Below are 55,063 nucleotides of genomic sequence, written 5' to 3'. Positions count from 1 at the left end.
GATGTCACCACCATGCGCACCTCCGGCCAACGTTTCTCCACCGTGCGCGCCAGCGCGAGTCCATCCATCCCGCCCTGCAGGCCGACATCCGCGAACAGCAGCGCCACGTTGACGTCGGGACGCTCGAGCACCGAGAGCGCGGCCTCCGCACTAGTGCAGGCGATGACGTCGAGGTCGGTCTCTTCGAGGACTGCCGAAGCGAGGTTTCGGACCGCATCGTCGTTCTCGACCACGAGGGCGACGGGACAATCGGCTGAGTCGTGCCGGGCCATGGGATCTCCTTTTGAGCGCGCGGATCTGCCGATGCTGCAGGCAAGGTGTCGAAGCATCACGCTCGAGCGAAAGCGTAGCAGAAGCTCTCGGATACTGCTGGGCTCGGCGCTGCCGTTCGGCGAATCGATTGGGCACCTATCGTCGAATGCCGTGTGGCCTCCGGTCAACAGGCTAGTTCGTTTTCGCACCCAGCCATGCTTGCAGCGCGGTTCCTGGCAAGAGGCCGCCACCGGCGCGGGTCGATCATGATTAACGGTCCGTTCACCGTATCGATCGGACTATGAAGCTTCCGCAGCGACGGGTCGGCCAGCGGCCCGCGTCTTGCAGTCGAGTCAGTGAAGAGTTCCGGCGAGCGAATCCAGGCTCGCGCAGGAAGGGGGTTCGCGTCAGCCATGTGCCGCTTCCTCGCCTATCTCGGTGAGCCGGTCTTCCTCAACGAGCTCGTCTGCGCGCCGACGCACTCGCTCGTGCACCAGTCGCTCCACGCGACGGAGGCCAAGACCGAGACCAACGGCGACGGGTTCGGCATCGGCTGGTACGGAGAGCGCCGCGAGCCCGGCATCTACCGTGACATCTCCCCCGCCTGGTCGGACGAGAACCTCGTCAATCTCTGCTCGCAGGTGAAGGCTCGCGCCTTCTTCGCGCATGTGCGCGCCTCGACCGGCACGGCGACGACGCGCGCGAACTGCCATCCCTTCGCGCATGGCCGGCACCTGTTCATGCACAACGGCCAGATCGGTGGCTATCACCGCATCAAGCGCCGGCTCGAGGCACTGATCCCGGACGAGCTCTACGACAGCCGCCGCGGCACCACCGATTCCGAGGCGATCTTCCTGCTGGCACTCGCCAACGGGCTGGCCGAGGACCCGGTCGGCGCCATGGAGGCGACCTTCGCCACCGTGCACGACCTGATGCACGCGGCCAAGGTCACCGAGCCGCTGCGCTTCACCGCGCTCCTCACCGACGGCCGCACCCTCACCGCCTTCCGCTGGGCCTGCGATGGCCGCCCGCCGAGCCTGTATTATCGCGAATCCGAGGCCGGCATCGTCGTGGTCTCGGAGCCGATCGACGGCTGCCGCGAGGGCTGGACGATCGTGCCGAAGGGCGGCACGCTCCAGGTGACGCGCGGCAGGCCGGCGATCGTCACCAAAGGCGCGGACACCCGCCGGATCGCCGCCTGAGCTGCGTTGGAGGTCACGCCGAACCTCCCTATCTGGGGGCATCGTCTTAACGATGCACGAGGCCTCTCCGGATGGACCACTCCGTTCAGCTCCACATTGCCGGCTCCTGGCGCGATGGCCGTGAGCGCGCGACGCTCGCCAACCTCAACCCGGCCACCGGCGAGACCCTCGGCCGGGTCGCGGTGGCGACGCAGGCGGATCTCGACGAAGCCCTCGCGGCGGCGGATCGCGGCTTCACGGCATGGCGCAGAGTTTCGGCCTTCGAGCGCGGCAAGGTGCTGCGCACGGCCGCCAGCCTGCTGCGCGAGCGCGCCGAGGATGTCGCTCGGCTGATGAGTGCGGAGCAGGGCAAGCCGCTGGCGGAAGCCCGCATCGAGACCGCCGTCGCCTCCGACATCATGGAGTGGTTCGCCGAGGAAGGCCGCCGGGCCTATGGCCGCGTCATCCCGGCCCGCACCGAGGGCGTGCTGCAATTCGTGGTGCGCGAGCCGATCGGGCCGGTGGCTGCCTTCACGCCCTGGAACTTCCCGATCAACCAAGCCGTCCGAAAGATCTCGGCGGCGCTCTGCACCGGCTGCTCGGTGATCCTCAAAGGCCCGGAGGATACGCCCGCGAGCTGCCGGGAACTGGTGCGTGCCTTCCTCGATGCCGGCGTTCCGGGCAACGCGCTCTCCTTGGTCTTCGGCGATCCGGCCGCGATCTCCGGCTACCTGATCCCGCATCCGATCGTACGAAAGATCTCGTTCACCGGCTCCGTTCCCGTCGGCAAGCAGCTCGCCGCGCTGGCGGGACAGCACATGAAGCGGGCGACGATGGAGCTCGGCGGCCACGCCCCGGCGATCGTGTTCGACGATGCCGACGTCGAGACGGCCGTGAAGGTCCTCGGCACCAACAAGTTTCGCAATGCCGGTCAGGTCTGCGTGGCCCCGACCCGCTTCCTCGTGCAGGACCGAGTCTACGACCGGTTCGTCGAGGGTTTCGTCGAAGCCGCGAGGGCGATCAAGGTCGGCAACGGGCTCGACGAAGGCACCACCATGGGGCCGCTGATCCATGGTCGCCGGCTCGAGGCGATCGAAGCCCTCGTCGCCGATGCCGAAGCGAAGGGCGCGCGGCTGCGTACCGGCGGCAAGCGCATCGGCAACCGCGGCAATTTCTTCGAGCCCACGATCCTCACCGAAGTCCCGCGCGATGCCCGCGCCATGAACGAGGAGCCGTTCGGCCCGATCGCCCTGATCAACCGCTTCGGCGACGACGAGGAGGCCATCGTCGAGGCCAACCGGCTGCCGTTCGGGCTTGCCTCCTACGCCTATACCCGCTCCGCGAGCCGGGCCGCGCGCGTGGCCAAGGGCATCGAGGCCGGCATGGTCTCGATCAACCATCACGGCATCGCGCTCCCCGAGACGCCCTTCGGGGGGGTACGGGATTCGGGCTACGGCAGCGAGGGCGGCTCGGAGGCCATCGAGGCCTACCTGACGACGAAGTTCGTCACCCAGGCGGATGCGTGACGCCGTTGCCGATTGAGCCATTCGGCATGGCTCGCGCTTCTCCTCCAACTGTCGGGGCGGTGGCGGAGAAGCGGACGGAGGCGGCGGTGCCGTTTTGGTGTGGCATCTCGGGCGCGTGCAGCCGATTCCACCGCGCTGCACGCGGTCCGCTTCGCCCCGCGTGCGAGAAGAGGCGCGGCGACGGCTTTGATCCACTGGCAATGGTGGCGCAGGTGAAGCACGCCGACGCAGCGGATGGCCGGAACTCAGCCGTTTTCGCGCCGAGATTGACGACGCAATCCGTCACTATGATGCCGAAACGGCAAAACCGAATTGAAGCAGACCTGAAATTTTGTGCAGGCAACCATCCTGCAACCCTCGCGTTGCCCACCGCAACCATTTGACGCGAAGGACAGCTTGTTTCGCGAGCTGCTCCCAGGAGTGCTCGCAATGCTGTACCTCATGCATGAGGCGCGAAATCTCATGCTCGCTCCGATCCGCATGGCGGCGGAAGCGACGAAGTTGGCGTGCGAGAATCCGCTTCATCCCTTCGCTTACATGCCGAACCGCTCGGCGATTTCCGCCGGATGCGAGATGTTCGAGCGGACGACCCGGACTTACCCCAAGCCGGCCTTCGACCTGCCCGCGCCCGAGCGCGTCGTTTGGGAAAAGCCGTTCTGCCGGGTGCTGGCCTTCGGTGCAGACACCACGAAGCCGAAGATGCTGCTCGTGGCGCCGATGTCCGGCCATTACGCGACGCTGCTGCGCGGCACGGTTGCCGCCTTCGTCGATACGCATCAGGTCTTCATCACCGACTGGACGAACGCCCGCGAGGTTCCGCTCTCGCAAGGTGCCTTCGGACTGTCGGACTACATCGATTACTGCATCGAGATCTTCGAAGCCCTGGGGCCGGATCTGCACGTAACCGCCGTCTGCCAGCCCTCGGTGCCGGTGATCGCCGCGATCGCCCGCATGGAGGAGGACGCCAACCCGCGCGTGCCACTCTCCGCAACGTTGATCGGCGGCCCGATCGATACGCGTCATGCGCCCACGGCCGTGAACACGGTCGCCCAGGACAAGGGCATTCGCTGGTTCGAGACCCACTGTATCCAGCGCGTACCGCAGGGTCATCCGGGAGCGGGCCGCGCTGTCTATCCGGGTTTCCTGCAACTCGTCGGCTTTATGAGCATGAACCCCGAGCGCCATGCCGGCTCGCACTGGGACATGTTCGACCATCTCGTGCAGGGCGACGGCGATTCCGCAGAAAAACACCGCCGCTTCTACGACGAGTATCTCGCTGTGATGGACCTGACTGCCGAGTTCTACATCGAGACAGTCGACAAGGTCTTCATTCGGCACAGCCTGCCGAAAGGCGAGCTGACGCACCATGGTCGTGCGATCGATCTCGGAGCCATCGGCCGCTGCAGCCTGATGGCGATCGAGGGCGAGAAGGACGACATCACCGGTATCGGCCAGACCCGAGCCGTCCTCGACCTCGCGGCGAATCTGCCGGACGCGAAGAAGACCTATCACCTGCAGCCGGATGCCGGGCATTACGGCATCTTCAACGGCTCACGCTTCCGCGCCGAGATCGTGCCCAGGATCACGGCGTTCATGGAGGCCAGCGCCGCCGAGATGCCGAACGCGAGCGCTCACGAGGCGGCTGCGATCGTGCCCTGGGAGTCGCGCTCCGACCGCTTCCGTATCGGACATCCCCATCCGCTGCGCGCCGAGCATCCGCCGAGCGAGCACCACTGGCACGCGGGCATTGCAGCCCACCGCGGCGGACGACCGGCGACGAGTTCGGGCGCCGAGAAGCGGTCGATCACGGAGCGTCCGGCGCGGGTCGGCTGATCGTCATCTACTGACCGAACAGATTCCGCTGCCCTTCCAGGCGCAACAGAAAGTCTTTGGCTGTCACACCGCCGGCAAAACCGGTGAGTCTGCCCGATGCGCCGATGACGCGATGGCAGGGCACAATGATGGAGATCGGATTCCTGCCATTGGCTGAGCCCACGGCGCGAACCGCATTGGGATGACCGATCTGAGCGGCGATCTGTCCGTAGGACCGCGTCTCACCGAACGGGATGGCTAACAGTGCGTGCCAGACCCGGCACTGGAATGCCGTGCCGTGAAAATCGAGTGCGATCGAGAACGACCGGCGCTGCCCGGCAAAGTACTCGGAGAGTTGCTGCCGCGTCTCCATCAACATCGGGTGGTCATCGTCCGGTTGGCCCCGACCGATCCGCACCCGCATCGGGTCGTCGTTCTCCCACAGCACGGCCGACAAGCCTTGCTCGCCCGCAACGAGCGTGAGCGCGCCGACGGGCGATGACATGACCGTATGGACATAAGGCATTCGCGACGACGCCCATGCTGCCGCTGTGAATCTCGCCTGGTACTCGTCGGAGGTTCGATTTGGCGGCTGGCAGGATGAACTCCGCGCAACTCCGGCAATCGACCGTGCCGCATCACGTTGCCGGTACGATCTTCGTCAGCGACGCGATCGATCTCGGCGTAAATCCACGCGGCGCTCAAACCGGCGTATTTGTTCGCCGTCTCACTCCGAAGGCTGGAATAAGCCGCGTCTGAATATTATCGTAGACTTATAAAGACGGCTGGCTGGGGGACGAGGATTCGAACCTCGACTAGAGGAGTCAGAGTCCACTGTTCTACCGTTAAACTATCCCCCATCGCCGAGAGCACGCGTCGTAAGCCGACGTGGCTCCCACGATCCGGTCTCGACGACGAACGTCGTTGGCCGGTCGGCGTAGTCCGGCGCGTTTACGGGCTTCGTCGCCCGTTGTCCAGCCCATGTTTTCGCGGCTGGCGGCATGGCATCAAGGGCGGGCGACTGTCCGGTTCTCGTTCCCTCGCCGGCGTATCGCATCGCGCCGGTGCGACCGAACGAATCGTCGGTGGCACGGCGGCGGACGCCGTCCTCTCGGACGACGTCATGATCCCGGCCGAAGAGCGCGATCAATCCGCCATCTCGGCCGGTCGGACGCCGTTCGACGCGGGTGGGCGCAGGGCGGAGAGCCGGCGCGCCTGGTCGAGCACCTGCCGCGCTGCGGCGCGGGCATTGGCCGATCGGAGATCCGCCTTGGGCGAGCCATCCCGATACGCCGCACGCGCGAGAGCCCGGAGACATCGGACGTCTGCAACGGCGCGGGCGCGAATCACGGCGATAGGGTCGCAAGTCGACACAATGGCCGGATCACCGAAAGCGGGGATGGTCATGGGCAGCGGATCCTCAAGACCGGCCGATGCCGTGTCTCGATACGAGACGCGCTTCTGACATACCTTTCAGTGTTCGGCAACAATTCGGACCCTGCGCGATCTACTGATTTTGCGCGAAGATTCCGCATGACGTCACGACGTCAGTATTCCCACCGCACGCCGAGCCAGCGAAACCCCGGTGAACCATCATCGCTTGCGGCCGTCGACACCGGGGATGCGCTGGGCGTGCTGGAATGGCAGAAGAGAGGCCATGACCCTCGTTCTCGGCATCGCACTCGCCGGCACCCTTCTGCTGATGGTGTTCTGGCGCCGGCACCTGGGCTCCCTGATGCAGATCGCCAGCCTGCTGGGGAGCGTGCTGCTGCTGATCTGGCTGCAGGACAACGGTTACCTCGGCGGCAAGAACGGCCGCCCCCCTCCGCAAGACAGCGCCATGCCGAGGGATCGCCCGCGGTAGTTTCGACCGCCGCCCGAGGCCATCCATTCGAGGGTTCCTCGCCGGATGGGGCGGCGTCCTCGCCGTCGCGACCCCATGTGCTATAGACCGGTCGACTGCCGTGAAAACAGGCAGACCCCATTCTCGGAGATTCGTATGCGCAACCTACTCGTCCTGCTGATCGTACTCGTCGGCGGCTTCGTGCTCGTCGGGATGTTCGTGGCACCGAACCAGCCCGAATTGCGGACGTGGTACCTCGCCAATGCCTGTCAGCATCTCGACAAAGTCAGCCCGCAGATCTGCGATCCGATCCGCAAGGCCGAGGGAACACCGGCCGACAAGACCTGATCCGGCTCGGCGTGAGCCGCTTCGTCGACTGGTTCTTTCGGGATCGCGCCACCGGCGCGATCGTCATCGGACAATGGCCGAACCTGCCCCTGTGGGTATTCGGCCTGTCCGCCGGGCTCGCCTGGATCGTCGAGGCGTCGGCGGTGGCCGTGCCGGCGTGGGCGATGCCGACCCTGCAGATCATATCGGCCGTCGGCCTCGCCTGGTGGGCGCTCGACGAGGTCATCCGCGGCGTCAATCCGTGGCGACGATGCCTCGGCGGCGGCGTGGTGCTGCTCATGCTTTGGCAGTTGATCCGCCGGCTCTGATCTGATCGCGACCGTCAGTTCAGGTCCCGGCCTCGGCGACGGTACTCGCCGTGCTCACCGAGCTCGCTGCCGATTTCGAACAGAAGCAGATCGATCAACCGCCGCATAGCCGGCGTGCCGTGCTCGGCGATGATGGCATGTGCTGCGAGGCAGTTGTCGACGAGCGCATCCAGTCGGGTCTCGTTCAACTCGTCGTCGGGCTGCGCGGTGGGCGCTTCAGGGGGTCGATCCGATGCGCTCTTGCGTCGTCCTATTGGTGGCATCGCAGGTCCGGGTATGGCGAGAACCGAAAGATGTTGGCCGAAGACTGAAGCCGTCGGGTGGCGCTTGGGTGAGATAGGCAATGGATTTCGCCGACCGCCGGCCCCACGCGCCGCCGGTAATCAGTGTAGCTGAGCGCTGCCGTTTACACCAATATCAAAATTTCGTTACTTCCGTGGTCTTGTACTAACATTTGATAGGATAATCTTTTGCCGACATGAAAAAGGGCCGCTGATGCGGCCCTTCTGGTTTCGATTTGTCGGGATCCCGACGAATCGTCAGTAGCACCGCTGGACGAGGACGCGACGGTAGCCATAGGGGGTCCAGCGCAAGCGCGGAACGGTGTAGCAGCCGCCACCGTAGCCGTAATCGTCGTAGCCGACGGTCGAGTATCCGTATGGGTACCCGTACCCACCGTAACCGCCGTAGAGGCCACCTGCGGCGAGGCCGAGCCCAAGACCGAGGCCGAGGCCGCCATACCCGAAGCCTCTGCGGCGCCAGCCATAGCCGCCGCCAAAGCCGCGCCCGCCATAGAAGCCGGCGCCACGGTATCCGCCGAAGCCCCCGCGATATCCCCCGAAGCCGCCACCGCCGAAGCCACCGCGGGAGAAGCTGCCGCCGAGGGCGTTGCCACGAAAGCCGCCACCGAAGCCCGCGCCCCGGAAGCCGCCACCGAAACCACCGCCGCGAAATCCACCGCCACCGAAACCGCCACCGCCGAAGCCACGCGCATCGGCCGTCGCAGGGACATATGCCAGGGCGCCCGCGAGCAGCGCCGAGGCCAGAACCACCCGTTTCATCGTGTCATCTCCGAAAACGCCGTTCCCCCATCAGCCCTGTAAACGTCCACGTGCGGAAAACGGTTCATGCGACGGCGGTCCCGGTTTCGTGATCGGCGGACCGCTACGGTTGCGGCTTGAAAAACGCCGCGTTTTGCCGCGAGGAGAGGCGCGGTCGGACGGGACGATCCTGCCGAAGCGCACAGGACCCCAGGATGCGTTCACGCCTTGCCGGATTTATCGCCTTTGCAGCGATCGTCGCCGCCGTTCCGGCGGCCGCGCGCGAACCGGCCCCCGCCGCACAAACCGGATCGGGCACGAAAGGGCCATGCCGTGCGGCCCTCTCGGAGGGCGAGAGCTACACCATCTGCGTCGTCGATCTGAAGCGCGAGCGTGTCCGCCTGTTCTGGCTCGGCCGGGACGGCGCCCCCTACGCCTCGCTGTCGAGCCTCGCACGGGCGCAGGGCTCCGCGCTCAGCTTCGCCATGAATGCCGGCATGTACGACGCGGATCAGGCACCGGTCGGGCTCTATGTCGAAGACGGGCGCGAGATGAAGCGCGTCTCGACCGCGAACGGACCGGGCAACTTCCATCTCAAGCCGAACGGCATCTTCTATGTGAAGGGCGACAAGGCCGGCGTGCTCGATACGGCCCACTACCTAAAGGCGCGGCTGAAGCCGGATTTCGCGACGCAATCCGGTCCGATGCTAGTGATCGACGGCAAGATCCATCCGAAGATCTCGGAGGACGGCCCGAGCCAGAAGGTCCGCAACGGCGTCGGCGTGCGCGACGACGGCCGCACCGCCATCTTCGCGATCTCCGAGCGTCCCGTGAGTTTCGGTGCCTTCGCGCGGCTGTTCAAGGACGATCTCGGCTGCCGCAACGCGCTGTTTCTCGACGGCTCGGTGTCCAGCCTCTACGCCCCGGGCCTCGGCCGCTCCGACCTCAGCCGCCCGCTCGGGCCGCTGGTGGGGGCGGTATCACGGTGAGCGGTGTTTTCCGTCACTGCCCACGCAGTGACGGTACCGGTGTCAGCGCTGGCCGAACTGCGTATCCTTGAACAGGTCCTTCAACGCGCGCGGCTGACAGCGCCAGTACTGCTTCGGTGCACGCACCTGCGCGCCGAGTTCGGCGGCGGCGTGCCAGGGCCAGCGGGGATCGTAGAGCATGGCACGGGCGAGCGAGATCGCGTCGGCCCGGCCAGCCGTGAGAATTTCCTCGGCCTGACGCGGCTCGGTGATGAGGCCGACGGCGATGGTGGCAAGGCCGGTCTCCGCCTTGATCCGCTCGGCGAAGGGCACCTGGTAGCCCGGCCCGAGAGCGATCTTCTGTTGGTTCGAGAGACCGCCGCTGGAGACGTGGATCGCGGCCGCCCCGTGCGCCTTGAGCGCCTGGGCGAACGCCACCGTCTCGTCGAGGCTCCAGCCGTCCTCGACCCAGTCCGTCGCCGAAACGCGCATCCAGACCGGCTTGCCCGCCGGCACGACCTCGCGGACGGCGTCGAACACCTCCAGCGGGAACCGCATGCGGTTCTCCAGGCTGCCGCCATAGGCATCCGTGCGCCGGTTCGAGAGCGGCGAGAGGAACTGGTGCAGCAGGTAGCCGTGCGCACCGTGCAGTTCCACCGCCTCGATGCCGAGGCGCATCGCGCGCTTCGCGGTCGCGACGAAGTCGTTGCGGATGCGCTTGAGGTCGGCGGTGTCGAGGGCATGGGGGGGCACCTCGTCCTCGCCGTGCGGGATCGCCGAGGGCGCCTCGGTGCGCCAGCCGTGGGGCGAGTCGGGCGCGATCTGCGCACCGCCGGCCCACGGGGCATCGCTCGCTGCCTTGCGGCCGGCATGGGCGATCTGGATGCAGACCGGCGCCGGCGCATATTCCCGGATCGCGCCGAGCACACGACTGAGCGCCCGTTCACAGCCGTCCGAATAGAGCCCGAGATCCCAGTCGGTGATGCGGGCCTCGGGCGAGACCGCGGTGGCCTCCAGCGTGAGCAGGCCAGCGCCCGACATCGCGAGTTGACCGAGATGCATCATGTGCCAGTCGGTCGCTTCGCCGGCGCGGGCCGAGTACTGGCACATCGGCGCGATCAGGATGCGGTTGTCGAGGTCGAGGTCGTCGAGACGCAGCGGCTCGAACAAGCGGGGGGCCATGGTTTCTCCTGGGCGTGACTCGGACGCTATGTGGCACAGCCCCAGGCGGATTCCAGGCGAGCGGCGGCGTCAGAGAGCCGTCAGCACGGCCACGAGGGCGGTATCCGTATACTGCGTGAGCGACCGGCAGCGGCCGTCCTTCATCGACAGGAACTCGGAGGTCTCCGTCTCGGCCGTCCGGCCCGTCGCAGTGTGCCGTGCCTCGAGACGGTGACGCACGGCGATCTCGTCACCGTTCACGACGATCTCGATCGGTGTCCATGCGACGAACTCGAACTGCTCGATCAAGCCGTTGAGCGCAGTCCGGATGGCATCCTTGCCGCGCGCGCCGGGTCCGAGGCCGACGACGGTGAAGACCGCGTCGTCGTCGAACAGCTCCAGCAGCGCATCGCAGTCCCCCGCGATGCGCGCCCGGCGCATCCGGTCGAGGAAGGCTTCGACCGCGGCACGATCGAGCATGGAATATCCTCCGGATGACCTCGCATCTTGCGGCACGACACTATCACGCCGTCGCCGGATACAGATATCGCAACGGGATCAGGCGCCGATCCCGCGGGTCTTCAAGCTCTCGCCGATTTCCTCCAGCACGGCCGGGTCCTCGATCGTCGGCGGCGTGGTGTAGCTTTGCCCATCGGCGATGGCCTTCATCGTCGCGCGCAGGATCTTGCCCGAGCGCGTCTTCGGCAGCCGTTCGACCGTGAGCGCCAGCTTGAAGGCGGCGACGGGGCCGATCTCGTCGCGGACGCGGGCGACCAGCTCCCGCTCGATCGCGGCCGGCTCTTTGGAAACACCGGATTTCAGAACGACGAAGCCGCAGGGCGCCTCGCCTTTCAGCGTATCGCGGATGCCGATCACGGCACATTCGGCGACGTCGGGATGGGCGGCGAGGACGGCCTCCATGCCGCCGGTCGAGAGGCGGTGGCCGGCGACGTTGATGATGTCGTCGGTCCGCCCGAGCACGGTGACGTAGCCGTCGGCGTCCCGGATGCCGGCATCGGAGGTGTCGTAATAGCCGGCGAAGGTCGCGAGGTAGCTCGACCGGAAGCGATCGTCGGATCCCCACAGGGTCGGCAGGCAGCCCGGCGGCAGCGGCAGCTTCAGGGCGATGGTGCCCATGCTGTCCGCCGGCACCGGCTTGCCGGCCTCGTCGAGGACGTGGAGGTCGTAGCCCGGCATCGGCAGCGCCGTGGATCCGTACTTCACGGGAAGTTTTTCGATGCCGATCGGGTTGCCGGCGATGGCCCAGCCCGTCTCCGTCTGCCACCAATGGTCGATGACGGGCTTGCCCAACGCCGTCTCGGCCCAGGCCACGGAATCGGGGTCGGCCCGCTCGCCGGCGAGGAACAGGGCGCGGAAGCCCGACAGATCGTAATCGGCGATCTTGGCCGCGCGCGGGTCGTCCTTCTTGATCGCACGCAGTGCCGTCGGTGCGGTGAACAGCGTGACCACGCCGTGCTCGGCCACGACCCGCCAGAACGCGCCGGCATCGGGCGTGCCCACCGGCTTGCCCTCGTAGAGCACCGTCGTGCAGCCGTGCAGCAGCGGCGCATAGACGATGTAGGAATGCCCAACGACCCAGCCGATATCGGAGGCGCAGAAATAGACTTCGCCGGGCGCCACCCCGTAGAGGTTCGTCATCGACCAAGCGAGCGCCACGCAGTAGCCGCCGGTATCGCGCACCACGCCCTTCGGCTTTCCCGTCGTGCCGGAGGTGTAGAGGATGTAGAGCGGGTCGGTCGCGGCCATCGCCACCGGCGCGGCCGTGCGACCCTCGGCCTTCGCCGTGGCGACCGTCTCCGCCCAGTCGTGGTCGCGGCCAAGCGTGAGGTCGGCCACGGCCTGCGGGCGCTGCAGGATCAGGCAGGCGTCGGGCTTATGGCTCGAGCGCGCGACGGCCGCGTCGAGCAGCGGCTTGTAGGCGACGGTCCGCGTCGGCTCGATGCCGCAGGACGCAGCCAGAATCGCTTTCGGTGATGCATCTTCGATGCGCGCGGCGAGTTCGTTGGCGGCGAAACCGCCGAACACGACCGAATGGATCGCACCGAGCCGGGCGCAGGCCAGCATGCCGAACAGCGCCTCCGGCACCATCGGCATATAGATCACCACGCGGTCGCCCCGGCCGACACCGAATCCGGCGAGGACGGCTGCCAGCGCCGCCACCTCGTCGCGCAGCTCGCGATAGGTGATCGTCAGCTTGGTGCCGGTGACGGGCGAGTCGTAGATGATCGCAGCCTGATCGGCGCGGCCGTTCTCGACGTGACGGTCGACGGCGTTGAAGCAGGCGTTGAGCCGGGCATCCGGAAACCAGCGGCCGTAGACGCCCGCCTGCGGATCGAAGGCCCTCTGCGGGGCGGTGTCCCAATCGATCGCCCGCGCGGCGTCCAGCCAGAAACCTTCCGGATCGGCGATCGAGGCCGCGTGCACGGCGGCATATCCGGCTGCAGCACTCGTCATGGCGTTCCTCGGTGTCGGGCCGCCGGTCCTCGCCGGCATCGCCGCATCATCTCACGAAGCGGCGGCGGACACTCCAAAAAACAACCGCCGCACCGGAGGTTCGGGGCGGCGGCGAATGCGTCAGGGTATCGAGACACGCGACCGGAACGATCCGGCCGTCGTGGATGTCAGTGGAGGGTGTCCCCGTCGTCCCGGAGACGGTTGATCTCGTCCTTGAGGTGGAGCTTCTTGCGCTTGAGCTCGGCGATGTGGAGGTCATCGATCGAAGGTGACTGCATCGCGTCGTGCAGTTCCCGCTCCAAGGCATCGTGCTTGCGAGCGAGCTGGCTCAAATGCGTGTCCAAGGACATGAGTCGTCTCTCCTGTCATCGTTACCGACTCGGGCATCGTGGCACACGATGAGCCGGCTGTCGAAGCCCTTCCCGTGTCAAGCTCTCGATTTCGTCATCGAAATGCCGCCGCTTTTCCACAATCGTGGCGGAGATTTTCGAGGGTGGAACGATCGGCCGTCCGGGCGGAAGATCGGGGTGGACCGTCGCCCGCGCCAAGCTCTGCCGCCTTGCCCGGAACGAGACCATGACGCATGGTTTTCGACAGGGGGCACCAGCGGGATGTGCGCGTGGCGATAGGAGACAACGACACGGGCGACGCGGCGACGGATCTCGCATCCGAGCTGAGCCGCCTCAAGGACGAGCACCGCGACCTCGACGGTGCGATCGAGGCGCTGAAGCTCGGCATTGCCGGCGATCAGTTGCAGATCCAGCGGCTCAAGAAGCGCAAGCTCTTCCTGCGGGACCGGATCGCCCATCTCGAGGACCAGATCCACCCCGACATCATCGCCTGATATCAAAGAAAAAGGGCGCGTCGTGGCGGCGCGCGCCCTCATCGGCCGGCGGTGCCGTTTTTTACTTCGCCAGATAGGCACTCACGCTGGAGACGCGGGTGCCGACGATGCGGACAGCCTTGCGCAGGCGCTCGTCGGATACGCCGAGAAGTTCGGCCCAGCGGGCCCGGCTGGCGTGGTCGTAGACGTCGATATGGGTGTTGCTGGCGGTCGAGGAGGTGGCGGCCACGGTGGACATGTCGGTTCCGTCAGAGTTCGAGGGGATCGACCGGAAGAGCTCCGTTTCGCTGACAACGCGCCCTCTCCTTTCGGGCTCCCGCACCGGAGCCGTGTTTCTCGACCTTTCCCGAAATTCTTTGCCGACGGTGCGCGGCGCGGTCCGAGCCTTGCCGGTTGGCCATGCCGCCTGTATTCGGCGCAAGGACCCTGGCGCCCTTCGCCGGTCCGTTTCGAGAAAGCGGAAGTGACGAGGATGACGGGATCGGCCCCGGTCGCGATCATCATGGGAAGCCAGTCGGACTGGGCGACCATGCGGCATGCCGCCGAGACCCTGGACGCGCTCGGGCTCGCCTATGACGCGCGCATCGTCTCGGCGCATCGCACGCCGGACCGGCTCGTCGCCTTCGCCAAGGGCGCGCGCGAAGCCGGCTTCAAGGTGGTGATCGCCGGCGCCGGGGGCGCTGCGCACCTGCCCGGCATGACGGCGGCGATGACGCCGCTGCCGGTCTTCGGCGTGCCGGTGGAATCGAAGGCGCTCTCGGGCCAGGACAGCCTGCTCTCCATCGTCCAGATGCCCGCCGGCATTCCCGTCGGAACCCTGGCGATCGGCCGCGCGGGCGCCATCAACGCGGCGCTCCTCGCCGCCGCCGTGCTGGCGCTGACCGACGAAGCGCTGGCCGGCCGGCTCGATGCCTGGCGCGCCCGCCAGACCGAAGCCGTCACCGAGCGGCCCGACACGACCGCCAAATAAAAGCTGACGTCATGACGAACTCGAAAAAGGCAGGGCCGGTTCGGCCCGGCGGTACCATCGGCATTCTCGGAGGCGGCCAGCTCGGCCGCATGATCGCGCTCGCCGCAGCGAATTACGGGCTCAAGGTCCACGTCTACGCGCCCGACGCCGACAGCCCGGCCTTCGACGTCGCCGCTGCGAAGACGGTAGCGCCCTACGAGGATCCGCAAGCGCTCGCCGCCTTCGCCGACAGCGTCGACGTGGTCACCTACGAATTCGAGAACATCCCGCATGCCACCGCCGAGATCCTGGCACAGCACGCCACGCTCCATCCGAACCCGCGTGCCCTGCTGACGACGCAGGACCGCCTCGCCGAGAAGCGCTTCGTCAACGGCCTCGGCATCCCGACCGCGCCGTTCCAGGCCGTCGATACGGCAGAGGATCTCGCCGACGCCCTCGACGCCCTCGGCCGCCCCGCCGTCCTCAAAACCCGACGCTTCGGCTACGACGGCAAGGGCCAGCGCATGATCCGCGACGGGGACGACGCGGCGGCGCTCTTGGCGGAATTCGGCGGCGCGCCCTGCATTCTCGAAGGCTTCGTGCCGTTCGAGCGCGAGATCTCGGTCGTCGCCGCACGCGGCACGGACGGCGCCTTCGCCGCCTACGACCCCTGCGCCAACGAGCACGCGGATCACATCCTCGCCCTCACCCGCGTCCCCGCGCCGGGGCTCGCCCGCGCGACGTCCGATGCGGCGATCGCCATCGCGAAAAAAATCGCCGAGGCGCTCGATTATGTCGGTGTCCTCGCCGTCGAGCTGTTCGAGGTTGCCGGCCCGGCCGGTGCGGCCCGGCTCGTCGTCAACGAGATCGCACCCCGCGTCCACAATTCCGGGCACTGGACCATCGAGGGCGCGACGACCTCGCAGTTCGCCCAGAGCGTCCGGGCCGTCTGCGGCTGGCCGCTCGGCGACGCGTCGCGCGTCGGCGGCCTCGACGTCGAGATGCGAAACCTCATCGGCGACACGGTGGACGACTGGCCGAAGATCCTCGCCGAGCCCGGCGCCCATCTCCACCTCTACGGCAAGGGGGACGCCCGCCCCGGCCGCAAGATGGGCCACGTCACCCGGCTGATCCGCCGCCGGGATTCGTAGCCCCGGCGCAACAGGGCGGCCCGATCGGCACCTCCACGAGCCCTGTTCCGCCCCTCCGGCGGGTGGGGCCACACCTTCGCCACATGAGAAGGCTTCAGCGGCAAAGTCGCGCCGTCTTAAGCGTGCGTTCACCGCATTCGGCGAACGTGCCGGACACTCGGACAAGACGTCGAGCGCGCGACGGGATCGTAGACAGGGTCGGCCTCGCGCACCGAGCGCGAACGGGCCGAGGGGGAGCGGGTCGATGACGTCCATGAAGCTGCGGACGCACCATGTTGGTATCTTGAGCGCGCTGGCGCTGACCGCAGCCGCCCTCGGCGGTTGCGAGACCTACAGCGCCGGCTCGCCGCGCCAATACGCGGTGCTCGAAGCCGCCGACACCACCGGCGCCACGAACGTCAACATCAATTCGCTGAGCGACGTGATCTCCCGCAACCCGGGCGACGCCGGCGCCTACGTGACCCGCGGCGCGGCCTATGCCCGCTCGGGCCAGTATAGCGACGCCATCAACGACTTCTCGAAAGCCATCCAGCTCGATCCGAACTCCGGCTCGGCCTACAACAACCGGGCACTGGCGTACCGCCAGACCGGCCGCAACGACGCCGCCCTACAGGACTTCTCGAAGGCGATCGGCAACGATCCGAACTTCGCCGCCGCCTATATCGGCCGCGCCAACCTCGAACGCGCCCAGGGCGATCTCGGCGGTGCCATCAACGACCTGAACAGCGCAATCCGCCTCGCGCCCGAATCCGCCGAGGCGTATCACGCCCGCGGCCTCGTCCGGCAGAAGCAGGGGCACGACGCCGAGGCCATCGGCGACTTCGCCGCCGCCATCGACCGGAACCCCTTCGTCGCCGCGCCCTACGCCGCCCGCGGCCAGAGCCTGATCGCCACGAACCAATACGACAAGGCGATTGAGGACTACAACGCGGCCCTCAACGTCAACTCGAAGGACGCCAATTCCTGGGCCTATCGCGGCCTCGCCTACGAGAAGACGAACCGCAAGAAGGAGGCCCGGGAGAGCTACACCCAGGCCGCCCAGCTCGACCCGAACAACCCGATCGCCAAGCAGGGTACGAGCCGCCTGTCGGGCGGGATCTTCTGAGACGCCGATCGAATCGGTGGAGATACGAAAAGGGCAGCGGATCATCCGCTGCCCTTTTCGTTTGGCCTCGATCCACGCCGTCATTGCGAGCGCAGCGAAGCAATCCAGAGCAGCAAACACACCCGTTCGGGATGTAGCCCTGGGTTGCTTCGCTGCGCTCGCAATGACGGCAGATGGGACGCGAACCCTCAGCCGTTCATCAACTCCGGCCGCCTGTGCTCGCAGGCGATGCGGCGGACCGTGCCGGTGTTCGAGCGGTAGACCACCGTCTCGGTCTCGATCATGCCCGGCTTGAAGCGCACGCCGGCGAGCAGCGCACCGTCGGTCACGCCGGTGGCCGCGACGATCACGTCGCCGCGGGCCATGTCGTGCATGTCGTATTTCCGGTTCGGATCGGTGATGCCCATCTTGGCGGCGCGGGCCCGCTTGTCGGCGCTGTCGAGGATCAGCCGCCCCTGCATCTGGCCGCCGATGCAGCAGAGCGCGCTCGCGGCGATCACGCCTTCCGGCGCGGCGCCGGAGCCGAGATAGATGTCGACGCCGGTCTCCTCCGGCTTCGTCACGTGGATGATGGCGGCGATGTCACCGTCCGAAATCAGGCGGATGCCGGCGCCCGTGGCGCGCACCGCCGCGATCAGGTCGATGTGGCGCGGGCGGTCGAGGATGATCGCGGTGAGCGCCGAGGGCTCGACGCCCTTGGCCTTGGCGAGCGCTGCGATGTTCTCGGCGGGGCTGCGGTCGAGGTCGATCGTGCCCAGAGGGTAGCCGGGGCCGATTGCGATCTTCTGCATATAGACGTCGGGGGCCGCCAGCAGCGTGCCTTTCTCGGCGAGGGCCATCACGGCGATAGCGCCTGGCATGTCCTTGGCGCAGAGCGTCGTACCTTCGAGGGGATCGACGGCGATGTCGACCTCGGGTCCCTGGCCGGTGCCGAGTTCCTCGCCGATGTAGAGCATCGGCGCCTCGTCGCGCTCGCCCTCGCCGATCACCACGGTGCCGACGATGGGCAACGCCATCAACTCCTCGCGCATGGCGTCGACGGCGGCCTGATCGGCCTCGCGCTCCTTGCCCTGGCCGCGCAGCTGCGCCGCCGCGATGGCGGCGCGCTCGGTCACGCGCACGAGTTCCAGCGTCAGGCCCCGCGCGGAGCGGTCGCTGAAGATCCCGGTATCGGCCAAGGGCATCGTCGTCTCGTCCCCGTCGTTTCTGTGGGGCCGCCGCGTCCGCGGTCCGGCCCCTATTCGCGCTCGATCCGGATCAGCTGCGGCGCCTCTGCCAGCAGCCCGTCCGCGGCGATGGCGTCAAGGGCCGCGCGGATGTTGCCCTCGGTCGCCGCGTAGGTGATCAGCACCAGCGGCACCGGCTGGCGCGAGAGGCCGTGCGGATCAATGGAGGCCGCCTTGGCCGAGCGGCGCTGCACGATGCTCTCGATCGAGATCTCGCGCTCGGCCATCCGGGTGGCCACGCCGGCCGCGACGCCGGTGCGGTCGTGGACGGTCAGGCGGACGTAGTAGCCGCCCTCGTGGCGCTGCATCTCGACCCGGCGGGGCGCGGCGAGGCGCGCGACGGGCTTGCCGAAGGTCGGGCGCACCAGCCCGGCCGCCACGTCGGCGATGTCGGCGACGACGGCCGACGCCGTGGCATCGCCGCCGGCACCGGGACCGATCAGGGTCAGTTCGCCGACCGCATCGGCATCGATCGTCACGGCGTTGGTCACGCCCATGACTTGCGCGATGGCGGTCGCCTTCGGGACCATGGTCGGATGGACGCGCTGTTCGATACCGGCCTCGGTGGCCTGTGCGACGCCCAGCAGCTTGATGCGGTAGCCGAGCTCGTCGGCCATGGTCAGGTCGAGGGGCTGGATCGCCGAGATACCCTCCACCGAGACGCCCTCCACGTCGATCTCGACGCCGAAGACCAGGCTCGTGAGGATCGCGAGCTTGTGCGCGGTGTCGAAACCCTCGACGTCGAAGGTCGGATCGGCCTCGGCGTAGCCGAGCGCCTGCGCGTCCTTGAGGCAGGCCTCGAAGGTCAGCCCTTCCGCCTCCATCCGGCTGAGGATGTAATTGCAGGTGCCGTTCATGATCCCGTAGACGCGGCTGACAGCATTGCCGGCGAGCCCCTCGCGGATCGCCTTGATCACCGGAATGCCGCCGGCCACCGAGGCCTCGTAGGCCAGCGAGACCCCGCGTGCCTCGGCCATCTTGGCGAGCGCATTGCCATGATGGGCGAGCAGGGCCTTGTTGGCGGTGACGACATGCTTGCCGACGGCCAGCGCCGCCTCGACGATCTCCTTGGCCGCACCCTCGGACCCGCCGACGAGCTCGACCACGCAATCGACCTCCTCCGAGCGTGCGAGGGCGACCGGATCGTCGAACCAGGTGAATCCGGACAGGTCGATCCCCCGATCCCGCTTTGCGTCGCGGGCCGACACGGCTGTGACGCGGACCGTGCAGCCGGTGGCAGCGGCCAGCGCCGCGGACCGCCGCTCGATCATCCGCACGACCGCGGCGCCGACGGTGCCGAGCCCGGCGATGCCGACGCGGAGCGTCCGCGCACCGTCACGCGAGGACGAGCGCGGCGAAAGGATGCGGTCGATCAGGCTCATCATCAGATTCCGAGTCGGGCGGCAATCGCACGGTCGAGGGATCACGCGCTGTAACGCGACCGGGGCTGGTATGGAAAGCGGGCGCGGCGGGAAGGCAGGGCTCGGAGCGCCGGACGGGACACCAAGATTCGCGCGCTGATCAGCGGCATTTGTTATGATTGCGGCGGTGGATTTGCGGAGGCCGCGATGCACCCTACTCTCGAAGACGCCTCCAAACCCGAGGGAGGGTCGGGGATCGGATCGCTGCTGACGTCGATCGCTCGTGAAGCCGGTGGGTTGACCGACGCCGAAGCCGAGCAATTCGATCGGCTCCGGGACAAGACGCCGGCCGAACCGATGCGTTTCAAACGCAGCCCTGACGCTGCGGCCGCACCCGAAGCGCCAATCCACAGGCGTTTAACGCCTTGAAATCGCAGCGGCCCGCCTGGGGTGAGGCTTAAACGGCCGTTAACTGGGCCGGGCTAGCCTTAGCGAAACGTTTCTCTCTCCGTCCGGTCCCGCATGCGCTCGCTCCGCCGTTCTGCATCGCCGTACGACACCTTCGTCGACAGCTTCCGTCCGTTCATGGCGAAGCGTCTGACGGAGTGTGGCGGCTTCATCCTCTTTGCCGGCGCGGTGGCCACGATCGTGGCGCTGGCGACGTGGTCGATCGACGACCCGAGCCTGAACCATGCCACCGAACGCGCGGCGCACAACGTGCTCGGCCGTCCCGGTGCGGTCGTCTCCGATCTGGCGATGCAGCTGCTGGGGCTCGGCGCCCTCGCCTTCGCCTTGCCACCGGTGTTGTGGGGCGTGCGTCTGATGCGCGAGCACGACCTGCCGCGCGGCGGGCTCCGGCTCGCCTTGTGGGTGATCGGCTTCCTCGCCGCCAGCGCCGTGGCGAGCGCCCTGCCTCCGACCGCGAGCTGGCCGCTGCCGACCGGGCTCGGCGGCGTGGCCGGCGATGCGCTGCTGTCGGTGGCGCGGCTGGTCGTCGGCGCGGTGGCCGGGCCCGCCGCCGCCCTCGTCGGCTTTCTCTACGCGGCCGTTGCGATCCTCAGCCTGACGGGAGCCTGCCGCGCCGGAGCCGGCGACGACGAGGCCGAATACGACGAGCCGGTCTACGCGAACGACCGCCAGCATCGTCACGACGCCGACGAGCCGAGCCTCGGCATCCTGTCGCTCGGCGCCCTGGCGCAGGGCGTCATGAACGGCCGCCGGGCTTTGCGCGCCCGCATCGCCGGCTGGACGGCCCGGCAGCAGCCCGACGATCTCGCCTATGCCGGAACCTCGCCCGGAGCGCTGGCGGCCCAGCGCGCCTTCGCCGACGACCCGCCCTGGGCGCCCCAGGCGCAGGAGCGGCTCGCTCGGGGATCGGAGACGCGGCGCGAGCCGGTCTTCGACGATGGCGGCCAGGATGCCGGAGACGATGCCGATCGCCGCATCGTGGCGGCGCGGCCGGAGACGGTTTCCCGGCGCATGCCGATGAGCGCTCCGCTACCGGACGACGAGGACGAGGATCTCGCGGAACCCGCGCCCGTTCAGCGCGCCCGCGTTTCCGCCCCGTTGCCGCCCGCGGCACCGGCGAGCCAGCGGCCGATGCCGCGCGGCGAGCCCAGCGAGTATCATCATCCCGCCCTCGAACTCCTGACGCAGCCGCGTCCTCCGGCGCCCGGCTCGGAGGTGTCCAGCGACGCCTTGGAACAGAATGCCACCCTGCTGGAGGCGACGCTCTCGGATTTCGGCGTGCGCGGCGACATTCTGGCCGTTCGCCCCGGCCCCGTGGTGACGCTCTACGAGCTGGAGCCGGCGCCCGGCACCAAGTCGAGCCGCGTGATCTCGCTCGCCGACGACATCGCCCGCTCGATGTCGGCGATCTCGGCCCGCGTCGCGGTGGTGCCCGGCCGCAACGCCATCGGCATCGAGCTTCCGAATGCCAAGCGCGAGACGGTCTTTCTGCGCGAGCTGCTGGCCTCGAGCGATTTCGTCGAGACCAAGCACCGGCTGGCGCTCTGCCTCGGCAAGAACATCGGCGGCGAGCCGATCATCGCCGACCTCGCCCGGATGCCCCACCTGCTCGTCGCCGGCACCACCGGCTCGGGCAAGTCGGTGGCGATCAACACGATGATCCTGTCGCTGCTCTACCGGCTGAAGCCGGAGGAATGCCGCCTGATCATGGTCGACCCGAAGATGCTGGAACTCTCTGTCTACGACGGCATCCCGCACCTGCTCTCCCCCGTCGTGACGGACCCCAAGAAGGCGGTCATCGCCTTGAAGTGGGCCGTGCGCGAGATGGAGGAGCGCTACAAGAAGATGTCGAAGGTCGGTGTGCGCAACATCGACGGGTTCAACGCCCGCCTCACCGAGGCGCGCGACCGCGGCGAGACCATGACCCGCACCGTGCAGACGGGCTTCGACCGGCAGACCGGCGAGGCCGTCTACGAGGACGAGGTCATGGACCTCAACCCGCTGCCATACATCGTCATCGTCGTCGACGAGATGGCGGACCTGATGATGGTTGCCGGCAAGGACATCGAAGGTGCCATCCAGCGGCTCGCCCAGATGGCCCGCGCCGCCGGCATCCACCTGATCATGGCGACGCAGCGCCCGTCGGTCGACGTCATCACCGGCACGATCAAGGCGAACTTCCCGACCCGGATGTCCTTCCAGGTCACCTCGAAGATCGACAGCCGCACGATCCTCGGCGAGATGGGCGCCGAGCAGCTCTTGGGCCAGGGCGACATGCTGTTCATGGCCGGCGGCGGACGAACCACCCGCGTCCACGGCCCGTTCTGCTCGGATTCGGAGGTCGAGAGCGTGGTCGCCCATCTCAAGCGCCAGGGCCGGCCGTCCTATCTCGACGCCGTGACGGCGGACGAGGCCGAGATCCCGGCCGGCGCGCCGGGCGCGGTCGACGACGGTCCGGTCTTCGATGCCGGCCAGTTCGGTGCCGAGGGCGGCGATCTCTACGATCAGGCCGTCGCCGTCGTGTTGCGCGACAAGAAGGCCTCGACCTCCTACATCCAGCGCCGCCTGCAGATCGGCTACAACCGTGCCGCGTCGCTGATGGAGCGCATGGAGACCGAGGGCCTCGTCGGCCAGGCGAACCACGCCGGCAAGCGCGAAATCCTGGTCGAGGCCGAGGGCCACGACTGATATCGACGGCGGGGGATTTCGGCTCTCTCGTCCCGTTCTTGGCCGATCGCTCCGGAGCCTTCTTCTCTGCGAGCGCCGCGAATTAGCCCAGGGTCGCACTCGAAACGTGAGTTGGTCGGCCCTGGTTTGCTGCACTCAAAATAAGGGCTGAGCTCGCGCCACGGCCTCCGAACGCGCGTCAGGCGGAGCCGGCATCCCGTGCGGGCTGTAACAGCCAACGGTCCGGCTGAGCCGGCCCTCGGTCGTTGCCTCGCCCCGCCGACGCACGCGTCGACATCGATCCGGCGCCCCCTCGACGAGCGACCGGACGGCCTATTTCTCCAGGAATTCCACGGTCGCGTTTTTCTCCACGTGGCTCCCGAGGTCACGGGCGTCCCAATTCGTCAGGCGGATGCAACCGTGCGAATTGGTCTTTCCGATATTCTCCGGCTCCGGCGTGCCGTGGATGCCGTATGAGGGGATCGCCAGATCGATCCAGACCACCCCGACAGGGTTGTTCGGCCCGGGTCGAATCGAAAAGGGATGGCGGGCGCTCACCCCCTTGAAACGGTATTTCGGGTTGTAGCGGTACCAGGGGTCGAAAGTGGCGCGCGTGGCTTTGGTCGATCCCGACGGAGCGGGCTTCTCCTCGCTGCCGATCGAGGCCGGGTAGTCGCCGACGAGCGCGCCGCCATCGCCGTAGGCACGCACGCGCCGGTTTCCCTTGTCGACCTCGATCCGCGTCACCCTCGGTGCGACGGGCGCACCTTTGACTGCGCCGGTTTCGAACGGCGCCACCGCCGCGACCATGATGACCGTCCCCGGCCGGTCGAGCGGCTTACCTGGGTTCATCGCCGCGAGCAGGTCGCGCTGCATGTGAAAGCGCTCGGCGAACATCTCGCGGGGGTTGGTGTAGGTCATCGCCTTCAGCGCGGCCTGCGCTTCGAGCTTCGGCGGGACGCGTATGAACGGGCCTTTCACGTCGGCCTCGGTAATCGTGTACGCAGTCACCACTGGATCCGATGAGGACGCCTGGAGCTTCTCGACGAGCGCCCGATCGAGGCTGTCCGTCGCCGGCAGCCCCTGCGCCTTCGCATAGGCTGCGATCGCCCGGCGGGTGTTGTCGCCGTGCCGCCCGTCGATGGCACCGGGCGAGAACCGAGCCCGGTCGAGCAGCACCTGTACCTTGATCATCAGCGGATCGGGCCGTTCCGACGACGGCTTGCCGCCCTGACCCGACTTCTTCGAGGCCTCCTGCGGAGGCATCGTAAACGTCGCGCCGTTGATCGCCTCTTCGGTGAGGGCCGGCGCCGCGTCGGGCTTTTCGCTGCTCCGCGCGCGGGCTGCGGCGGGCCGCGGAAGTGCAGCCACCCCCAGGGTCCCGGCGCATAGCGCCAAGGCCAACCATCGTACGCGCATCGGTTCCAGATCCTCGGCGGCAGCCGCCACGTGCGGTTCGCTCCAGCCAAGTGGCGGAATGGGCCCAGCGTTCCGGCTCAGCCGAGAGACGCGATGCCGCGCCGACGCATCAGGAGGCGAGCCCAGTCAGCACGTCCTGCCCGGAGGCGCTCACCGTGTAGCGGGTGCGTTGGGTACGCCGATCGCGGCCCGTCACGGTCAACAGGCCGAAATCCGTCAGCGCATCGACCGCGCGCAGGACCAGGGCGTGTTCGACGCCGAAGACGCGGGCGAAGCTCCGGCTGTCGGCGGCGAGGTCCAGAGAGAGGGCGGCAAGCAGGCCGGCCTCCAACGTCGACAGGTCGGACCGCAGGGCCGCGATGGTGTCCGTGGCGGCCAGGAAGGTCTCGGCGTCGGCGGGCGGCTCGCTCATGCGGCCTGGGCGGCGGCGGATCGGGCGCGGATCTTCACCAGCACCGATTTCGAGGTGGGCGTGTCCGAGAGCTCGCCGAAGCTCGACAGCGGCACCAGAACGTTCAGCTCGGGATAGTATCCGGCGAGGCTTCCGCGCGGCATGTCGAACGGCACGAGGCGAAAATCCTCGGCGACGCTCTCTTCAGCACCGTCACCGGCCCGGACGATGTCCACGCGATCGCCCGCACGCGCCCGCAATGTCGCGCAGTCGTCGGGATGCGCGAACACCACGCGGCGCTCGCCATAGACGCCGCGATAACGGTCGTCGAGGCCATAGATCGTGGTGTTGTACTGGTCGTGACTCCGAAAAGTCTGGAGCACGAAGGTGTCCGCGGTGCCGGCCGCCCGCTGGTGCTCCGTGGCCAGCGGCAGCGGCCCCGAGGCGAAGTCGGCCTTGCCGCTGGCGGTCTCGAAGACGCGCTCGGCGGCGAGGTTGCGCAGCATGAAGCCGCGCGGGCGGCGGACCCGCAGGTTGAAGCCGGTGAAGCCGGGAATGGTCTTCTCGATGAGGTCGCGGATGCCGTCGTAGTCGTCGGCGAGCGCGGCCCAGTCGACGTGAGCGGAGCCGACGGTGGCCGCGGCCATGCCGGCGATGATGCCGATCTCGGAGCGCAGTTCGGGGGAGGCCGGCTTGTTGATGCCGCCCGAGCCGTGGACCATGCTCATCGAATCCTCGACGGTCACGATCTGGACCTTGCCCTTCGTGTTCCGGTCGATCTCGGTGCGGCCGATGCAGGGCAGCAGGTAGGAGACGCGGCCCGGCAGCAGGTGCGAGTGGTTGAGCTTCGTCGCGATGTGGACGGTGAGCTCGCAGGAGGCCAGCGCCTTGGCGACCAGCGCCGTGTCCGGCGTGGCGCGGGCGAAGTTGCCGCCGAGCCCGATGAAGGCCTTCGACGAGCCGTCGAGCATCGCGCCGATGGCGGCGAGCACGTTGTGGCCGTGCCGGCGGGGCGACGTGAAGCCGAATTCGCGGTCGAGCGCATCGAGGAAGGCGGCCGGCGGCTTCTCGTTGATGCCGACGGTGCGGTCGCCCTGCACGTTCGAATGGCCGCGCACCGGGCAGAGGCCCGTTCCGGGTCTCCCGATGTTGCCGCGCAAGAACATGACGTTGGCGATCTCGCGTACCGTCGCGACGGAGTGGCGATGCTGGGTCACGCCCATTGCCCAGGTCGCGATGACCTTGTCGGCGCCGAGATAGACGTCGGCCGCGGTCTCGATCTGCTCGCGGGTCAGGCCGGACTGGTCGAGGATCGCCTCCCAGGCTGTCGCGTCGACGGCAGCGCGGTAGGCCTCGAAATCCGAGGTCTGGCGGCGCAGGAAGGCGCGGTCGAGGAGCGAAGGCCGGCCGGCGGCGAGCTCGATGTCGTCCCGCGAAAAGACGACCTTGGCGATGCCGCGGAAGGCGGCCATGTCGCCGCCCAGGCGCGGCTGGAAATAGTGGCTCGCGATCGGCCGGCTGGCGCCGCGCAGCATCTCGACGCTGTTCTGCGGATCGGCGAAGCGCTCGAGCCCGCGCTCGCGCACCGGATTGAACGCCACCACCTGAGCGCCGCGCTCGGCGGCGCGGCGCAGATCCGCCAGCATGCGCGGATGGTTGGTGCCGGGGTTCTGGCCGACCACGAAGATCGCGTCCGCCTTCTCGAAATCCTCGAGCAGCACCGTGCCCTTGCCGATGCCGATGGCGTCGACGAGCCCGATGCCGCTGGCCTCGTGGCACATGTTCGAGCAGTCGGGGAAGTTGTTGGTGCCGTAGTGGCGCGCGAAGAGCTGGTAGAGGTAGGCCGCCTCGTTCGAGGCGCGACCCGAGGTGTAGAACTCGGCCCGGTCGGGGTGGTCGAGGCCGTTGAGCGTCACGCCGATCTCGGCAAAGGCCTCGTCCCAGGTAACGGCGACGTAGCGGTCGCTGGCCGCGTCGTAGCGCATCGGATGCGTCAGCCGGCCTTCGCCTTCGAGCGCATAATCCGTCCATTTCCGAAGTTCGGTGACGGTGTGTTTCGCAAAAAACTTCGGCGGCGTGCGCTTGTCGGTGGCTTCCCAGGAGACGGCCTTCACGCCGTTCTCGCAGAACTCGAAGGACGAACCGTGGGCCGGGTCTCCCCAGGCGCAGCCCGGACAATCGAACCCGTCCGGCTGGTTGGCGCCGAGTAGCGCCCGGGCCCCTGAGAGCGGGGCGCGGCTCTTCAGCAGATGCTTGCCGCAGCTCTTCAACGCGCCCCATCCACCGGCGGCGGAAGAGCGCTTGGGGCTCGTTTCGGTGCGGTTCATGGAGGTCCGATCGCGGATGTCGGAGAAATCGTCTCGCCCGCCGGCCCGTCTCCGCATCGTGGCGCGTAAGGGCGGCAGGCACGAGCAAACCTAGCAGTTCGCACCTGCGAAATGATTTCGGCTCGATGAGGGGATACCCATGCCGAAAATGCATGGATGAGGCAGTATCTCGCCTGAGACAGTCGTTTTTGGAATAATTCGACGATACCAAAGCCGAGACGCGGGCGAGATTGGCATTCACCGCACGCAACCTTTTGCCGGCGGCTCAGGCCGCCAAAGCCTCCGGCATCGCCGCTGCCGTGACCACGCGGTCGCGCCCGGCATCCTTCGCCCCGTAGAGCGCCGAATCGGCTCGGCGCATCAGGTCGTCGAAGCAGCCGGTTTCGCCGGGCCGGGTTGCGGCGACGCCGGCACTGACGCGGATCCTGAGGCGCGGATAGGCAGCGAGCGCAATCCTTCCGATGGTGGCGCGGACCTGCTCGGCGGCTCGCGTGGCGTCCTCGGCATCGCCGCCGACGAGCACGCAGGCGAACTCCTCGCCGCCCATGCGGCCGAGCAGGGCGCCCTTGGGCAGGACGGCGTTGGCCGCGTGGCCGAAGGCGACCAGCACGCCGTCGCCGACGGCGTGGCCGTAGGTGTCGTTGATCGCCTTGAAGTAATCGAGATCGAACAGGATCAAGGCCACCGGCCGGGTCCGGCCGGCGAGATGGGCCTGCGTACGGCCGACGAAGGCGCGGCGGTTGGCGAGTCCGGTCAGGGAGTCGGTCTCGGCGGCAAGGCGCTGCTTGAGCTCGGCCCGCTCCTTGGTCAACGCCATGAAAACGAAGGCGATGGCCACGGTGAACAGCACGCCGGCAAAGCACAGGACGGCGAGCCAGGGGGAATCCTGCGAGCGTGTCGCCGCCGGCAGCGGCGCGAGCGCAGCAAGCGGCACCCGCACCCAGTAGAGCAGTGCATAGGCCGCCATGAGCACGATGGCCGACCAGCGCGAGGCCAGGGGCTCGTGGCGACCGCGCCAGATCTCCGCGGCACAGAGCGCGCAGAACAGCCCGGCGACTGCGGAAGCGAGCATGATGCGCATCGCGAGCGAGCCGTAGAAGGCCGGCACCAGACAGGCCATGGCCCAAAGCGCACCGCCGGACAAAGCCATGAGGTAGGCCGGCTTTCGGCCTTCGAATGCGCGGACCCCGCTCCAGATCAGGCCGTAGGCTCCCAGCATCATCGCGTTGCCGAGCCCGACCGAAAGGCTGTCGGGGATCGTGTTGCGCAGGCAGAGCAGGGCCGAGGCACCGGCTCCGCCGAGATGGGCGACGCCCCAAATCGCAAGCGCCCGCGTGCGGCGGGCCTGCCCCCACGACAGCAGGAAGAGGACGCCAACCATGAAGGTGACGACCACCGTCATCAGGAAGAGAGTCGGTGTGTCGAGGCGCATCCAGCGCGGCCTGTCCGTTGCTCGACGACCGCAGACGGTGCGTCGCCGCGATTGTTGCTCCCCAACCGCGAAGATTGGGTTTACGCAACTTGAGATTGGCGAAAGCGCAACACGCACCGAGGCATCGGCCGAAGTCGATATCGAAAATCGAGCCGTCGTATGGGTTTGAGGCCCGCTCGCCGGCGATAGCATCCGTCCGTCGGTCTATCAGGCGAACCGGTCGGCCCGGCGAACCAAGCAGGTGGCGACGGCATAGGTGACGCTGGCGCCCTGCGCATCGAAGGCCCGCAGCGCTCGCCTCAGGGCTCCGGGCGAGAGGATCGCGGCTTGATCGGCCGGTGTCTGGGCGCCGATCGTTCGGAGCGCACGCAGGAACGCGGCGCCGTCGGCATGGGCCTCCCGCAACAGATCAAGCCGGATTTCGGCGGTGCACCCGCCGAAACGCAGGCTCCGCAGGGCTTCGAGGTTCGGATAGGCCGGTGTCGCCGCGCGTCCGCCCCCGGCCTCGCCCCACTCGCGAAACGTTCCGGCGGCGAGCGTCGTGACGGCGAGGAGGCCGCCCGGCCGCAGCAGCCCGGCAAGCCGATCGAGCCCACGCTCCAGATCGACGAACCATTGTGCGGCGAGGCTCGACACGACGAGATCGAAGCCGGGCACGAGGCCGGGTCGCTCACCGTCCATCACCGCGAAGTGGACGCCGCTCGATGTGCCGATCCGGGCACGGCAGCGCGCCAGCATCGCCGGAGCGATGTCGGTGACGAGCATCGGTCCGACGGTGATGCTCGCCCGCAGGGCCTCGGTCAGCAGTCCGGTGCCGCAGCCGATCTCGAGCGTTCGGGGCGACGAGGCGAGCGGCTCCTCGGCCACGGTCGCGGCGAGACGCGCGGCCACGCTCGCCTGGATGCCGGCGGCGCGGTCGTATCCCTGCGCGCGATCGAAGGCCTGCGCGACGGCCCGCTTCCACGCGGTCATGTCTCTTCGGGGTGCGGTGGCTGGCGCCGGCCTATCGCGGCCGGGCACTCCGCTCAAGCTCCGGGCGGCGGTGACACACGAGCCGGCCGCCGGCGGAGATCCGTTCGGCCACCGATCAGTCGTCGTTCAGCGGGTGCAGGTCGCGGACCATACCCTTGAGGCGGTCGTCGAGGACGTGGGTGTAGATCTGCGTAGTCGAGATGTCGGCGTGACCGAGCAGCTCCTGCACGATGCGCAGGTCGGCGCCGTTGCGCAGCAGGTGGCTGGCGAAGGCGTGGCGCAGCACGTGCGGCGAGATCCGGTCCTCGCGGATGCCGGCTGCGGCGCCCGCAACCTTGAGATCGCGGGCGAAGGCCTGCCGGGTGAGATGCCCGCTCTCGCTGTCGGCCGGAAACAGCCAGGGTCCCTCCCCCGGCACATGGGCGAGATGCTCGCGCATCGCCTCGCGGGCAACCTCCGTCAGCGGCACCAGCCGCTCGCGGCCGCCTTTGCCCTTTACTACGAGGAAGCGTTCGCGGGTCGAAGCCGCGGAGCGCGGCAGCGCGATCAACTCCGAGACGCGCAGGCCGGTGGCGTAGAGCAGCTCCAGCAGGCAGAGCATCTTTTTGGCGCGCGCCGCATCCGTACGGTTCTCGGCGGCTGCGACCCGCTCGCGGGCCACCGCGAGCAGTCCGTCGACCTCGGCGATCGAGAGCACCTTCGGCAGGGTCCGAGCCCGGCGCGGACCGGCGACCGGCGCGCTCGGGTCGGACTCCGAACAGCCTTCTGCGTACAGGAACTTGTGGAAACCGCGGATGCAGGAAAGCCGGCGGGCGGAGGAGGACGCCTTCAGACCGCGCGGTTCGAGACCGGCGATGTAGGCGCGGACCGTCGCGGCCTCGGCCTCGGCCGGATCGACGCCCCCGTCCGCAAGATACCGGAGATAGTCGTCGAGATCGCGCCGATAGGCGGCGAGCGTGTTGGCGGCGGCGCCGCGCTCGGCCGCCAGCATGTCGAGATACGGCTGAGCGGCATCCGCCGGAAGCGCTTCCCGGGCACGCTCCGTCCCAACGGTCGGCATCGGAGCCGTCGCCGGGCGCCGGCCCTGCCGTGACGCTCCCGGACGGCTCGGGCTCACTTGCCGCCCGGCTGGAGCTTCGAATTCGGGATGGCCACGCTCATCTCGCGCTGCGTCGGCTCGACGAAGGTCGCGAGGGCGAAGATCGCGGCGAAAACGGCCCCGGCGAGGATGGCCAAAATCGCGAGAAAGCGGAACAGGGACGGCACGGCGCGCGAACCTCTCGGGCGAACTCAATCATCGCGCGCGGTGGGACCGGATGCGCGTGTCGGACCGGAGGGTTCTGGTCCCATGCGTCGCCCGGGAAGGCAAGGTCCGGGAAGCCACAGCGGAGCTTGGCGAAGCGCTTCGCCCGCTCTCGAAAACCGTCTATGACCGCCGAATGACCGACCCCGAGGCCACGGGCTCAGATTCCCACGACCCGATCGAGGCGCGCATCCGCCGCGCCCTCGGCGCGCGCTCCATCGTGCTCGTCGGCCTGATGGGCGCCGGCAAGAGCACGGTCGGGCGGCGGCTCGGCAGCCGGCTCGGCCTGATGTTCAAGGACGCGGATTCCGAGATCGAGGCCGCCGCGAACCTCACCATCACCGATCTTTTCGCCATCTACGGCGAGGCGAGCTTTCGCGAGGGCGAGGAGCGCGTGATCTCCCGGCTGCTGCGCCAGGGGCCGATGGTGCTCGCCACCGGCGGCGGCGCGTTCATGCGGGAAGCCACCCGCGCGCGGATCGCGGAGAGCGCCGTGTCGGTCTGGCTCCGGGCCGAGCTCGACGTGCTGATGCGGCGGGTGAAGAAGCGCAACACGCGGCCGCTGCTCCAGACGGCCGACCCCGAGGCGACGATGCGCGAGCTGATGGCCGTGCGTCACCCGGTCTACGGGCAGGCCGACGTCGTCGTCCTGTCCCTCGATGTCTCGCACGATCGCGTGGTGCAGGACGTGCTGGAAGCCCTCGACGTCTGCCTGAACCCGCCCGTCCACGGCGTCGCCGCGCAATAGAGCACGCCGGCCAACGAGTTGAGAGCATGAGCGAACGCCTGACCGTCCACGTGCCCCTCGACCGGGGCCGGGATTACGACATCGTCATCGGCCGCGGCCTGCTCGAAGAAGCGGGTGCGCGGATCGCGGCGCTCGGCGGCCGGGCGGCGGCCATCGTTACGGACGACACCGTCGCCAGCCTCTATGCCGAGCGCGTCCAGGCATCGCTTGAGGCGGCCGGGCTGCGCGCCGGCCTCGTCAGCGTCACGCCGGGGGAGGCCTCGAAGAGCTACGCGACCTTCGCGCAGGTCTGCGACGGCCTGCTCGGGCACAGGATCGAGCGCGGTGATCTCGTGGTGGCCCTCGGCGGCGGTGTCGTCGGCGACCTCGCCGGCTTCGCCGCGGCCTCGCTCCGGCGCGGGGTACGCTTCGTCCAAGCGCCGACCAGTCTTCTCGCCCAGGTCGATTCCTCCGTCGGCGGCAAGACCGGCATCAATTCGCCGTTCGGCAAGAACCTGATCGGCGCGTTCCATCAGCCACGCCTCGTGCTGGCCGATACCGGCGCCCTCGATACCCTGTCGACACGCGAGATGCGGGCCGGCTACGCCGAGGTCGCGAAATACGGCCTGATCAACGATGCCGGCTTCTTCGACTGGTGCGAGGCGAACTGGGCCGGCATCTTCTCCGGCGGCCCGGAGCGGGACGAGGCGGTGGCGATCTGCTGCCGCTCCAAGGCCGGCGTGGTGGTGCGCGACGAGCGCGAGGACGGCGAACGCGCCCTGCTCAACCTCGGACATACTTTCGGTCACGCTCTGGAGCGCCTGACGGGCTACGACTCGGCCCGGCTCGTCCACGGCGAGGGCGTCGCGATCGGGCTGGCCCTCGCCTTCCGGTTCTCGGCACGGCTCGCCCTCTGCCCGGGTCAGGATGCCGGCCGCGTCGCCAACCACCTGGCGCTCGCCGGCCTGCCGACACGGCTGAGCCAAGTGCCGGGCGGCTGCGGCGACGCGACGGCGCTCCTCGACGCCATGGCCCAGGACAAGAAGGTGCGCGATGGGCGACTGACCTTCATCCTCGCCCGCGGGATCGGCCGGAGCTTCATCGCGCCGGGCATCGACGCCGCCGACGTTCGCGCCTTCCTCGACGACGAGTTGCGCGACAGCTGAAGTCTCAGCGGCTCGCGTCAGGCCGGCATCGCCGACAACCGCAGCAATTCCACGATCAGCGGCTGCGCCGATTCCGCCACCGTCTCGACCCGGGTCGTGATGCGCAACTCGGGTGCCTGCGGAGCTTCGTAGGGCGAGGAAATTCCGGTGAAATCGGGGATGCTCCCGGCGCGGGCCTTCTCGTAGAGCCCCTTCGGATCGCGCGCCTCGCAGACCGCGAGCGGGGTATCGACGAACACTTCGAGGAACGGGATATCGCCGGCCGCGCGCCGCGCCGCTGCGCGCTCCGCGACGAAGGGCGAGATCAGCGAAACGATCACGATGAGACCGGTCTCGGTCATGAGGCGGGCGACCTCAGCAGCGCGGCGGATGTTTTCGTTGCGGTCCCGAGCGCTGAAGCCGAGGTCGCGGCTGAGACCCAGACGGAGATTGTCGCCGTCGAGCACCATGCTGTGACGCTTCTCGGCGGCGAGCGCACGATCGACGGCGTCCGCGATCGTCGACTTTCCCGAGCCGGACAAGCCGGTCAGCCACGCGATCACGGGCTTCTGTCCGAGGAGCGACCAGCGCGCCTCACGTGGCTGAAACGCCTGACATCTGAGATCGGTGCTCGGCACGGATGTCCTTGAAGGCGACGATCTGCCGGTTCGTGGCGCGCTGCTGCGATGAGTTTGAAGACATCATGACGGTCGAGCAAGCGTTCGGGTAGAACTCGGACGCAGCGACGCGCGTCGATCTTCATGCGCCACGGTAAGATCATCGCCAGCGGCAGAACGTGCCAGACGATCTTGCTAGCGAACAAGCCGGCTCGACGGACGACATCATGGCCCGCCGAGTGCCGCGCGCGTGACGGCGTCGGCGCCGATATCGGCACAGCCCTTCATGCCCAACGCCTCGGTCAGCCGGAAGCGGGCGCGGCTGACCCGGCTCTTGATCGTTCCGACCGCCACGCCGCAGATCTCGGCCGCCTCCTCATAAGTAAAGTTCTGTGCGCCGACGAGGATCAGGGCCTCGCGCTGGCTGTACGGAAGCAGGCCGAGTGCCTCGCGGAACTCACGCAGCTCGAGGCGCACCTCCTGCTCGGGCAGGCTGGTGAGCTTGCCGGCCATGACGTCGTCGGCATCCTCGACCTCACGCTTCTTCTTGCGCTGCTCGGAATAGAAGAGGTTGCGCAGGATGGTGAACAGCCACGCCGTCAGATTGGTGCCACGGGCGAAACTGTCCGCCTTGACCCAGGCCCGCACCAGCGTGTCCTGGACGAGGTCGTCGCTGCGATCGAGATCGTAGGTCAGGGAGAACGCGAAGGCCCTGAGCGCGGGGATCGCCCCGAGCAGCAGATCCCGCATTTCGGAATCCGCTCCGAGCGGTGTGCCGATCGGGAGGGCCATCGAGGCTGCGGTCCGGGTCATCATGAGCCCTCACTGTTCTTCGATGCGGCGGCCAGTTCGTCGATGAGCCGCGTGAACCTCTCGGGGAGTGGTTGATCGAGGACGCTTCCGTAGAGGAGACGCAGGTTGCGCCCGATGCGCCGACGGTCATCGGCTCCGATGCCGTCGGCGGACGACCCGCCCGCGCCGGAGCCGGATGCGGATGGCGCGGGAGGGGGTGCCCCCTGCCGGTCGCGGCGATCGTCGGTCATCACGCCTCGTCTTCGTGCCTGCCGCCCGGCCCGGGTCGAGATCGCGGAGTGCAGTCGCCTTGAGACCGATTGCGCTCCGGCCGGATGGGGCTTTTGCTGAAGGAAACGTGGTAGCGGGACGCGATTTAACCGCTTCTGAAGTATGTATTCAGTTGGCCTTCAATAAGCGGAAACCGTTCGGAAACATGTAAAAGGCCACGCTCATTGCCAAGCTTCACCGATGACAACGCGATTTATTTCCGGGGACGCGCCACATCATCTTGCGGATATGAGCGTATCTGCCTCGAAGAACCGTGCTCCCTCTCAACAAGACGGCGAGGGCCCGATCGATGATCATCGTTTTCGGATCGATCAACGTCGATCTCGTCACCAAGGTCGCTCGTATTCCGAGGCCGGGCGAGACCGTGACGGGAGACGCCTACCAGCGCCTCCCGGGCGGCAAGGGCGCGAATCAAGCGCTGGCTGCGCGCCGCGCCGGAGCGGAGGTGCGGATGCTCGGCGCCGTCGGCGACGATGCCTTCGCGGAGCCTGCGCTCGTGAATCTGCGGGAGGCGGGCGTGGACCTGTCCAGCGTTCGGCGGACGGACCGCCCGACGGGCGTGGCCTTCATCGTCGTCGATGCCGAGGGCCGGAATGCGATCACCGTCGCCGCCGGGGCGAACACAGCCGTCGAGGCTACGGCTGTCGAACGCCTCGACCTCGGCGCCCAGGACATTCTGCTCCTGCAGAGGGAAATCCCGGATGCCGCCGGCGAATCGGCGGCGCGCAGCGCGAAGGCCGCGGGCGCGCGCGTCGTGCTGAACTTCGCTCCGTCGGGCGTGATCCCGGACAGCTACCTCGCGCTGGTCGACATCCTGATCCTGAACGAACACGAGGCGGCCGATCTGGTCTCGGCTCTGGCGATCGACACCGGATCGCATGCCGCGCTCGCGGACGCTCTCCAGATCCGCTTCGGCACCGACGTGGTCGTGACCCTCGGCGCGGCCGGTGCGGTGGGCTGGTCGAACGGTATCGAGCACCGCACCGCCGCCCTGCCGGTAAACGTCGTCGACACCACCGGGGCCGGCGACACCTTCGTCGGCATCTTCACGGCCGCACTGGCGGAGGGAACCTCCTTCGGGGACGCCTTGCGACGCGGGTCCATCGCCGGAAGCCTCGCCTGCACCTGCTCCGGAGCCCAGGCCGGCATCCCGACCCGCCGGGCGATCGATGCGGCGATGAACGAACACCCACACCGCGGCTAGACGAGGCGCACCGGCTTGCACGGCGCCGAAACGGCTGGTAGCCCAAGGACCCGATGCCGGTTTAGCTCAGCTGGTAGAGCAACCGCCTTGTAAGCGGTAGGTCGCGAGTTCAAGTCCCGCAACCGGCACCACTACTGTCACCATCCAAACCCTCAACCGCCCGTCATCGGCGGAAAGAACGCGATCTCGGCGGCCCCCGTGATCGGGCTGTCCGGCTTGGCGTGGACGCGGTCGATGGCGGCGCGCACGATGCCCTCGTTCTCGAAAGCGTAGGCGTATTCCTCGCCGCGGGTCTTCAGCCAGGACACCAGGCCGGCGACCGTCTCGATGCCGGGCGGTGGGGCGACGATCTCGTCGGCCTTGCCGATCCGCTCGCGGACCCAGGCGAAGTACACGAGCTTCATGGTTCGGCGGTTCCGCTCAGGGCTCGTGGATGACGTGCCGGATCCCGGCCCGCATGTAATCCCAACCGGTGTAGAGCGTGAGGGCTGCGGCGATCCAGAGCAGGACGAGGCCGATATCGACCGTGTGCGGCAGGATCGTCTCGCCGGCCGGCCCGGCCACGAGGAAGCCGAGGGCCACGAGCTGCAGCGTGGTCTTGTACTTGGCGACCCTGCTCACCGGCACGCCGACCTTCAGCTCGGCGAGGTATTCGCGCAGTCCCGAGACCAGCACCTCCCGGCACAGGATCACGATCGCCGCCCAGAGCGAGAAGCCCGAGATGGTGTGATCGGCGGTCAGCATCAGCAGGCAGGCCGCGACCAGCAGCTTGTCGGCGATGGGGTCGAGCATGCGTCCGAGCGCCGAACTCTGCGCGTAGGCGCGGGCGACGTAGCCGTCGAGATAGTCGGTGATGCCGGCCACGATGAAGACCGCGAGCGCGGCGAAGCGTGCCGTCGTCTCGTCCGGCCAGAACAACAGCGCGACCAGCACCGGCACCGCGACGAGGCGGCCATAGGTCAGGCAGTTCGCGAGCGTCCAGGCCTGCGAGCGCCTTCGGGGAAAGACCGCATTCATCGGCGCGGAGAAATCACGCGCTCGCGAAGGCGTCAACCGCGGCGTTTGAGATGCGGGTTCAGGCGTTTGCATTAAAGAAATCGTAGACGGCCCTTGCGGTCGCGGCATTGACGCCCGGTGCCTGGGCGAGATCCTCCAGAGCCGCGCGCTGGATCGCCTTCACCGTCCCGAAATGGTGGAGCAGCGCCCGCTTGCGCGTCGGCCCGATGCCGGCGATCTCGTCGAGCGGGTTGCGGACCATCTCGCGCTTGCGCTTGGCCCGATGGGTGCCGATGGCGAAGCGGTGGGCCTCGTCGCGCAGGCGCTGCACGAAATACAGCGTGGGGTCGCGCGGCGGCAGCTTGAACGGGGGCTTGCCCGGGATGAAGAAGGTCTCGCGCCCGGCGTCGCGGTCGCGCCCCTTGGCGATCCCGGCGAGCGCCAGATCGGTGACGCCGACTTCTTCGAGCATCGAGCGCGCCGCTTCCAGCTGGCCCTTGCCGCCGTCGATCAGGACGAGGTCGGGCCACGCCGGAAACGTCTCGCTGTCGGCCTCTGGCTCCGGGACCGGCTCGGGCGCGCCGCCGTCGCTCGCGGCGAGTGCGGCTTCCTTCGGCGTGCGGGGCGACTCCTTCACGAGGCGCTTGAAGCGGCGGTGCAGCACCTCGCGCATCATGCCGAAATCGTCGCCCGGGCTCAGCTCCTCCGACTTGATCGTGAAGGTGCGGTAGTGCGTCTTCATGAAGCCGGTCGGGCCGGCGACGATCATCGCTCCGACGGCGTTCGTGCCGGAGATGTGCGAGTTGTCGTAGACCTCGATCCGGCGGGGCGGCTTGTCCAGGCCGAAGGCCTGGCCGAGGGCGACCAGCAGCTTGCCCTGCGAGGCCGTGTCGGCGAGGCGGCGGCCGAGCGCCTCCTTGGCGTTGCGCTGCGCGTAGTCGACCAGCGCCTTGCGCTCGCCGCGCTGCGGCTGGTGGATGTCGACGCGGTAGTCGACGCGGCTCGAGAGGGCGGCGGCGACCAGTTCGGCCTCTTCGACGGCATGGCTCGTCAGCACGACGCGGGGCGCCGGCTTGTCGTCGTAGAACTGGCCGATGAAGGAGGCGAGCACCTCATCGGCGCTCATGGAGCGGTCGGCCTTCGGGAAGTAGGCGCGGTTGCCCCAGTTCTGGAAGTTCCGGAAGAAGAACACCTCGATGCAGAACTGCCCAGCCTGCTCGTCGAGGGCGAACACGTCGGCCTCCTCGACGCCCTGGGTGTTGACGCCTTGCACCCCCTGGACCGTCGAGAGCGCAGCGATCCGGTCGCGGAAGCGGGCGGCGCGCTCGAATTCCATGGCCTCGGAAGCCTCCTGCATCGACTCCCGCATGCGGTCCTTCACCGCGTTGGACTTGCCGGACAGGAAGGCCTGGGCGTTCTCGGCGAGACCGGCATAATCCGCCTCCGAGATCTCGCCCGTGCAGGGGCCGGCGCAGCGCTTGATCTGGAAGAGCAGGCAGGGCCGCGATCGGTTCTCGTAGTAGCTGTCCGAACACGTGCGCAGCAGGAAGGCACGCTGAAGGGCGTTCACCGTGCGGTTGACCGCCCAGACATTGGCGAAGGGGCCGTAATAGCTGCCCTTCCGCCGCCGCGCCCCGCGATGCTTCACGATCTGCGGGGCCGGGCCTTCGGAGGTGAGCAGGATGTAGGGAAACGACTTGTCGTCCCGCATCAGCACGTTGAAGCGGGGCTTGAGCTGCTTGATGAGGTTCGCCTCGAGCAGAAGCGCCTCGGTCTCGGTGGCGGTGGTGACAAATTCCATCGCCGCGGTCTGCCCGATCATGCGGGCGATGCGGTTCGAATGGGCCTGCCCGCGGGCATAGGAGCCGACGCGGGCCTTCAGGCTCTTGGCCTTGCCGACATAGAGCACATCGCCCTTGGCATCGAACATCCGGTAGACGCCGGGGGATGTCGGCAGGGTCGACCAGAAGCGCTTGATCACCTCGGTGCCGGCCGCGACGGCACCGGGCTCGAAATCGAAGTCGATCTCGGCCGCGTCGTCGAGGGCGGGCGCGTCGGGCTCGTCGTCCTCGGCAGCGTCGAACGCGTCCGGCGGAACGTCTCCTCGGGCAGATCGGGGCGCGTGGCGGCTCATGGCCCCGATGTAAGGCCCGGCGAATCCGCTTGGAAGGGCCGACGGCGCGACGGTCAGCCGAACAGGGCGTCGATATCCGACTGATCGACGTGGCCGGGGTCCTCGTCGAGCCTCGGCCCGTTCAGGAGCGAGCTTTCGTCGTCCTCGGCCGGCGCAGGCGTATCGACCGCGATCAGCTCGCGGAAGCTGTCGAGACCGCTCCAGGCCTCGATCATCCGGTCGAGATGCTCCTCGACGAATTTCAGCACGCCGACGATCTTGCTGATGCGCTGACCGGTCAGGTCCTGGAAGTTGCAGGCTTCGTAGGCGACGATGACGCGCTCGAGAATGACGTCGACATGAGCCTGCGTCGCCTTCGGCAGGCGCTGGCCGCGCAACATGTTGGCGTTGGTCTCGATCTCCTCGATCGCGCCGAGGATCGTGGAGGTGGCGGCCTCGGTGGATTCGACCACGGCGTCGAGTTCGCCGGCGACCCGCTTCATGCCCTTGCCGGCGGAATCGGAGCGGTGGAGATTGGCGATCTCCTGCTTGGTCCGCGTGATCGCCTCCTTCATCAGGTCGAGGTCGGTGCGCATCGCGAACGCTTCGGTCAATTCGCGCCTGCAGGCTTCGACCGTCTCGCCCGCACTCGCCTGCGTCACCCGGCGCAAATCCTGAATCGCCGTCAGGATCTCGTCGAGCTGGGCCGCCCGGGCGGGAGAGGAAGCCGCCGTATCGGACGAGACGTCCGAGCCCAGGCCGAGGGTATCCTCGATGCGGTATCGTTTTGCGGTCATCGGTCGGCATCGGCCCGTGCGAGGATCTCAGTTCAAAGTCGTCGAAAACGGTTTCCATTTCCTGAAGGATGACCGGTCGGCGTGCGTGTTTACCCAGTGTTCACGACGAATCGGATCGCCCGAAGCGGTGCAGCGGCGGCAGCAGCGGCGGAAGCGATCCGAAATAACGACCAAGTTATTGATACTAAACAAGTAATACTGTAGGGCGCGTTTCCGTCGTGCCGGCCGCATCGTGAACGATTCACCACGTTCCTTCACCGCATTCTCGCCTTGCCGGCCGATCCTCGACGCAGGAGCCCGGGCTCGCCACCGGCGGCAGGGACGCTTCCGGGTCAGTTCGGATGCCAAGAGGACCACATGCGATGCGTTTGACGGTAACCGTGTCGGCGGCGGTTCTCGCCGCAATCGTCTCGGGGCAGGCGGCTCACGCCCAGTCCCGGTCCGGCCAGTACGGCGGCGGCTTCATCGAGTACCTAATGACAGGCGACGGACCCGCGCCCGCCGCAGCCAGCGGTCGTCGTCTAAGCGACGATGGCGTCCTGCCGCGCCACTACGCGGCTTACGGCTATGGCGGGCCGGATGCGATGCGCTACCCCGACGGCGACCCCTATTCGGGCCACAGCCCCGAAGCACTGGCGCCGCGCACCCGCCTCGCCGCCCTCCCCTCGCGCCCCGAACAGCAGGACGTCGCTATCGGCCGGGCTATCGACCCGCGCTACGAGCGGCAGGTCGTCGAGTTTCCCGGCGGTCGGCGCCCGGGGACGATCGTGATCGATACGAACGCCAAGCACCTCTATCTCGTGCAGGCCGGAGGCCGGGCGATCCGCTACGGCATCGGCGTCGGCCGTCCGGGCTTCCTGTGGACCGGTACCAAGACGATCAGCCAGAAGCGCGAATGGCCCGACTGGACGCCGCCCTCCGAAATGCTGGCGCGCCGCCCGGACCTGCCCCGCCACATGGAGGGCGGCCCCGCAAACCCGCTCGGCGCCCGCGCGATGTATCTCGGCTCCTCGCTCTACCGCATCCACGGCACCAACGAGCCGCACACGATCGGCCAGGCCGTGTCGTCCGGTTGCATCCGCATGATGAACGAGGACGTGATCGACCTGTACCAGCGCACGCCGGTGGGAACGCGCGTCGAGGTGATCTGAGCGGCTGTCGCAAAGAAAAGCCCCGGCGCGGATGAACCGACGCCGGGGCCACATCTTCTCAAGTGTCGGGACGAACGATCAAACCCAGTCGTCGTCTCCGCCACCGCCGAAATCGCCACCCGGATCGTTGTCGAAGGAGGCGTCGTCGAAGCTGCCGGTGTCGCTGCCGCCGCCGAGCGCCGAGCCGAGATCCTGGTTGCCGCCGCCGGAGTCGCTTCCGAAGAAGTTGTTCTCGGTGATGTTGTCGCCGCCGCCGAGCCCGGCCGCGGCCGAACTACCGAGATGCGAGTGGCCTCCGGCAAAAGCGTTCGACAGAGCGCTGCCGAGCAGCATGCCGCCGGCCGCACCCGCTGCCATCGGCAGGGCCGAGGCGAGGAAGCCGCCGCCGCGCGCCGGAGGTTGCTGCGCCTGGCCGGCCCAGGGACCGCCCTGCTGCGGGCCGCCATAGCCCCCACCCTGCTGCGGATAGCCCTGCTGCGGGCCGCCGTAACCGCCCTGCTGGTTGCCCCACGGCTGGCCGCCCGGCCGCTGCTGCGGCTGCGGGTCTTGGCGCGCACCACCACCGCCGAAGATGCTCGACAGGAAACCACCGCCACCCTGAGGCTGCTGCTGCGTCTGCTGCTTGGCCTGTTCGAGCTGCTGGTTCAGGCTCTTGATCGCCTCTTCCTGCACGTAGATCAGCTGGGCCATCGCGTAGGGCGCGTAGGGCTGCGACCGAAGCTTGTCGGCGATGAACCGCTCGGCGTCGGCGTCGCGCTGCTGGTTTCCGGCCTGTTCCAGGCGCTGGAAAATACCGTTGATGATGTCGCGTTCTTCGCTGTTCATAGCCGTCCTCCTGGAGCGCACGCCGCCGAAGTTAGATCCGGTTCGGCGTGAGTGTGCGCGACGAAACAAGGCGGGCGGCAGCAGCGCCACCGCATGACCCCTACGAGATGGGGGGCTGCAACGGCTTTGTCAGGGGGCGCCGCGAACTTTGCGATGTGCGCAGGGACGGCGGGCCAAAAATCGCCGGACGACCCACGGCATGCGCCGGTCCGGAAACGGGAGAAGCCCGGCCGTGAGGCCGGGCTTCCTGAGCGATGCCGATGCGGTAGGACTGATCGGGCTCGACCGCGAGGATCGCCGTCCGGTCAGGTCCTAGTAGGAGCCGAACTTGTAGTTGATGCCGGCGCGGACGACGGCGAACTCCGTGTCGCGAGCGCGGGCACCGCCCGAGACGAGCGCCACGTCCGGGTTGCCGATGGCGACGGTGCGGCCGGCAGCGTTCTGCGCGAAGGCGCCGGTCAGGCCGTTGCCCTGATCGAGGTTCACGTAGAGACCTTCGACCTTGAACGTCACGGCCGAGGACTTGAAGAAGTTCAGGAACGAGTCGGTCGGGAGAGCGTACTCGACACCGCCGCCGACAGCGTAACCGGTCTTGAAGTCGTCGCTGGAACCGTTCGGCAGGCCGAACTGGCTGCCACCGCCGGCGCCGTAGGCGAAGCCGCCCGTGGCGTACACGAGGGTGCGGTCGAAGGCGTAGCCGAGACGACCACGGACCGTGCCGAAGTAGTCGAGGCCGGAGAGGCCCGACGGGTTGAACACGGTGGTGCCGGGGATGATGCCGCCGCCAGCAGCGGTGGCGAAGGCGAAGCGGTTACGATCGCGGCCGAAATCGGCGTACTGGGCGTCCGCCTCGACACCGACGACGAAGCCCGAACCCGGGGTGAACTGATAGTTGTAGCCGATCTGGCCACCGCCGACGAAGCCGTCGCTCTTGTTGCCGTTACCGAAGGCGAGCACGCCAGACTGCGTGGCCGTACCGGCGGCGTTAGCGAAGATCGCGGTGGTCGGGCCGACGCCGATGACGGTCGGGGTGTTGTTGTCGTTGGTGCCGAAGCCGTAGCCGGCGTTGAAACCGGCGTAGAAGCCCGTCCAGGTGAACACCGGAACCGGAACGAAGACCGGCGGGGGCGCAGCGCGGCGCGGAAGGTCGGCAGCGAAGGCCGAACCGGCGAAGGCGATGGCAGCGAGGGCGGTGGAGGCCCGGAGGAAAGAGGTCATGCTTACTGGTCCTTTACTCTGCGCCGATGCACCCATGAGGGCCGGTCCGACGCGGTTCCCCGTATCTATTGCAGCAACCGAAGAGATGCTGTTGCAGGGCAACCACGCCGACCGTCCCGAAGGCGGCCCCTTTGTGGCGGTGATTGCCGTTCCCTTGGCTACTTGAGGCTAGAACGCCACCAAACGGTCAAGGTTCACTTACTGCCGAGCTTTTTTCCCCGGTTTTCTTGGACAAGTTGTCGCAGGGTGGAACCCTTACGGCCAAGTTCCGCAGTGGGGATACCGCTGCAGCGCAGCAGAGCGATGTGCGTCTGCACACGCGATTGAGCCGGCCGAAACGTTGCAACTCACGGCGTCAGGGCGATCGCGGAGATCAGGCGGCCGTAATCGGCTTCGTTTCGATGGGTCGTGCGGCGGTAGCTGTAGAAGCGCGCCTCGTCGGCGTAGGTGCAGAGGCCAACCGATGCCGCCTCGCCGATGCCGGCCTCCTGCAATCGGGAAAGAATGAAGCCCGGCAGGTCGAACTGCAGGTGCCCGGCCCGCTCGCCCTCGGCGAAGAAGCGTTCCGAGCCCGGTGCCTCGCTCCGGAAGCGTACGATGAAGTCATCTCCGACCTCGTAGGCGGCCTGCGAGATCGTCGGCCCGAGCACCGCGACGATCCGGCCGCGCTCGGCGCCGAGGTCTTCCATGGCGGCGACGGTGTTGGCGATCACGCCGGTCAGCGCGCCCTTCCAGCCGGCATGGGCCGCGCCGACGACGCGATTCTCGGGATCGGCAAACAGGATCGGGCCGCAATCCGCCGTGGCGATGCCGAGCGCCAAGCCCGGAACCCGCGTCACCATCGCGTCGGCCTGCGGACGATCCTCGAGGGGGATCGGAGCCTCGACGGTCACGACGCGATTCGAATGGACCTGATAGAGGCTGACAAGGGCGGTCGCAGGCAGCGCGAGTTGCGCGCACATCCGCTCCCGGTTCTCGACGACTGAGCCGGGTTCGTCCCGCGAGCCGATGCCGCCGTTGAGCGAGGTATACAGCCCCTCGGAGACCCCGCCCTGCCGGGTGAAGAAGGCGTGCCGCACGTAGGAGTGCGAGCTGAGTTCTGGCGCTTCGATGAACATGGCGGATCCGGGCGATCGGTGTTTACGGGAAGCCGTCCTCACGCCGTCGCGGGAAAGGCCGGCAGCGCGCCCAGCGAGGGATGGCTGATGCCGAGCACCTTGAACAGGGAGCCCATGCCGCGCCGCGCCGGAGCGGTCAGCCGCCCATAGGCGGCCTCGATCGCCTCCGCCTGGGCGGGCGTGGCCCGCAGCTTCAAGCGGTCGGCCCGCATGCGAAGGCCGAGTCCGTCGAGGAAATCACGCTGGTCGACAGGTCCGTGGACGTGCCCGCCGTCAGCCGAGGCGGCGGCCGCGAGCGCCGAAAAGTCGACGTGGGTGGTGAGGTCGGCCTCGCCCGGCGCTTCGAACGGATCGACGAAGCGGTGGCGGGCGAGCGCCTGCAGCGTGTCGCCGAAGCCGGGCCGGACGTGGCCGTAATCGATCGCGAGCAGGGCGCCCCCCTGGCGAACGAGCCGGGCGGCGAGCGCGCGCATGGTCGCGAGAGCAGCACTGGGCAGGGTCAGGACGACACCGGGCGGGGCGTCCCCGGTGATCGTGCGATCGGGATCCGGAGAAAGACCGCACACCAGCCGTGTTCCATCGGGCGAGAGGCCCACGAGCCGTTCGCACCACCCGGCCTCCCGCCGCTCGAACTGGCGCACCGGGAGCGCATCGAAGAATTCGTTGGCGACGACGATCGCGGGCCCGTCGGGCAGCGTCTCGACCGTATCGTGCCAGCGCGGCGCAGCGGCCGAGAGCCGCTCGGACTGAAGCGCCCGCAGAACGGGACTCGTCTCCACGAGATGCACATGAAAGCCGGCGCCGGGAGCGGCGGATCGCAACGCCCGCAGCGCATCCTCCATCAACGTGCCGCGGCCCGGACCGAGCTCGACGAGGTTGAGGGTCGCGGGTGCGCCCATGGCCGCGCGGGTGGCGGCGATCCAGACTCCGACGAGCTCGCCGAACATCTGGCTGATCTCCGGCGCCGTGACGAAATCGCCCCGGTGCCCGAGCGGATCGCGGGTCCGGTAGTAGCCGTGCACCGGATGCCCGAGACAGAGGCCCATGTAGCGGTCGAGGCCGATCGGCCCGTTCTCGCGGATCTCCACCGCGATCTCGCGGAAGAGCGGCGTCGGCTCTGGTGGGAGCGCCTTCATACCAACGGCCACGACATTCGACTCTTCCATCGACAGGCCGTGGGGCAAGCGCGAGCGCGCGTCGCTGCTCGTGCGGCGGACGGCCTTCGAGGCGCCAGCCTCGACGGCCACGAGATTATCAGATCTGCCCCGCCTCGGCCTGGATCTCGATCTCGGGGTTGCGCGGGCGCGTGACGCCGCGGGCGGCGAGGACGATGTAGGTGAGACCCACGACCGCCATCGGCAGGCAGAGCAGCATGCCCATGGTAATGCCTCCGCCGAGCGCGCCGACATCGCCGCCGAACAGGAAGCCGAGTTGCGGATCGGGCTCGCGGAAGAACTCGCAGAATGTCCGCGTGACCGCGTAGCCGAGCACGAAGATGCCGCCGATCAGCCCCGGCTTGCGGAAGCCGAAGCGGCGCACGGCCAGCGCCATCACGACGAAGAGCAGCAACCCTTCCGCGCCGGCCTCGAACAGCTGGCTCGGATAGCGCGGCACCTCCCCACCGGTGGGGAAGACGACGGCGTAGGGAAAGTCCGGCGCCGGGCGGCCCCAGAGCTCGCCGTTCACGAAGTTCGCGATACGGCCGAAGAACAGGCCGATCGGCGTCACTACGGCGGCGAGGTCGAGCATGGTGTAGCCGTTGAGCCCGCGCATCCGCGCGAAGAGCAGCAGGGCGAAGATCGCGCCCAGGAAGCCGCCGTGGAACGACATGCCGCCGTTGCGGATGGCCAGGATCTCGGCCGGGTCGTCGAGATACATCGGCAGATTGTAGAACAGCACATAGCCGATGCGGCCGCCGAGGACGACGCCGAGCGCCACCCAGACGATCAGGTCGTCGACGTCCGAGAGCTTCGGCCGCCGGACCACACCCCAGAGCGAATCGGAGGCGACGAGACGGCGCGCGTAGTACCAGCCGCCCACCAGACCCACGATGTAGGCCAGCGCGTACCACTTGATCGTGATCGGCCCGAGCGCGACCGCCACGGGGTCGATGGCCGGGAAGGGAATAGCGAAGAGCGGCGGCATCGGCGGGCCTTCTCGAGTGCGACGGGCTTTCCCGATGAAACGCCGTGGCCATGCACCCGGGCTTGCGGAAGCGTCAAGCCTTGAGCCGCGGCGCTTGCCTTAAGCCGCGGCGCTTGCCTTGAGCCGCGGCGCTTGCCCGAACCGGCAGGCCGGGTGAAGGCTGGCGCGACACGGAGGACCGGAGGCGGGGCGGCGTGCTGAGCAATACGGAGATGGTGGCGCGGCTCGTTCTGGCGGGAGCGCTCGGCAGCGTGATCGGGTTCGAGCGCGAACGCCTGCTCTGGGCGGCGGGCCTGCGCACGCACATGCTGGTCTGCGTCGGCGCCTGCCTGATCATGCTGGTCTCGGCCTTCGGCTTCGCCGACGTGCTCGGCCAGAAGAACGTCGTGCTCGACCCCTCCCGCGTCGCCGCGCAGGTCGTCTCCGGCATCGGCTTCCTCGGCGCGGGCACCATCCTGCTGCGCGGCGAGGTGGTGAAGGGGCTGACCACCGCCGCGAGCCTCTGGGCCGTCGCCGCGATCGGCCTCGCCATCGGCGGCGGGCTCTACGTGCCGGCGATCGCGACCACCGTCATCGTCATCGGCATCCTCGCCGGGGTGAAGCCGATCGAGGAGAGCTGGCGCGGCCGCATGCAGACGCGGGAACTACATCTGACGGTGAAGCGCGGCGGGCTGACCATCGACACGCTGCAGGAGGTGGCCGGTGCGCGGGCCTCCCGCGTGCGCCAGTTCGTGGTGCGTCCGGGCGAGACCGACGACGAGGAGGACGTCACGGTGTCGTTCGTGCGCCTGTCGCAGACAAGTGTCGATGCGATCGCCGACCGGCTGCGGGGCAATCCCGGTGTGGTGAAGGTCGAGCAAGCGAAGGGTTAGTCTCCTCTGCCGAGGCTCGGGAGCTTGGGGCGGTGCGGACGGGACCGCAGCTCGACCCTCAACCACCCTGACCCCTTCCCGCAAGGGCAAACCTTGCGACCCGATCGAATGAACCGGAAGCGGTCACCGGGTCGGCCGGCGATGGCGACCGCGCTCCCCGGCTCATCGTCAGACGCTATCCGGAAATCGAATCGTTCAGGAACAGCGCATAGGCCGGGTTCCGGCTCTCGTCGGCGTAATCGTAGCCGAGCCGTTCCAAAACCGCCGCGAAGCGGGCGTGCTCGCTTTCGGGGACGTCGATGCCGGCGAGCACGCGCCCGTAGTCGGCTCCGTGATTGCGGTAGTGGAAAAGGGTGATGTTGAAGCCGTCGCCGAGGGCGTCCAGGAACTTCATGAGTGCGCCCGGCCGCTCCGGAAACTGGAAACGGTAGAGACGCTCGTCGGCGAGGCCCTCGGCTCGGCCGCCGACCATGTAGCGGGCGTGGACCTTGGCCATCTCGTTGTCGCTGAGATCGTGGACGGCGTAGCCCTCGGCCGTCAGCGCTGCGACGAGCGCGCGCTTTTCAGGCTTTCCGCCCGGCAGGTTGATGCCGACGAAGATACGGGCCTCGCGGCCGTGGGCGTAACGATAATTGAATTCGGTGATGGCACGCGGCCCCAATGCCGCGATGAAGGCGCGGTAGGCGCCGGGCCGCTCGGGGATGGTGACGCCGAGCAGCACCTCGCGCTCCTCGCCGATCTCGGCCCGCTCGGCGATGTGGCGCAGGCGGTCGAAGTTGAGATTGGCGCCGGACGAGATCGCCACCAGCGTGCCCCCTCCCCCGCCTTCGCGCGCCGCGTAGACCTTGGCGCCGGCGAGGCTCAGCGCACCCGAGGGCTCGGAGACGGCGCGGGTGTCGTCGAAAACGTCCTTCACCGCCGCGCACATGGCATCGGTGTCGACGGTGATGACCTCGTCGAGATGCTCGCGGCAGAGCCGGAACGTCTCGGCACCGGCCTGGCGCACGGCGACGCCGTCGGCGAACAGGCCGACGCTCGGCAGCATGACGAGCTCGCCGGCGTCCATGGCCGCCTTCATGCAGGCGGCGTCGTCCGGCTCGACGCCGATCACCTTGGTCCCCGGCCGCAGGTATTTCACGAAGGTCGCGATGCCGGCGGCCAGGCCGCCGCCGCCGACGGGCACGAAGATCGCCTCGATCGGCCCGGAATGCTGCTGCAGGATCTCCATGCCGATGGTCCCCTGTCCGGCGATCACCTCCGGATCGTCGAAGGGGTGCAGGAAGGTGAGGTTCTGCTCGGCCTCGAGCCGGCGGGCCTCGGTCAGCGCCTCGTCGAAGGCGTCGCCGTGCAGGATCACTTCGGCCCCGCGTGCCCGGCAGGCATCGACCTTGATGGCCGGCGTCGTCCGCGGCATCACGATCACCGCGCGCACGCCGAGCCGCTGCGCGCCGAGCGCCACGCCCTGCGCGTGATTGCCGGCGGAGGCGCAGACGACGCCCAGTGCCAGCACCTCGGGACTGAGGCCCGACATCTTGTTGTAGGCGCCGCGCAGCTTGAACGAGAAGACCGGCTGCAGGTCCTCGCGCTTCAACAGGATCGGCCGGCCGAGGCGCTTCGACAGGCGCGGCATCGGGTCGAGCGGGCTCTCCTTGGCGACGTCGTAGACGCGGGCGGAGAGGATCTTCTTGATGTAGTCGGTCACGGGGCGGGTCTTCGCGTGGTGCTCGGAGGGCTTCCGAAGCGCCCGATCTAGTCCGTCCCGACGCCCGATGCGAGGGCCGCCCCTCAGAGCCTGTCGATGAGGGCCGCGATCCAGACCAAGGCTGCGAGGCCTTGCGCGGCGAAGGCACCGGCCGAAGCGAGATCCTTGACGATGCCGATCCTGGGGTGATGGCCGGGATGGAGGTGATCGCAGAGCTTTTCGATCGCTGTGTTGAGGAACTCGGCGCTGAGCATCAGCAGCAGGCTGGCGACAAGAGCGACGCGAACCCAGAGCGTCGCACCGAGCAGGAAGGCCGACGGTACGCCGAGCATCAGCAAGGCGAGTTCGAGCCGGATCGCGCGCTCCGTGCGGGCGCCGTGGACGAGGCCGCGCCAGGAGTTCAGGAACGCGATGTAGAGGGCCTTCACGCGTCGGGACCCGGTGCGGCCCGGGCGATCCAGCGCGCCAGGATCGGTCCGGTGAGCAGGACCGTGAATAGGCGCAGGGTCTGGACACCCAGCACGAACGACACGTCGGCCTTCGAGCCCACGGCGATGATCGCCACCGAATCGAGACCGCCGGGGCTGGTCGCCAGGAAGGCGGTGAGGAAGTCGATCGGCAGCAGGACGGTCAGGCCCCAGGCCCAGCCGCCGCAGAGGACGATGATCGCGACCGTGGCGACGAGGATGCCGGGGAGCGCATGCAAGGTGGCGTGCAGGGTCTCGCGGGTGAAGCGCAGGCCGACATACCAGCCGATGCCGGCATAGGCGGCATCGAGCAGCGGGCCGGGAACGGAAACGCTGGCGATCCCGGCGGCATGGAGGGCGGCGCCGAGCAGCATCGGCCCGACGAGGGCGGCGGCGGGAACGCGCAGTGCCGTCGCGAGCCCCACGCCGAGGGCGGCGATGCCGAGGGTGGCGAGGACGGAGAGCACCTGCGTCGGTTCCGCGACAGCTGTCGCCGGTGCGCCGGAGACGTCCACGAGGCACCGCGCCACCACGGAGGCGGTCAGCACCACCGCCGCGACGCGGACGTACTGCATGAACGCGACGAGGCGCGGATCGGAGCCGTAGGCCTCCGCCATCGCCACCATCGCGGCCGCCCCGCCGGGCGCCGAACCCCAGGCTGCGGTGGCGCCGGGCAGGACCTGGAGCCGTGTCAGCACGATGCCGACGATCGCCCCGGCGAGTACGGTCACGAGAACCGCGGCGAACATCAGGGCGCCGTCGTCGACGATCGTGCGGGTGATCTCGGGCGTCACCGCGTGCGCCACGAGGCAGCCGATCACCGCCTGCGCCGCGAGAAACAGCGGTCGCGGCAAGGTCAGTTCCGCACCACGGACCCCGAAGGCGATGGCCACGAGCATCGGCCCGAGCAGGAGCGCGGCCGGAAATCGGGCGAGGCCCAGCACGATGGCAAGGACGGCGGAGGCCGCCAGGAGCGCCGTCCAGCGGATGGCCGTGCGGAGAGAGGGCAAGGGCGGCTGCAGCGTTTTCGGAAGGATCGACGGACCGAGCGCCCGCGACCGGGTGGCGCTACACCGCCTGCGGGCGGCTGTCACCGCTGGGGTCCGGCCCGAGACCGGATGCCGCCGCGGCTTCGACGCGGCAAGCCGCGGTGCCAGCCGGAGCGTGACTGCGAAAGAACGCAGCCAGATGCGCGAGACCTCCGGCCCGCGGATCGCTCGACCGCCAGGCCAGCGCGACGGTGCGACCGGGCCCTCCGGCAGCGAAGCGGCGGGTCACCACGAGGCCGCTGGGATCGGGATCGGACGGCGCGGCGAGCGCCGGCAGCAGAGTGTAGCCGGCACCGGCCGCCACCATGGAGCGCAGCGTCTCCAGGCTCGTCGCGTGCCGGCCCGTCACGCTGCCGGCGCCACAGGCGGCGATGGTCTGGTCGCGCAGGCAATTGCCCTCGTCGAGGAGCAGCAGGTCCGGCCCGGCGATCCGCCGGGCGTCGAGAGCGCCTTCCGCGAGGGCGTGATCGGTAGGGCATGCGAGCAGGAACGGTTCCTCGAAGAGCGGTGAGACCGTCAGTCCCGAGGCCGGGATCGGGAGCGAGACTAGGGCGGCGTCGATACGCCCATCGCGAACACCCTCTAGAATCTCGGCGGTACGCGCCTCGCTGAGCGCCAGCGACAGCATCGGAAACTCGGCGCGCAGCCGGCGCAGCACCAGCGGGAAGTAATAGGGGCCGAGCGTCTGGATCGCAGCGAGAACCAGCCGGCCGGTCAGCGGAGAGCCACGTCCCTCGGATGCCATCGCCAGCAGGCGTTGCGCTTCCGCCAGCACGATCCGCGCCTGCCGCACGATCGCCTGCCCCGCTTCGGTGAGGAGCACGCGCCGGTTCGAGCGCTCGAACAGCACGAGGCCGAGCGTCTCCTCGAGCTTGCGCACCTGAACGCTCAAGGTGGGCTGGCTGACGTTGCAGCGTTCGGCGGCCCGTCCGAAATGCGTCTCGTCGGCGATGGCGACGACATATTCGAGGTCCCGCAGGGACAATCCGGCAACGTGCATAGACTGCATCTATCACAATCGTTGCGACGATGCATTTGCCACTAGGGAACGCCTGCGGCATACCCCTGTCGAGAACGGTTCCAGCCTCGGCTGAGAGTCGTCCCCATTACGGAGAAATCTCGCGCATGAGCGACAACCGCCCGATCCTGACCACCCGCCAAGGCCACCCGGTTCGCGACAACCAGAGCACCCGCACGGTCGGCGAGCGCGGCCCGGCGACGCTCGAAAACTACCAGTTCATCGAGAAGATCACGCATTTCGACCGTGAGCGCATCCCGGAGCGCGTGGTGCATGCTCGCGGCGCCGGTGCGCATGGCTACTTCGAGGCCTACGGCAAGATCGGCAACGAGCCGGCCTCGAAATACACCCGCGCCCGCGTCCTCAACGAGGTCGGCGTGAAAACCCCAATGTTCGTGCGCTTCTCAACCGTGGCCGGTGCGAAAGAATCGCCTGAGACCGCCCGCGACCCGCGCGGCTTCGCGGTGAAGTTCAAGACCGTCGACGGCAACTGGGATCTGGTGGGCAACAACCTCAAGGTCTTCTTCATCCGCGACGCGATCAAGTTTCCCGACATGATCCACGCCTTCAAGCCGGACCCGGTGACCAACCGTCAGGAGGCATGGCGCTTCTTCGACTTCGTGGCGGCGCACCCCGAGTCGATCCACATGGTGACGCACCTCAAGTCACCCTGGGGCATTCCCGCGAACTACCGCGAGATGGAGGGCTCGGGCGTCAACACCTACAAGCTCGTCAACGACCAGGGCGAGGCCGTGCTCTGCAAGTTCCACTGGACCCCGAAGCAGGGCGTGCGGAACCTGACGTCGCCGCAAGCGGCGAAGATCCAGGGCGAGAACGTCGGCCACGCCACGCAGGACCTCTACGACAACATCAGTGCCGGCAACTTCCCCGAGTGGGAGTTCTCCGTGCAGATCATGCCGGACGGCCCGAACGATCACCTGTCGTTCGATCCGCTCGACGACACGAAGCTCTGGCCGGTGGAAGACTTCCCGCTCCTGCCCTGCGGCCGCATGGTGCTCGACCGCGTGCCCGACAACTTCTTCGCGGATGTGGAGCAGTCGGCCTTCGGCACGGGCGTGCTCGTGGACGGCATCGATTTCTCCGACGACAAGATGCTGCAGGGGCGTACGCTCTCCTACTCGGATACCCAGCGCTACCGCGTCGGCCCGAACTACCTGCAATTGCCGATCAACGCGCCGCAGCCGGGCGTGAAGGTCTATTCGAACCAGCGCGATGGGCAGATGACCCACTACGTCGACGGCGTCGGCCCGAACAAGCACATCAACTACGAGCCCTCGACCATCGCCGAGGGCCTCGTCGAGGCGCCGAAGCCGGCCCGGGATTACCGCCAGCCGGTGCAGGGCCAGCTCGGCCGCTACCAGACCTCGCGGACGGAGGACGACTACGTCCAGGCGGGCGTGCGCTACCGCTCGTTCGAGGCCTGGGAGCGCGACGACCTGATCGCCAACCTCGTCGACGACATGAAGCAGTGCCCCGAGGCGATCCAGCTCCGGATGGTCTGGCACTTCTCGCATGCCGACGCCGATTACGGACGCCGCGTCGCCGAAGGCGCCGGCATCGATCTCCAGAAGGCCCTCGCCCTGCCGCCGTTGCCGGGCCGCGCCGCTCCGGGCAAGCGCCTCGCGCCCGAGACCTACACCGACGGCACCCACGCCCAGCGCGTCGCCGCCGAGTAGTCTTTTCGGGGATGACGGCAGAGAAAAGCCCCGCGGAGCAAGCGCTCCGCGGGGCTTTTTCATGCGTGCTGCCGACGTCCCGATCCGGGTGTCGATGCCGTAGGCTCAGCGGCCGCGCAAGAAGAAGAACCACACCAGGAGAATGACCGGGATCGGAATCCCGATGAGCCACAACAATCCGCCAGTCAGCATGTCAATCTCCTTGAGATGATCGAGCAACGGCGCGCTCGACGAAACTGTTCCCCAGAAGACTGCAGGCGCTCGATCGACAGCTCCCGATCGCCATCCGCTTCAACATTTCCGAAATCGTGACGCGCGGAGACGCGTGTCGTCCCCGGCGACGATCGCGATTCACGATCGGGCATTTCGATCGTTGACCTTACCATCGTGGGAAGGTGCAAACCGCATGGCCGCGCTGCAACGATGCAGCCGGTTATGGAGGACGACGACCGATGAAGACGCTCGCTCTGACCGCTACCGCCCTGATGCTGCTCGGCGCGGCTCCGGCCCTCGCGATGAGTTGTTGCGGCAGCAGCAAGGGGAAAACCGCCATGTGCAGCACAAGCAGCATGGCACCGAACATCAAGGGCAAGAAGGGTGGCTGCTGCTGCGAGAAGACGAGCGGCAACATGAGCAAGCGCACCTGAAGAGTGTCGGGCGGGCGTGGACCGGCAGAGAAGCCGGATGCCGTCAGGTTCCCCGATACCGCGCTGAAACCGGGCTTCTCCGAGGCGGATTTCGGCCGGTCGATCGGGTCATCGGGCGATGCAAAAAATCCGTGCGTGGCGTGGTCGTAAAGCTCTGCGAAACGACAGCCTAAACGCAACGGCCCCCGCCGCGAGGCAGGGGCCGCATCTCATCGGCTACGGGCAGGCGTGGCGGGCGCCGTCATTGCCGAGATAGGTCCCCGAGCGACGGTCGTAGGAGCGGAAGCGGCTGACGCAGTAGGAGACCGAGCGGCCGGCCGGAGCCGTTTCGACGGGAGCGTAGCCCTCTTGCTCGTAGCCGTAGGCCGCCGGAGCGTAGCCGTTGACATAATAGCCGTCGTCGTAGCCGTAGCCGCCGCCATAGCCATACCCGCCGTAGCCGTATCCGAGGCCGCCGGCAGCGAGACCGAGGCCGAGACCCAGGCCCAAGCCGCCGTAACCCAAACCCCGTCGACCGTAGCCGCGCCCACCGTAATAGCCGCCGCGGTTGCCCGCGAAGCCGCCACGGTAGCCGCCGTTACCGAAGCCACGACCCACACCGCCACCGAACCCGGCACCCCGAACGCCGTTGCCGAACCCGGCCCCGCCGAAGCCACCGCGCTGGGCGCCGAACGCCGAACCGCCTCCGAACCCGCCAGCGCGCAGTCCGCCACCACCGAAGCCGCCGCCCGCGCTACGGAAGCCGCCGCCGCCGATACCGCCGCCCCGGAAGCCGCCACCACCGAAACCGCCTCCGCCGCCACGAAAGCCACCGCCGCCACCGAAGCCGCGGGCATCCGCTGCGGCAGGAACGAGGAGAAAGGCGCCGGCCAAGGCTGCCGACACTGTCAGGATACGATTCATCGTGTTCACCAATTTGCGGGAGACTGTCCCTTGGTGATCGAACGCATCGCCGCCCCGATCGGGCGTGCGGCAAATGGATATATTTCAACCAGAAGTCTCAATGCCCGGTCTTGCCGGACGGGCCGCTTCGTCCGAGAGAGCAGCCATGACGAACTTGGCGGCCTTCATCGGCGCCGCGCTCGCCGAGATCGCAGGCTGCTTCGCGTTCTGGGCCTGGGCTCGGACGAACGCATCCGCGCTCTGGCTGATCCTGGGTGTCGCGTCGCTGATCGTTTTCGCCGGCCTGCTGACGTTCGTCGACACCCCTGCGGCCGGGCGCGCCTATGCGGCCTATGGCGGAATCTATGTCGTCGCCGCCCTGGTCTGGCTCAAGCTCGTCGAGGGCGTGGACCCGGACCGGTGGGATTTGTCCGGCGCCGCGCTCTGCCTCGCCGGCATGGCGGTGATCCTCTATGGGCCGCGGGCCGCCTGACCGACCTGCCGGGCACGGCCGGCGCCGAGGCCGCAGATCGCGCCGGCGAGGGCTATCGTCGCGAACAACAGGGTCGGCAGGCCCCAGCCGCCGGTGGCCTGGTGCGCGAGCCCGAAACCGAACGGGCCGAGGGATGCGAGGGCGTAGCCGAACCCCTGCGCCATCGCCGACAGCGCCCCGGCACTGGCCGCATCCCGCGCGCGCAGCACGATCACCGTGAGGCCTAGCCCGAAGCTGCCGCCGCTGGCGAAGCCCAACCCGACCGCCGCCGGCAGCATCACCGCATCCGGGCCGAGGGCGAGTGCCAGGAACGATGCCACCATTCCGCCGAGGCCGCCGACGATCCAGCCCCGCTGGTCGCGCGCATGGGCGGCGAGGGTCGGCAGGAGAAGCGCTCCCGGTGCCTGGGCGACCGCCGCCACCGCGGCGAAATAGCCGGCATCGAGGGCGTCGAGCCCCCTCCCCTGCAGCACCGCCGGCAGCCAGCCGAACTGGATGTAGGCGAGCGAGGATTGCAGCCCCATGAAGCCGGCGACCTGCCAAGCCAGCGGCTCCCGCCACAGGCTCC

The 55,063-nt window shown here is 68.3% G+C and carries 55 protein-coding genes, 2 tRNA genes and 1 pseudogene (1 of these 58 cut by a window edge); 21 read left to right on the top strand and 37 right to left on the bottom strand.

Annotated features, from left to right (window positions below; all coding sequences use genetic code 11):
- On the bottom strand, positions 1-272 hold the 5' portion of the coding sequence (locus tag MHA02_RS14405) for a response regulator (protein WP_147079805.1). The gene continues 124 nt to the left of window position 1, outside the view; only the first 272 of its 396 coding nucleotides appear in the window; the start codon lies at positions 270-272; the stop codon falls past the left edge of the window.
- A gap of 393 nt (positions 273-665) precedes the next feature.
- On the opposite strand from MHA02_RS14405, the gene MHA02_RS14400 reads away from it, so the two are divergent.
- From MHA02_RS14400 to phaZ, 3 genes are all read left to right on the top strand, one after another.
- Entirely contained in the window at positions 666-1,454 is a 789-nt protein-coding gene (locus MHA02_RS14400; RefSeq protein WP_147079803.1) for a class II glutamine amidotransferase, read from the top strand.
- A 71-nt stretch (positions 1,455-1,525) separates the two neighbouring features.
- On the top strand, positions 1,526-2,959 hold the full coding sequence (locus MHA02_RS14395; RefSeq protein WP_147079801.1) for an NAD-dependent succinate-semialdehyde dehydrogenase: 1,434 nt from the start codon (positions 1,526-1,528) through the stop codon (positions 2,957-2,959).
- 429 nt (positions 2,960-3,388) lie between these two features.
- Positions 3,389-4,792, top strand: coding sequence for a polyhydroxyalkanoate depolymerase (gene phaZ, locus MHA02_RS14390; RefSeq protein WP_147079799.1), 1,404 nt, complete (start codon positions 3,389-3,391; stop codon positions 4,790-4,792).
- A 7-nt stretch (positions 4,793-4,799) separates the two neighbouring features.
- Here phaZ and MHA02_RS14385 read toward each other — a convergent pair whose 3' ends face one another.
- Complete coding sequence (locus MHA02_RS14385) at positions 4,800-5,276, bottom strand: methylated-DNA--[protein]-cysteine S-methyltransferase (protein WP_280177992.1); 477 nt, start codon at positions 5,274-5,276, stop codon at positions 4,800-4,802.
- Positions 5,277-5,557: 281 nt separating this feature from the next.
- Positions 5,558-5,631: transfer RNA gene (locus MHA02_RS14380), tRNA-Gln, on the bottom strand.
- Between the two features lie 797 nt (positions 5,632-6,428).
- Here MHA02_RS14380 and MHA02_RS14370 point away from each other — a divergent pair.
- The 3 genes from MHA02_RS14370 (at position 6,429) to MHA02_RS14360 (ending at position 7,270) form a co-directional block, all read left to right on the top strand.
- Positions 6,429-6,635: a hypothetical protein gene (locus MHA02_RS14370; protein ID WP_147079793.1), complete on the top strand. Its 207-nt coding sequence runs from the start codon at positions 6,429-6,431 to the stop codon at positions 6,633-6,635.
- A gap of 135 nt (positions 6,636-6,770) precedes the next feature.
- Positions 6,771-6,962, top strand: coding sequence for a hypothetical protein (locus MHA02_RS14365; protein WP_147079791.1), 192 nt, complete (start codon positions 6,771-6,773; stop codon positions 6,960-6,962).
- Positions 6,963-6,973: 11 nt separating this feature from the next.
- Positions 6,974-7,270: a hypothetical protein gene (locus MHA02_RS14360; protein WP_147079789.1), complete on the top strand. Its 297-nt coding sequence runs from the start codon at positions 6,974-6,976 to the stop codon at positions 7,268-7,270.
- Between the two features lie 14 nt (positions 7,271-7,284).
- Here the strand turns inward: MHA02_RS14360 and MHA02_RS22195 are convergent, their stop codons facing one another.
- Positions 7,285-7,458, bottom strand: a complete 174-nt coding sequence (locus MHA02_RS22195) for a hypothetical protein (protein ID WP_170249243.1) — start codon at positions 7,456-7,458, stop codon at positions 7,285-7,287.
- Positions 7,459-7,809: 351 nt separating this feature from the next.
- Entirely contained in the window at positions 7,810-8,331 is a 522-nt protein-coding gene (locus tag MHA02_RS14355; protein WP_147079787.1) for a hypothetical protein, read from the bottom strand.
- Between the two features lie 194 nt (positions 8,332-8,525).
- Between MHA02_RS14355 and MHA02_RS14350 the strand changes: the two genes are divergently transcribed.
- Complete coding sequence (locus tag MHA02_RS14350) at positions 8,526-9,299, top strand: phosphodiester glycosidase family protein (protein ID WP_147079785.1); 774 nt, start codon at positions 8,526-8,528, stop codon at positions 9,297-9,299.
- Positions 9,300-9,341: 42 nt separating this feature from the next.
- Here MHA02_RS14350 and MHA02_RS14345 read toward each other — a convergent pair whose 3' ends face one another.
- From MHA02_RS14345 to MHA02_RS14330, 4 genes are all read right to left on the bottom strand, one after another.
- A complete protein-coding gene (locus MHA02_RS14345) occupies positions 9,342-10,460 on the bottom strand; it encodes an NADH:flavin oxidoreductase/NADH oxidase (RefSeq protein ID WP_147079783.1) in 1,119 nt (372 codons plus the stop codon).
- A gap of 69 nt (positions 10,461-10,529) precedes the next feature.
- Positions 10,530-10,919 carry a nuclear transport factor 2 family protein gene (locus MHA02_RS14340; RefSeq protein ID WP_147079781.1) on the bottom strand — a complete coding sequence of 130 codons (390 nt, stop codon included), beginning with the start codon at positions 10,917-10,919 and terminating at the stop codon, positions 10,530-10,532.
- A 78-nt stretch (positions 10,920-10,997) separates the two neighbouring features.
- Complete coding sequence (locus MHA02_RS14335; protein WP_147079779.1) at positions 10,998-12,914, bottom strand: propionyl-CoA synthetase; 1,917 nt, start codon at positions 12,912-12,914, stop codon at positions 10,998-11,000.
- Between the two features lie 167 nt (positions 12,915-13,081).
- The gene (locus MHA02_RS14330) at positions 13,082-13,264 is read right to left on the bottom strand and encodes a YdcH family protein (RefSeq protein ID WP_147079777.1); all 183 of its coding nucleotides are present in this window, start codon (positions 13,262-13,264) and stop codon (positions 13,082-13,084) included.
- Between the two features lie 275 nt (positions 13,265-13,539).
- Here MHA02_RS14330 and MHA02_RS14325 point away from each other — a divergent pair, with 275 nt between their 5' ends.
- Positions 13,540-13,758 carry a YdcH family protein gene (locus MHA02_RS14325; protein ID WP_238180168.1) on the top strand — a complete coding sequence of 73 codons (219 nt, stop codon included), beginning with the start codon at positions 13,540-13,542 and terminating at the stop codon, positions 13,756-13,758.
- A gap of 61 nt (positions 13,759-13,819) precedes the next feature.
- On the opposite strand, the gene MHA02_RS14320 is transcribed toward MHA02_RS14325, so the two are convergent.
- Positions 13,820-13,996, bottom strand: a complete 177-nt coding sequence (locus MHA02_RS14320; RefSeq protein ID WP_147079773.1) for a DUF3606 domain-containing protein — start codon at positions 13,994-13,996, stop codon at positions 13,820-13,822.
- Between the two features lie 234 nt (positions 13,997-14,230).
- On the opposite strand from MHA02_RS14320, the gene purE reads away from it, so the two are divergent.
- The 3 genes from purE to MHA02_RS14305 all read left to right on the top strand — a co-directional run bounded on the left by purE (position 14,231) and on the right by MHA02_RS14305 (position 16,963).
- Positions 14,231-14,728 (top strand): 5-(carboxyamino)imidazole ribonucleotide mutase, encoded by a 498-nt coding sequence (gene purE / locus MHA02_RS14315; protein WP_147079771.1) that lies wholly within the window; start codon positions 14,231-14,233, stop codon positions 14,726-14,728.
- 11 nt (positions 14,729-14,739) lie between these two features.
- Positions 14,740-15,858, top strand: a complete 1,119-nt coding sequence (locus MHA02_RS14310) for a 5-(carboxyamino)imidazole ribonucleotide synthase (RefSeq protein WP_147079769.1) — start codon at positions 14,740-14,742, stop codon at positions 15,856-15,858.
- Positions 15,859-16,102: 244 nt separating this feature from the next.
- On the top strand, positions 16,103-16,963 hold the full coding sequence (locus MHA02_RS14305; protein ID WP_147079767.1) for a tetratricopeptide repeat protein: 861 nt from the start codon (positions 16,103-16,105) through the stop codon (positions 16,961-16,963).
- Positions 16,964-17,151: 188 nt separating this feature from the next.
- Here MHA02_RS14305 and glpX read toward each other — a convergent pair whose 3' ends face one another.
- On the bottom strand, positions 17,152-18,147 hold the full coding sequence (gene glpX / locus MHA02_RS14300; RefSeq protein ID WP_147079765.1) for a class II fructose-bisphosphatase: 996 nt from the start codon (positions 18,145-18,147) through the stop codon (positions 17,152-17,154).
- Between the two features lie 53 nt (positions 18,148-18,200).
- Complete coding sequence (locus MHA02_RS14295; RefSeq protein WP_147079850.1) at positions 18,201-19,571, bottom strand: homoserine dehydrogenase; 1,371 nt, start codon at positions 19,569-19,571, stop codon at positions 18,201-18,203.
- A 186-nt stretch (positions 19,572-19,757) separates the two neighbouring features.
- On the opposite strand from MHA02_RS14295, the gene MHA02_RS22445 reads away from it, so the two are divergent.
- Entirely contained in the window at positions 19,758-19,979 is a 222-nt protein-coding gene (locus MHA02_RS22445; protein WP_210245069.1) for a hypothetical protein, read from the top strand.
- 93 nt (positions 19,980-20,072) lie between these two features.
- A complete protein-coding gene (locus MHA02_RS14285) occupies positions 20,073-22,706 on the top strand; it encodes an FtsK/SpoIIIE family DNA translocase (protein WP_147079763.1) in 2,634 nt (877 codons plus the stop codon).
- 312 nt (positions 22,707-23,018) lie between these two features.
- On the opposite strand, the gene MHA02_RS14280 is transcribed toward MHA02_RS14285, so the two are convergent.
- From MHA02_RS14280 to MHA02_RS14250, 7 genes are all read right to left on the bottom strand, one after another.
- Positions 23,019-24,104, bottom strand: a complete 1,086-nt coding sequence (locus MHA02_RS14280; RefSeq protein ID WP_147079761.1) for a L,D-transpeptidase family protein — start codon at positions 24,102-24,104, stop codon at positions 23,019-23,021.
- Positions 24,105-24,213: 109 nt separating this feature from the next.
- Positions 24,214-24,516 carry a hypothetical protein gene (locus MHA02_RS14275; RefSeq protein WP_147079759.1) on the bottom strand — a complete coding sequence of 101 codons (303 nt, stop codon included), beginning with the start codon at positions 24,514-24,516 and terminating at the stop codon, positions 24,214-24,216.
- On the bottom strand, positions 24,513-26,822 hold the full coding sequence (locus tag MHA02_RS14270) for an FdhF/YdeP family oxidoreductase (RefSeq protein WP_147079757.1): 2,310 nt from the start codon (positions 26,820-26,822) through the stop codon (positions 24,513-24,515). The genes MHA02_RS14275 and MHA02_RS14270 overlap by 4 nt, the downstream gene beginning before the upstream one ends.
- A 265-nt stretch (positions 26,823-27,087) precedes the next feature.
- Positions 27,088-28,254 (bottom strand): GGDEF domain-containing protein, encoded by a 1,167-nt coding sequence (locus MHA02_RS14265; protein ID WP_147079755.1) that lies wholly within the window; start codon positions 28,252-28,254, stop codon positions 27,088-27,090.
- 207 nt (positions 28,255-28,461) lie between these two features.
- On the bottom strand, positions 28,462-29,226 hold the full coding sequence (locus MHA02_RS14260; RefSeq protein WP_147079753.1) for a methyltransferase: 765 nt from the start codon (positions 29,224-29,226) through the stop codon (positions 28,462-28,464).
- 115 nt (positions 29,227-29,341) lie between these two features.
- Positions 29,342-30,286, bottom strand: a complete 945-nt coding sequence (locus tag MHA02_RS14255) for a site-specific tyrosine recombinase XerD (protein ID WP_147079751.1) — start codon at positions 30,284-30,286, stop codon at positions 29,342-29,344.
- A gap of 53 nt (positions 30,287-30,339) precedes the next feature.
- Complete coding sequence (locus MHA02_RS14250) at positions 30,340-30,492, bottom strand: histidine kinase (RefSeq protein ID WP_147079748.1); 153 nt, start codon at positions 30,490-30,492, stop codon at positions 30,340-30,342.
- Between the two features lie 173 nt (positions 30,493-30,665).
- Between MHA02_RS14250 and aroB the strand changes: the two are divergent.
- Positions 30,666-32,422: pseudogene (gene aroB / locus MHA02_RS22985) on the top strand (3-dehydroquinate synthase).
- A 17-nt stretch (positions 32,423-32,439) separates the two neighbouring features.
- Here the strand turns inward: aroB and cysC are convergent.
- From cysC to MHA02_RS14225, 3 genes are all read right to left on the bottom strand, one after another.
- On the bottom strand, positions 32,440-33,039 hold the full coding sequence (gene cysC, locus MHA02_RS14235) for an adenylyl-sulfate kinase (RefSeq protein WP_147079742.1): 600 nt from the start codon (positions 33,037-33,039) through the stop codon (positions 32,440-32,442).
- A 204-nt stretch (positions 33,040-33,243) separates the two neighbouring features.
- Entirely contained in the window at positions 33,244-33,831 is a 588-nt protein-coding gene (locus MHA02_RS14230) for a sigma-70 family RNA polymerase sigma factor (protein ID WP_244612423.1), read from the bottom strand.
- Positions 33,831-34,061 (bottom strand): NepR family anti-sigma factor, encoded by a 231-nt coding sequence (locus MHA02_RS14225; protein ID WP_147079738.1) that lies wholly within the window; start codon positions 34,059-34,061, stop codon positions 33,831-33,833. The genes MHA02_RS14230 and MHA02_RS14225 overlap by 1 nt, the downstream gene beginning before the upstream one ends.
- 329 nt (positions 34,062-34,390) lie before the next feature.
- On the opposite strand from MHA02_RS14225, the gene MHA02_RS14220 reads away from it, so the two are divergent.
- Both MHA02_RS14220 and MHA02_RS14215 read left to right on the top strand, forming a co-directional pair.
- Complete coding sequence (locus MHA02_RS14220) at positions 34,391-35,305, top strand: ribokinase (protein ID WP_147079737.1); 915 nt, start codon at positions 34,391-34,393, stop codon at positions 35,303-35,305.
- A 55-nt stretch (positions 35,306-35,360) separates the two neighbouring features.
- A tRNA-Thr gene (locus MHA02_RS14215) sits at positions 35,361-35,436 on the top strand.
- 21 nt (positions 35,437-35,457) lie between these two features.
- Here the strand turns inward: MHA02_RS14215 and MHA02_RS14210 are convergent.
- The 4 genes from MHA02_RS14210 to MHA02_RS14195 are packed head-to-tail and all read right to left on the bottom strand — an operon-like array spanning position 35,458 to position 39,211.
- Positions 35,458-35,709 (bottom strand): MoaD/ThiS family protein, encoded by a 252-nt coding sequence (locus tag MHA02_RS14210; RefSeq protein WP_147079735.1) that lies wholly within the window; start codon positions 35,707-35,709, stop codon positions 35,458-35,460.
- Between the two features lie 16 nt (positions 35,710-35,725).
- Positions 35,726-36,322 carry a CDP-diacylglycerol--glycerol-3-phosphate 3-phosphatidyltransferase gene (gene pgsA, locus MHA02_RS14205; protein ID WP_147079733.1) on the bottom strand — a complete coding sequence of 199 codons (597 nt, stop codon included), beginning with the start codon at positions 36,320-36,322 and terminating at the stop codon, positions 35,726-35,728.
- Between the two features lie 58 nt (positions 36,323-36,380).
- The gene (gene uvrC / locus MHA02_RS14200) at positions 36,381-38,435 is read right to left on the bottom strand and encodes an excinuclease ABC subunit UvrC (RefSeq protein ID WP_147079731.1); all 2,055 of its coding nucleotides are present in this window, start codon (positions 38,433-38,435) and stop codon (positions 36,381-36,383) included.
- A 53-nt stretch (positions 38,436-38,488) separates the two neighbouring features.
- A complete protein-coding gene (locus tag MHA02_RS14195; protein ID WP_147079730.1) occupies positions 38,489-39,211 on the bottom strand; it encodes a protein phosphatase CheZ in 723 nt (240 codons plus the stop codon).
- Between the two features lie 362 nt (positions 39,212-39,573).
- On the opposite strand from MHA02_RS14195, the gene MHA02_RS14190 reads away from it, so the two are divergent.
- Positions 39,574-40,362, top strand: coding sequence for a L,D-transpeptidase (locus tag MHA02_RS14190; RefSeq protein WP_147079728.1), 789 nt, complete (start codon positions 39,574-39,576; stop codon positions 40,360-40,362).
- A 78-nt stretch (positions 40,363-40,440) separates the two neighbouring features.
- On the opposite strand, the gene MHA02_RS14185 is transcribed toward MHA02_RS14190, so the two are convergent.
- From MHA02_RS14185 to lgt, 5 genes are all read right to left on the bottom strand, one after another.
- Positions 40,441-41,187, bottom strand: coding sequence for a DUF2076 domain-containing protein (locus MHA02_RS14185; protein WP_147079727.1), 747 nt, complete (start codon positions 41,185-41,187; stop codon positions 40,441-40,443).
- A gap of 312 nt (positions 41,188-41,499) precedes the next feature.
- A complete protein-coding gene (locus tag MHA02_RS14180) occupies positions 41,500-42,405 on the bottom strand; it encodes an outer membrane protein (RefSeq protein ID WP_147079725.1) in 906 nt (301 codons plus the stop codon).
- 347 nt (positions 42,406-42,752) lie between these two features.
- Positions 42,753-43,523 (bottom strand): peptidoglycan editing factor PgeF, encoded by a 771-nt coding sequence (gene pgeF, locus MHA02_RS14175; RefSeq protein WP_147079723.1) that lies wholly within the window; start codon positions 43,521-43,523, stop codon positions 42,753-42,755.
- A 38-nt stretch (positions 43,524-43,561) separates the two neighbouring features.
- Entirely contained in the window at positions 43,562-44,659 is a 1,098-nt protein-coding gene (locus tag MHA02_RS14170) for a class I SAM-dependent methyltransferase (RefSeq protein ID WP_147079848.1), read from the bottom strand.
- A 118-nt stretch (positions 44,660-44,777) separates the two neighbouring features.
- Entirely contained in the window at positions 44,778-45,668 is an 891-nt protein-coding gene (lgt, locus tag MHA02_RS14165) for a prolipoprotein diacylglyceryl transferase (protein ID WP_147079721.1), read from the bottom strand.
- Between the two features lie 194 nt (positions 45,669-45,862).
- Between lgt and MHA02_RS14160 the strand changes: the two genes are divergently transcribed.
- The gene (locus MHA02_RS14160; RefSeq protein ID WP_147079719.1) at positions 45,863-46,540 is read left to right on the top strand and encodes an MgtC/SapB family protein; all 678 of its coding nucleotides are present in this window, start codon (positions 45,863-45,865) and stop codon (positions 46,538-46,540) included.
- 175 nt (positions 46,541-46,715) lie between these two features.
- Here MHA02_RS14160 and ilvA read toward each other — a convergent pair whose 3' ends face one another.
- Genes ilvA through MHA02_RS14140 form a run of 4 tightly spaced genes read right to left on the bottom strand, consistent with a single transcriptional unit; the run spans position 46,716 to position 50,758 of the window.
- The gene (gene ilvA, locus MHA02_RS14155) at positions 46,716-48,356 is read right to left on the bottom strand and encodes a threonine ammonia-lyase, biosynthetic (protein ID WP_373318334.1); all 1,641 of its coding nucleotides are present in this window, start codon (positions 48,354-48,356) and stop codon (positions 46,716-46,718) included.
- Positions 48,326-48,670 carry a diacylglycerol kinase gene (locus MHA02_RS14150; protein WP_147079844.1) on the bottom strand — a complete coding sequence of 115 codons (345 nt, stop codon included), beginning with the start codon at positions 48,668-48,670 and terminating at the stop codon, positions 48,326-48,328. Before MHA02_RS14150 ends, ilvA begins: the two co-directional genes overlap by 31 nt.
- Entirely contained in the window at positions 48,667-49,719 is a 1,053-nt protein-coding gene (locus MHA02_RS14145; RefSeq protein ID WP_147079717.1) for an AbrB family transcriptional regulator, read from the bottom strand. The genes MHA02_RS14150 and MHA02_RS14145 overlap by 4 nt, the downstream gene beginning before the upstream one ends.
- Positions 49,720-49,777: 58 nt before the next feature.
- Entirely contained in the window at positions 49,778-50,758 is a 981-nt protein-coding gene (locus MHA02_RS14140; protein ID WP_147079842.1) for a LysR substrate-binding domain-containing protein, read from the bottom strand.
- Positions 50,759-50,883: 125 nt separating this feature from the next.
- Between MHA02_RS14140 and MHA02_RS14135 the strand changes: the two genes are divergently transcribed.
- Positions 50,884-52,473, top strand: a complete 1,590-nt coding sequence (locus MHA02_RS14135) for a catalase (protein WP_147079715.1) — start codon at positions 50,884-50,886, stop codon at positions 52,471-52,473.
- A gap of 452 nt (positions 52,474-52,925) precedes the next feature.
- Positions 52,926-53,120, top strand: a complete 195-nt coding sequence (locus tag MHA02_RS14130) for a hypothetical protein (RefSeq protein WP_147079713.1) — start codon at positions 52,926-52,928, stop codon at positions 53,118-53,120.
- 216 nt (positions 53,121-53,336) lie between these two features.
- Here MHA02_RS14130 and MHA02_RS14125 read toward each other — a convergent pair whose 3' ends face one another.
- Positions 53,337-54,023 (bottom strand): BA14K family protein, encoded by a 687-nt coding sequence (locus tag MHA02_RS14125; protein WP_147079711.1) that lies wholly within the window; start codon positions 54,021-54,023, stop codon positions 53,337-53,339.
- Between the two features lie 145 nt (positions 54,024-54,168).
- On the opposite strand from MHA02_RS14125, the gene MHA02_RS14120 reads away from it, so the two are divergent.
- Positions 54,169-54,495: a YnfA family protein gene (locus MHA02_RS14120; protein ID WP_147079709.1), complete on the top strand. Its 327-nt coding sequence runs from the start codon at positions 54,169-54,171 to the stop codon at positions 54,493-54,495.
- Here MHA02_RS14120 and MHA02_RS22190 read toward each other — a convergent pair.
- On the bottom strand, positions 54,474-55,063 hold a 590-nt coding region (locus MHA02_RS22190; protein ID WP_507762918.1), incomplete at its 5' end, for an MFS transporter. The two genes, MHA02_RS14120 and MHA02_RS22190, sit on opposite strands and share 22 nt — an antisense overlap.

Source organism: Methylobacterium haplocladii (genome assembly GCF_007992175.1).
GTDB lineage: Bacteria > Pseudomonadota > Alphaproteobacteria > Rhizobiales > Beijerinckiaceae > Methylobacterium > Methylobacterium haplocladii.
This window is presented reverse-complemented; position numbering and strand designations above follow the sequence as displayed.

What these genes read in the sequence shown, in the direction of transcription:
- MHA02_RS14400 (WP_147079803.1), top strand. Translation starts at nt 666, where the DNA reads ATGTGCCGCTTCCTCGCCTATCTCGGTGAGCCGGTCTTCCTCAACGAG.
- MHA02_RS14395 (WP_147079801.1), top strand. Translation starts at nt 1,526, where the DNA reads ATGGACCACTCCGTTCAGCTCCACATTGCCGGCTCCTGGCGCGATGGC.
- phaZ (WP_147079799.1), top strand. Translation starts at nt 3,389, where the DNA reads ATGCTGTACCTCATGCATGAGGCGCGAAATCTCATGCTCGCTCCGATC.
- MHA02_RS14385 (WP_280177992.1), bottom strand. Translation starts at nt 5,276, where the DNA reads ATGTCATCGCCCGTCGGCGCGCTCACGCTCGTTGCGGGCGAGCAAGGC.
- MHA02_RS14370 (WP_147079793.1), top strand. Translation starts at nt 6,429, where the DNA reads ATGACCCTCGTTCTCGGCATCGCACTCGCCGGCACCCTTCTGCTGATG.
- MHA02_RS14365 (WP_147079791.1), top strand. Translation starts at nt 6,771, where the DNA reads ATGCGCAACCTACTCGTCCTGCTGATCGTACTCGTCGGCGGCTTCGTG.
- MHA02_RS14355 (WP_147079787.1), bottom strand. Translation starts at nt 8,331, where the DNA reads ATGAAACGGGTGGTTCTGGCCTCGGCGCTGCTCGCGGGCGCCCTGGCA.
- MHA02_RS14350 (WP_147079785.1), top strand. Translation starts at nt 8,526, where the DNA reads ATGCGTTCACGCCTTGCCGGATTTATCGCCTTTGCAGCGATCGTCGCC.
- MHA02_RS14345 (WP_147079783.1), bottom strand. Translation starts at nt 10,460, where the DNA reads ATGGCCCCCCGCTTGTTCGAGCCGCTGCGTCTCGACGACCTCGACCTC.
- MHA02_RS14340 (WP_147079781.1), bottom strand. Translation starts at nt 10,919, where the DNA reads ATGCTCGATCGTGCCGCGGTCGAAGCCTTCCTCGACCGGATGCGCCGG.
- MHA02_RS14335 (WP_147079779.1), bottom strand. Translation starts at nt 12,914, where the DNA reads ATGACGAGTGCTGCAGCCGGATATGCCGCCGTGCACGCGGCCTCGATC.
- MHA02_RS14330 (WP_147079777.1), bottom strand. Translation starts at nt 13,264, where the DNA reads ATGTCCTTGGACACGCATTTGAGCCAGCTCGCTCGCAAGCACGATGCC.
- MHA02_RS14320 (WP_147079773.1), bottom strand. Translation starts at nt 13,996, where the DNA reads ATGTCCACCGTGGCCGCCACCTCCTCGACCGCCAGCAACACCCATATC.
- purE (WP_147079771.1), top strand. Translation starts at nt 14,231, where the DNA reads ATGACGGGATCGGCCCCGGTCGCGATCATCATGGGAAGCCAGTCGGAC.
- MHA02_RS14310 (WP_147079769.1), top strand. Translation starts at nt 14,740, where the DNA reads ATGACGAACTCGAAAAAGGCAGGGCCGGTTCGGCCCGGCGGTACCATC.
- MHA02_RS14305 (WP_147079767.1), top strand. Translation starts at nt 16,103, where the DNA reads ATGACGTCCATGAAGCTGCGGACGCACCATGTTGGTATCTTGAGCGCG.
- glpX (WP_147079765.1), bottom strand. Translation starts at nt 18,147, where the DNA reads ATGCCCTTGGCCGATACCGGGATCTTCAGCGACCGCTCCGCGCGGGGC.
- MHA02_RS14295 (WP_147079850.1), bottom strand. Translation starts at nt 19,571, where the DNA reads ATGAGCCTGATCGACCGCATCCTTTCGCCGCGCTCGTCCTCGCGTGAC.
- MHA02_RS22445 (WP_210245069.1), top strand. Translation starts at nt 19,758, where the DNA reads ATGCACCCTACTCTCGAAGACGCCTCCAAACCCGAGGGAGGGTCGGGG.
- MHA02_RS14285 (WP_147079763.1), top strand. Translation starts at nt 20,073, where the DNA reads ATGCGCTCGCTCCGCCGTTCTGCATCGCCGTACGACACCTTCGTCGAC.
- MHA02_RS14280 (WP_147079761.1), bottom strand. Translation starts at nt 24,104, where the DNA reads ATGCGCGTACGATGGTTGGCCTTGGCGCTATGCGCCGGGACCCTGGGG.
- MHA02_RS14275 (WP_147079759.1), bottom strand. Translation starts at nt 24,516, where the DNA reads ATGAGCGAGCCGCCCGCCGACGCCGAGACCTTCCTGGCCGCCACGGAC.
- MHA02_RS14270 (WP_147079757.1), bottom strand. Translation starts at nt 26,822, where the DNA reads ATGAACCGCACCGAAACGAGCCCCAAGCGCTCTTCCGCCGCCGGTGGA.
- MHA02_RS14265 (WP_147079755.1), bottom strand. Translation starts at nt 28,254, where the DNA reads ATGCGCCTCGACACACCGACTCTCTTCCTGATGACGGTGGTCGTCACC.
- MHA02_RS14260 (WP_147079753.1), bottom strand. Translation starts at nt 29,226, where the DNA reads ATGACCGCGTGGAAGCGGGCCGTCGCGCAGGCCTTCGATCGCGCGCAG.
- MHA02_RS14255 (WP_147079751.1), bottom strand. Translation starts at nt 30,286, where the DNA reads ATGCCGACCGTTGGGACGGAGCGTGCCCGGGAAGCGCTTCCGGCGGAT.
- MHA02_RS14230 (WP_244612423.1), bottom strand. Translation starts at nt 33,831, where the DNA reads ATGACCCGGACCGCAGCCTCGATGGCCCTCCCGATCGGCACACCGCTC.
- MHA02_RS14225 (WP_147079738.1), bottom strand. Translation starts at nt 34,061, where the DNA reads ATGACCGACGATCGCCGCGACCGGCAGGGGGCACCCCCTCCCGCGCCA.
- MHA02_RS14220 (WP_147079737.1), top strand. Translation starts at nt 34,391, where the DNA reads ATGATCATCGTTTTCGGATCGATCAACGTCGATCTCGTCACCAAGGTC.
- MHA02_RS14210 (WP_147079735.1), bottom strand. Translation starts at nt 35,709, where the DNA reads ATGAAGCTCGTGTACTTCGCCTGGGTCCGCGAGCGGATCGGCAAGGCC.
- pgsA (WP_147079733.1), bottom strand. Translation starts at nt 36,322, where the DNA reads ATGAATGCGGTCTTTCCCCGAAGGCGCTCGCAGGCCTGGACGCTCGCG.
- uvrC (WP_147079731.1), bottom strand. Translation starts at nt 38,435, where the DNA reads ATGAGCCGCCACGCGCCCCGATCTGCCCGAGGAGACGTTCCGCCGGAC.
- MHA02_RS14195 (WP_147079730.1), bottom strand. Translation starts at nt 39,211, where the DNA reads ATGACCGCAAAACGATACCGCATCGAGGATACCCTCGGCCTGGGCTCG.
- MHA02_RS14190 (WP_147079728.1), top strand. Translation starts at nt 39,574, where the DNA reads ATGCGTTTGACGGTAACCGTGTCGGCGGCGGTTCTCGCCGCAATCGTC.
- MHA02_RS14185 (WP_147079727.1), bottom strand. Translation starts at nt 41,187, where the DNA reads ATGAACAGCGAAGAACGCGACATCATCAACGGTATTTTCCAGCGCCTG.
- MHA02_RS14180 (WP_147079725.1), bottom strand. Translation starts at nt 42,405, where the DNA reads ATGACCTCTTTCCTCCGGGCCTCCACCGCCCTCGCTGCCATCGCCTTC.
- pgeF (WP_147079723.1), bottom strand. Translation starts at nt 43,523, where the DNA reads ATGTTCATCGAAGCGCCAGAACTCAGCTCGCACTCCTACGTGCGGCAC.
- MHA02_RS14170 (WP_147079848.1), bottom strand. Translation starts at nt 44,659, where the DNA reads ATGAAGGCGCTCCCACCAGAGCCGACGCCGCTCTTCCGCGAGATCGCG.
- lgt (WP_147079721.1), bottom strand. Translation starts at nt 45,668, where the DNA reads ATGCCGCCGCTCTTCGCTATTCCCTTCCCGGCCATCGACCCCGTGGCG.
- MHA02_RS14140 (WP_147079842.1), bottom strand. Translation starts at nt 50,758, where the DNA reads ATGCACGTTGCCGGATTGTCCCTGCGGGACCTCGAATATGTCGTCGCC.
- MHA02_RS14135 (WP_147079715.1), top strand. Translation starts at nt 50,884, where the DNA reads ATGAGCGACAACCGCCCGATCCTGACCACCCGCCAAGGCCACCCGGTT.
- MHA02_RS14130 (WP_147079713.1), top strand. Translation starts at nt 52,926, where the DNA reads ATGAAGACGCTCGCTCTGACCGCTACCGCCCTGATGCTGCTCGGCGCG.
- MHA02_RS14125 (WP_147079711.1), bottom strand. Translation starts at nt 54,023, where the DNA reads ATGAATCGTATCCTGACAGTGTCGGCAGCCTTGGCCGGCGCCTTTCTC.
- MHA02_RS14120 (WP_147079709.1), top strand. Translation starts at nt 54,169, where the DNA reads ATGACGAACTTGGCGGCCTTCATCGGCGCCGCGCTCGCCGAGATCGCA.